Below are 57,671 nucleotides of genomic sequence, written 5' to 3'. Positions count from 1 at the left end.
CCAAAACTCGCATTAGGATTAGTAGAACTTTCTATGCGAGTAATTTTAGATGAGGGAAGAGAGCGAAGATAAGCAGAAAGCTCTTCTCCTTGTAACATAAGTTTCTTTCCATTTATGTATATGGCGGTTCCTCCAAGAGTAGCTAAAGATATATCTCCCTTACTATTTACCGATATTCCGGGTGAATGCTTTAAAACATCTAAAGCATTTCCGATATCGGTAAGATAAGTTTGTGCCACATTTATCTGTAATTTGCCATTAGATAAGCTAGTTAATGGACGTGACTTGCGAGCTGTAACGACAACATCTTTCAAGACAACATTATCTGCTTCTAACTGGATAGTTGGAAGAATCTCCGATGCGGTGATTGTTATATCTTTCTTAAATTCTTTATAACCTAATGCCCTTATATATAAAAGGAAATGTCCAGTTTGCTCTGGAAGTTGAAAGTCTCCATTATCATCAGTAAGTGTCGTTTCTATAAGGATACTATCTGGTAAAGAAATTAGCATAACTACAGCGGCATCAATTCCCTTACTTTGCTCATCAACAATCCTTCCGCTTGCATTATTCTGTGCACTCAATGAGATAGAATATAGTATTCCAATACAAGATAAGATTACTTTCAAAAGAAACTTCATAGTCTTTAATAAATATTTGTTACTCAAAAGATAATTTGTTCAGACGGGTTTTCAATTCGTCTGCATAAGATTTGCGAATGGAGAGGGTTAGTTCACAAGTATTATCAAACACTTGATTGATGATTCGTGGATTCATATCCTTTACTATCTTCATGACTGCATTCATCATTGGATAGGAGAAAGTAAACTTAATCTGCTCTTCTATAAATCTTTCTTCGATGTCACAATGAGCAATAGCATCAGATGATGCTTCCCGATAAGCCACTATTAGTCCACTTGTACCAAGTTTGACTCCACCAAAATAACGTACAACAATAATAAGAGTATTTGTCAATCCATTGCTATCTATTTGTCCTAGAATGGGTTTACCTGCAGTAGATGATGGCTCCCCGTCATCATTCATTCGGAATTCTTCTCCCATGAAGCCAATCCTATAAGCATAACAGCAATGGCGCGCATTATAGTACTTCTTTCTATACTCTTTTACTATCTCTAAAGCTTGCTCAACTGAGTCTACATGATGGGCAAAAGCGAGGAACTTACTCCGACTTTCAGAGTAAAATCCCTCACCTATTGCTTTTTCTGTTATTGTTTTATATTTATCGTTGTCCATTCAATAATAATAACCATCGCCTAATCTAGCTTGTGAATCACAAGACCAGAACGTAGCTTTGGCTCAAACCAAGTAGCTTTGGGTGGCATGATCTTTCCACTATCAGCTATATCCATAATCTGTTGCATAGAGACAGGATAAAGTGCTAGTGCCCAACGCATCTCTCCACTATCAACACGACGTTTAAGCTCCTTAAGCCCACGTAGACCACCAACGAAATCGATGCGTTTATCAGAACGGAGATCCTTGATACCCATTAGTTCGTCTAGAATCAAACGACTAGAGATGTCAACATCAAGCACACCTATAGGGTCGGTATCATCGTATGTACCTGGTTTTGCCTCTAAGCTATACCAATTGTGATCAATATATAAGGAGAACTCATGTAATTTGGTAGGGCGATATTCTTCCTCTCCCTTTAGTTCTACAATGAAGTTCTTCTCTAATGCTTGTAAGAACTCTGCAACTTCCATGCCATTTAAGTCCTTAATTACACGATTATAGTCTAGAATGGTTAATTGACTAGATTGGAAGCAAACAGCCATGAAGTAATTATACTCTTCATCGCCTTTATGTCCTGAGTTATTCTTCGCTTTCTCTGCACCTACTAGAGCTGCAGCAGCTGAACGATGATGTCCGTCTGCGATATAAAGGCTTGGCATCTTCTTAAACTCTTCGGTAATCGTATCGATGTCAGCTTTATCACTAACAACCCAAAACTGGTGACGGAATCCATCATCAGGTGCAACGAAATCATACTCTGGAGTTGTTTGTGCATAGCGACTTAACAATGTGTCCAATACATTGTTATCTGGATAAGCAAAGAACACGGGCTCTACATTCGCATTGCAAACACGAACATGCTTCATTCGATCTTCTTCTTTATCACGGCGTGTTAGCTCATGTTTCTTAATATTTCCATTCAGATAATCGTCAACATAGGCACCAACTACAAGTCCATACTGTGTTTTACCATTCATGGTCTGTGCATATATATAATAACAATCCTTATCGTCTTGAACTAACCAGCCTTTATCTTGAAACTTCTGGAAGTGCTCTACTGCACTATCATAAGCTCGTGGGTCAGACTCATCTATAGTAGATTCAAAATTAATCTCTGGTTTGATAATGTGATATAAACTCTTCTCATTATCCCCCGCCTCCATGCGTGCTTCTTCAGAATCTAGTACATCATAAGGACGACTTGCAATTGATTCAACTAACATCTTAGGAGGACGAACTCCTCTAAACGGTTTAATAATAGCCATTGTATTCTAGGTTTTTAGGTAAATAAAAGTATGACAGCCTAGAAGTTATGATTACTATTCTAGGCTATCATTCTTTGTTTTGTTTGAGATTTACTTATTTACTTGGAAAGTAGTGTCACCTGTCTCAAAGAAAGCATTGATTTGCTTTGCAGCTGCTACACCAGCATTTAAGTTAGCTTCAGCTGTTTGTGCACCCATCTTCTTTGGTGTAGAAAAGTAACGCCCAGTGAATTTCAAGAACTCTTCGTCAGCATCAGGTTTGATGTCTGTGATGAATTTAAGATCTTCACGTTCAGCCATCAACTTTAAGAGTTCTTCTTCGTTAATCACCTCTTTACGTGCGGTATTCAATAAGATTGCTTTCTTCGGAAGTTGATTAACCATTTCATAATTAATACTCTTAATAGTATCTGGTGTAGCAGGAATATGTAATGACAAAACGTCAGAAACCTTGAACAAATCGTTTTGTGTCTTTACAGCATGAACTCCAGCAGCTTCTATTGCCTCGGCTGGGCAGAATGCATCATAAGCATAAACATCCATATCAAAGCCCTTTGCAATACGTGCGACATTACGACCAACGTTTCCAAATGCAAGTATTCCAAGTTTCTTACCCTTTAACTCTGTACCAGACTTGCCATTATAGAAGTTTCGGATTGCATATACCAACATACCAAAGACAAGCTCCGCTACTGCATTAGAATTCTGTCCAGGAGTATTCTCAACAACAACATTCTTTTCCTTAGCATATTTAGTATCAATAGAATCATATCCAGCACCAGCTCGAACGATAATCTTCAATTGATTAGCAGCATCTAATACGTCAGGTGTAATCTTGTCAGAACGAACAATCATCGCATCGACATCCTTTACAGCTTCTAATAATTGAGCCTTATCTGTATACTTTTCTAATAGGAGTACTTCATGTCCAGCACCCTCTAACTCTGATGTTATATTCTTTACAGCAGCAGGTGCAAATGGCTTTTCAGTTGCAATTAAAATCTTCATAGCTTCAATGTTTAGGTATAATTTTAGTAAAGATTAGATTCAGACTTGACTATATATAGCCAAGTCTGATATGTATGAATTATAGATTCAACAATGTTATTAATGTTGAGCTTCAAACTCTTTCATTGTATCAACAAGAGCTTGAACACCTTCTATTGTTTGAGCGTTATAACAGCTAGCACGGAAACCACCAACACTGCGATGTCCCTTAATACCAACCATTCCACGAGCCGTTGCAAAGTCAAAGAACTCTTGCTGAAGGTCGTTGTACTCATCATTAAGAACGAAACAGATATTCATGTAAGAACGATCTTCTTCATTCTTAACAGTACCACGGAAGAGCTTATTTCTATCGATTTCACCATAAAGGAGATCAGCACGTTCCTTCGCAATCTTAGCCATTGCTTCTACTCCACCTTGAGCCTTCACCCAACGAAGATTTTCCAATGCTGTATAGATTGGTACAACAGGCGGAGTATTAAACATAGAGCCCTTATCTACATGTGTTCGATAATCGAGCATTGTTGGAATCTGACGATCAACCTTACCTAAGGCGTCATCCTTTACAATAACGAATGTAACACCAGCCATTGAAAGGTTCTTTTGTGCTCCACCATAGATACAATCATACTTTGCTACATCAACAGGACGACTCAAAAAGTCTGAAGACATATCACCTATCAAACGTACTGGAACATCAGGATCATTGTGAAGTTCTGTACCATAAATGGTATTATTGGTCGTGATGTGAAGATAATCAAGATCTGTTGGAACCTCATACCCCTTTGGAATATAAGTGTAATTATCATCAGCAGAAGATGCCACTTCTACAACATCACCCAACATCTTAGCTTCCTTGATGGCTTTCTTTGCCCAAACACCAGTATTCAGATAACCAGCTTTTTTTACAAGGAAATTCATTGGAATCATGTGGAACTCAAGTGAGGCACCACCACCCAAGAAAAGAACGGAGTAACCTTCAGGAACGTCTAAAAGTTCCTTAACTAAAGCTGAAGCTTCATCAATTACTGGTTGGAAGTCCTTTGATCTATGGCTTATTTCTGCCAAAGATAGTCCAATACCATTGAAATCCAAAATCTGTTTTGCAGTATTCTCAATCACTTCTCTAGGAAGGATACAAGGACCCGCATTAAAGTTATACTTCTTCATCTGATCTGTTTAGTTTAAGTTTGACTTAAGTTGTATAGTTATTATTCTTACTTCAGTATTAAATCTCTAACTTCTTATGGCTTTATGTGTGCGAAGATACGTTTTTATTTTGGTACTTCCAAATAAACAAAGATAAAATATTTCAAATACTACACGCCTGTAGTAAACTTGTAAATAAACAGAATTAAAGAGAAGGTGACGTTTTGTTAAAACGATCACCTTACTTCTTCCACTATTGTTTTGATTCCTTTAATTTTCTGTCCTTTAGAAGCCAAAATAACCTTTTTTACTTTTGTTCGGTCAATAGCTACATAACAATACCTGTCTTTAATATCTATCTTTCCAATTTCTGACGATTGTAAACCTATTTTCTTGCAAAGGAAACCTACAATATCTATCTTGGAGATTTTATCCTTTTTCCCCTTACCTATATATATAGTAGCCATGCGTGGCAAAGAAGGTTTAGGAAGATTCGTCGGAAGTTGGTATTCTTCATTCTCATTACTAACATATTCAGGTAACGTTTCTCCTGGTCCGAGAATAAAGAAAGTTCTTCCTTCCTTATCCCAACGAGCTGTGCGCCCTACTCTATGAATATAATTATCTTCTGTTTCTGGTATATGATAATGAATGATATTATCAACATCAGGTATATCCAATCCTCGAGAAGCTAAGTCTGTACTTATAAGTATAGAAACAGAGCCATTTGAGAAACGATAAAGTGCTGCCTCACGCTCATCTTGTTCCAAACCACCATGGTACCAACTCACGATAAAGCCATTCTCTTTTAGGAAAGTAGCTACCCGCTCTACAGATTCACGATAATTTAAGAATACAATTGTACTTTCATTCCCCAACGAAAGTAAAAGTCGTTTAAGCGAATCAAGTTTATCTTTCTCTGGACTTGTGACCGTATAAAGATGTACCCTATCTGGAATATTATCATCATCCGTTCTATAGTCTAGATAAATGGTTCTACCCATAGAAACAAAGGCAGGGATAGACTCTGACTCTGTGGCTGAGAGTAGGATTCGTCGTTCTATATTCGGTAATTTATTGAGAATACTCATCATCTCTCCCTGGAAACCAAGTTCAAGACATTTATCAAACTCATCAATTACTAACCATTTAATCGTTTCTGCATTAAGATTTTTCTTATCTAAATGATCATTTAATCGACCAGGGGTTACAAATACAATCTGGGGTTTAACATCTCTAAGCACTCGATGCTCATCCATCGTAGGTCTACCCCCATATAAAGCCATAGCTCTTAATCCACTTCCCATATCTTTTAAAACCATAGCAGATTGAAGCGCTAATTCACGTCCAGGCAATAAGACAACAGCTTGTAATTCATCAGAATTTGCGTCTAGGCGTTGAATCAATGGAAGCAGATAAGCATAAGTCTTACCTGACCCCGTAGGTGACATCACGACAACATCTTTCCCTGTATAAAGGACAGCCTCTTCCGTTGCCTTTTGCATTTCATTCAGTTGGAGACCTAGCTTATCTATAACATTATTATTGTTCATATTTAACCTCTTTTCTTATCTTATCAATTTCATCAAATTCCTTGCCCATATTGAGATTCAAATAAATAGTATATAATGGTGCTAGCCATTTCCCTTTATCATCAGGTGCTAACTGCCTAAATTTCTCCATATAAGGGCGAGATAATCCATATAACTCAATAATCTTTGCACGCTTACTCCTATATTGCAGCCTATCCTTATTCATTTCTATGGCTTGATTAAAGTAAGCTAATCCAATGTTATAATAGGCATCTACATAAGCGTCATTTCTCTTAATTATATCGTTACAAATCTTTATACAATCATTATATCTACCTAGGTTAAGAAGAGCTGTACTCTTAGCAAACATAAATAATAAACTAGTGGAATCAGCTTTTAAGGCTCGTTCTGATATAACAAGTGTAGAATCATGTTCACCTTTTTTAGTATAATATTCCACAAGCCTAGGAAAGAAAAAAGCAAAATTAGGGTATTGCTTAAACCCTTCTTGCAGCGACTTTACATACATAGTCGTATCTTTCTGAATCCAATAAGCCTCGGCCTCATATTGTTTAACAAAATTAAGCATAGAAGTATCACGTTCTGCCAAATCTTTAAAACGCATAATCTTATCAGCATCTCCTAATTTATAACCACAGAACATTGACCAATAAGCAGCATGAGGTATCAAAGCATCACTTTGCAAATAGTTATATCCGGTAAAAAGTGGATACTCAGCAGATAATAAATAATCACGATAATACTCAAATGCTGTTTTATAATCATTTTTATGGATGAAATAACTACCTCCATTAAATAGATTTGGGCGAATAGAATTTAAAAACGAAGCATGTTTCTCCCTGTATTTAGGATGAACCAGCCCTCTTTTATCAGCTTGTGCATCAATAGAATCGAAGCTAGACATCGTCTCATACAATCGTTTCGTTATTGAGAAGAAAGCAGCTGTATCATATTTTTCTTTTAGATAGAGCTTTTCATTCCCTTGCTCGTATTCTTTTGTTAGAACATCACATAATAGTAACCATATCTTATGATTATTTCTTGACGTTGAATCTACTAATAGTCCACGAAGTGTTCCCTCGGCTTTTGAGAGTTCCTTACCAGACTTTATCTGGTCACGCACTGTTTGTAATTGTTTCTTTTGTGCGTAACACATAGATGGCAGAACAAAACAAATATATAATATAAGAACCTTAATCGTTTTCACTCTTCTGATATTTTGTTACTAAAGGCTCTAACTCCTCGGCCTTTATTTTATCATTTAGTATTGTATAAGTTAGGTAGAGCGGTGCTATCCAATCAACTTTGTTTCGACGTGGATCTTTTGCCCTTACACGTTCTAAATAGGTACGAGCCTCTGCAAAGACTTTCATAAACTCATTATCCGAAACATTCTCCCCCTTCTTTCGTTTTGCCAAGACAGAATCACGTAAAACCATCCCTAAACTATTCAAACATACCCCTATATTATAAGCCACTGGAATATTACTAGGATCGATCTCATCCGCTTGCCTATACGCATCTATTGCCTCTTCCCAACGTTCGGCACGCATAGCAATCTCTCCTTTTAAAATCCAAGGTACAATAGAATTTGTATTATTTTCTAAACAATCATCTACAAAATCTTCTAAATTAAATCTTGGAGTTGGATTCTGATAAAATTTCATAATCCATGAAAAATAGGTTTCATTTGTTGGATCTGAACGATACAATCTCTGTATAACTGATAAATAACGAAGAGAGTCTTCAGCATTTACCATTTGATCGTGCATACATTGAGCTTTTATCTCTGCTGAGGCTTGGGCACTCTCATCATATTGCATGGCTATATCAGCATACTCATTAGCCATCTTTAAATTACGAGATTTCAAATAAAAATAAGCTAAATAATATGCAGCAACCCCTGATTCGTCTACATTGTCCTTTACTAATGGCGATTTTCTAGTTTCTAAATAGAGCTTCAGGGCATCAATCCCCTCTTGCTTTAAATAAGACTTTTTATAAAAATATTTCCCTGCATCAATCAGCATTGGATGCAATATAGACAAACGTTTCTTATTCTCCTCCTCATACTCTGGTAAGATTTTTCCTTTTCGATTAGGCATTCTATCAAACTCATCACATTTCAGTGAATATTCTACCCCATCAACAACTGTCTTAAAAATGGTAATAGAATCCCTATCCGATTGTTTCTCTATTTTGGAAAAAGCGTTCCTAGCTAGGCGATTAAAAGACTCCGCTTGCTTATGCATATCTTGTGCTTCTACAATTTGAATGCAGAATAACGCACATATAAATAGTGTTAGTAGCCTTCTCATTTATGACATTTTAGTTAAAAAAATTTCCCCTCTCATGTATATTACCTAAGAAGATAACTTACACATAAGAGAGGATTTATTACTGCTGATTATTGTACACCAGCGTCAGCAGCTGCTGCTAGTGTCTCAGGAGCTTGAGCACCCTTTACAAAGTAGTAGCATCCATAAAGAGGATAAGCCCATGAAGACTTTTGCTCTTTGAGAGTGTCAAGTTTCTTTGCTGTCTCAAGATAAGAGATAGCCTTGTTATATACCTCATTAAACTGAGCACGAGCAGCTGGAGAAAGAACTCCCTTAACAGCAGCTACACGCTCTTGAGCCTTATAGAACCAGCACTGACCAATTGAAGCATTGATAGCAATCCTTGCATTGTCATCCTTTGCTTGTTCCAAAGCCTTAGAAAGGTAATTAGCAGCTGTCTCATAGTCTTTCTTTTGACTTGCAAACTGACCCATCATTACTAATGCACCATAACTGTTAGGATTCTTTGCTAATGCTGAATTTACGATTTCTTCAGCCTTATTTTGCATACCAAGTGCACTATAAGTAGAAGTCAATGTGGTCAATACTGCATCATTCTCAGGATCTTGAGCATAAATACCAGCGAGCTTGTCAGCATAATTTAAAGAATCTTGACGTGTCTTGAGTTGTGAACCTAAGATGGCTAGCTGTAATTGTTGAGCATCTTTCGCACGATCTTTGCTCTTCAAAGCATAAGATACATACTTTTCTGCCTTCTTGAAATCCTTATTCTGATAAGCATAATAAGTTGCGAAGTAAGCAATCTCATTCAAGTTTTCATCCTTAGACTTATCAAACTTTGAGAACATTGGCTCATCAGCAGAGTCTACGTAACGAGCAAGATACTTATAAGCATTTGCATCATCCTTAGCACCCTGATAGAAGATACCACCATTAATAAGCTGACCACGGAGTGGATAGAGCTCATCAGCAATACCTGTATACTTAGGCTTAACCTTACCCTTTGCGTTAGGCATATTGTCATACTTAACAATCTCCTCAGCAGCATCGAAAGCCTGACCTACAGCCTCGTAGAGACCTTTCTCATCAACAGCTTTGTTACCTTCCTTACCCATTTGCTGGTTAGTCTGGTTCTCAAGCTGAACACCCTGCTCTGCACTTACCTTTTTCATAGCAAGTTGATAGAGCTTGTCATAAGCCTTTGCCTTCTCAGCATTGTCTGTAAGCTGTCCGAGGTTAGCCTTAATGAGCTCAGCAGCCTCTGCGTAGCTCTGTGCCTTAAGGATTGCCTTCAGTGGCTCGCTGTCGCCAGCGAATGCAGCAGATGTACTGAGTAACATCAATGCTGCGAACATTAACTTCTTCATATTAGTGATCTTTATTAAAAGGTTTATAATTCTATGTTAATTCTTAATTCAGAATCCTATGTTAATTCTTAATTCATAATTCAGAATTCATAATTATGATTACCGTTGTTTCTATGAGCTTTGAAACAAGCAACTCGTCAACTTGTCAACTCGTCAACTCGTTTACTCGAAATCAACAGGTGTCACCTCTGTATTATCTACTGATGATGCCTCTCCCTTAATATCCTCATCAGTGTTTGGGAGGTCTTCACGACTATCATCCTCAACCTGTGATTCCATCTCAGAGCTCATCACCTTACATACAGATGCGATGACATCATTCTTCTTAGCGAGGTTTATTAGGCGCACACCTTGTGTTGCTCGACCCATTACGCGGCATTCGGCAACTGACATACGAATAACAATACCGCTCTTGTTGATAATCATCAAGTCGTTATCATCCGTAACGTTCTTGATGGCAACAAGTTTACCAGTCTTATCCGTGATATTCAGCGTCTTAACACCCTTACCGCCACGATTAGTTAATCGGTAGTCCTCTACCTGTGAGCGCTTTCCGTAGCCCTCCTCAGATACTACCATAACCGTCTCGTTAACAGGGTCATTAACAACAATCATACCAACAACTTCGTCCTGACCATCTTCGTCCAAACGCATACCACGTACACCTGTAGACACACGGCCCATAGTACGTATATTTGACTCATCGAAACGACAAGCACGACCATTGCGGTCAGCGATGATAAGTTCGTTATGACCATTTGTCAGACGAACGTCTACAACCTCATCTCCCTCATTGATGTTAATAGCAATCACACCATTGGTACGAGGACGTGAGTAAGCACGGAGAGAAGTCTTCTTAACGATACCCTGCTTTGTAGCAAATACTACATAGTGAGAATCGAGGAAGTCGTCATCATCCAAACCCTGAATACGCAAGAATGCGTTAACAGAGTCGCCCGGCTCAAGTGAAAGCATATTCTGAATAGCACGGCCCTTTGAATTCTTATCACCCTCTGGGATGTCATAACACTTCATCCAGTAGCAGCGTCCCTTACGAGTAAAGAACAGCATTGTCTGGTGCATTGTTGCTGGATAGATATATTCGGTGAAGTCCTTCTCACGTGTACGAGCACCCTTAGAACCTACTCCACCACGAGCCTGCTCCTTAAAGTCTGCAAGTGGAGTGCGCTTGATATAACCAAGGTGACTAATAGTAATAACAACAGGGTCATTAGGATAGAAGTCCTCAGCATTAAATTCATGCTCATCAGGGATAATCTCTGTACGACGAACATCTCCATACTTCTCCTTAACCTCCTGCAACTCTTCCTTCATCACTTCCTTACAACGCTCAGGGTTATTAAGAATCTCCTGCAAGTCCTTGATGGTTTGCATCAATTCCTCAAACTCTTGATGCAACTGGTCAAGACGCAGACCTGTAAGCTGTGACAAACGCATATCAACGATTGCTCTTGATTGAAGCTCATCGAATTCAAAACGCTTCTCGAGGTTTCTTTGTGCCTCTGATGGTGTCTTGCTGGCACGAATAATACGTACAACCTCATCAATATTATCACAAGCCTTAATCAGTGCTTCTAAGATATGTGCGCGTTCCTGTGCCTTCTTCAAGTCGAATTGTGCACGACGGATAGTTACATCATGACGATGTTCAACAAAGTACTTAATACACTCACGAAGGCTCAACAGACGTGGACGACCCGCTACCAATGCGATACAGTTTACAGAGAAAGAACTCTGCAATGCTGTCATCTTGAAAAGCTTATTCAGAATGACGTTTGCATTGGCATCACGCTTCACATCAACAACGATACGCATACCCTGACGGCCCGTTTCGTCATTAACGTTAGAGATACCCTCCAACTTTCCTTCCTTCACGAGGTCAGCGATATATTCGATAAGCTGCTGCTTGTTAACTCCGTAAGGAATCTCTGTCACAACAATCTTATCGTGGTTCTCATCGCTCTCAATCTCAGCCTTAGCACGCATTACGACACGGCCACGACCAGTCTCATAGGCATCTTTAACGCCTTGAAGACCATAAATATAAGCACCTGTTGGGAAGTCTGGAGCAGGAATAAACTCCATCAAACCATCAGTAGATATCTCTGGATTATCAATATAAGCACAACATCCATCAATAACCTCACTAAGGTTATGCGTAGGAATATTTGTTGCCATACCCACAGCAATACCATTACCACCATTAACAAGCAGGTTAGGAATCTTTGTAGGCATCACAGCTGGTTCGCGCAACGTATCGTCGAAGTTGTTGACCATGTCAACCGTATCCTTCTCGATATCGTCCATAACGTGCTCACCCATCTTTGAGAGGCGGCACTCAGTATAACGCATCGCAGCAGCAGAGTCACCATCGACAGAACCAAAGTTACCCTGTCCATCAACCAACTTGTAGCGCATATTCCAGTCCTGCCCCATACGCACAAGCGCACCGTAAACAGAAGAGTCACCATGTGGGTGATACTTACCAAGTACCTCACCGACAACGCGGGCGCACTTCTTGTAAGGCTGGTTGCTAAAGTTACCGATACCGCGCATACCGAAGAGGATACGGCGGTGAACAGGCTTAAAACCGTCACGAACATCAGGGAGGGCACGTGCCACAATCACCGACATTGAGTAGTCGATGTAGGAGCTTTTCATCTCCTCCTCGATGTTGATCTTCATAATTCTGTCCTGATCAATTGTCTGATTTTCGTCCATTATATATTTTTTCTGTTATAAATTTCTATCACTTTAACGAGCTCATCCCCATAAGGCTAAAATTGCCCACAATAGCCTTTATTTCCTTTCTGAGCCGTTTTCGTACTTTTTCAAGGTGTAAAGATACGAACATTTTTTGATACCACAAAGGGCTTATAACGAAAAAATGTTATCAAGACATATTATTTCAAGGGCTTTATTTCTTTTTAGGATTTACATTAAATCTCCATGACAGGGACAACATTACATATCGTGGAATACTATTATTCCATGTTTCCGTTCTTCCTTGTGCGTTCATTAAGTATTGAGTATTAGAGAGCTGACGGAGTATGTCAAAGCCTTGCAACTTAACTAAAAGTTTCTTATTTATGAAACTGCGACTAAGTTGTGCATTCCATATCCAGTCGGTAGTATTCATTTCTGAGAGCTGATAACCACGGCGAGCAAACATTGTTAGGTCAGTTGTTAATTGTAGTTTCCAAGGCAAAGTTATTTGCGCATTCATACCTATATTATAATCTCCTGCATGAATATTATTAAATCCCTCACGCTGGCTCTTGATAAGATAATATGTACCTCCGCCATGAAGTGTGAACTCATAGTTATCATCGGGACGATAATTAAGTTTCAAGACATCACTTATTTTCCAGTTATTTACAATACTTCGTTGACTTTGTGTAGCCCCTTGTACCATTGCCATGTCAACGTTATGATTATAGTTAAAAGATGCTTGATTATCAATACTTAATTTCTCTTTTTTATCCAGCGGACGAGTATATCCTATTCCTAAATCCATGCGATAATTACCATTTACGCTAATGGGCTGAACGGTTGAAACACCTGTTTGTTTATCAAATACAAGACTATAAGCCACAGCATTATCCGTCTGATGATAACCCATATTAATGTTAAGGCGACTATGTTTCTTCCCCTCAAATGTCTTACCACCTTCTATGTCATAATAATGAATATTACGAAGCTGCGTATTGCCTAATATAATATTCATAGGATTGCTATCGTCACGATAATTAACCATCGTTGTAAGGTCAGGTAATTCAGAATTTATCTTAGCTTTTATCTCCCATGCGTTACCCCTCAACCATATATTAGGTTCAAAGAATATACTCTGCCGAGACACATCGTGTCGTCCCATACGTTGATAATAAAGGTTGGCATGAGCTATACGAACAGGCAGATTTACACTTATCTCACACTTCAAGAGTTTACTATGCAAATCTCTATAGCAGAAGTTAAAGCGATGACTATTTTGATATTCTGTAAAGTGATAAGTATTCCCATTATCAAGGACTGTAGCCAAGATGTTTGTGGCAGAGGGCAATCTATCGAACAAGCTGCTATCACGTCCAGAAATCTTATCAAGACGATAGAGTGGATTATCCGTTTTTATATAAGAATATGCGTAATTATACTCAGGTTGTAAGCTAATATTTCTAAAAGTCCAAGTATAACTGATACCAGCTGATAACTTAAGGTTTTGATTAAGGCGGTTTATATATTGATTACGATAATCACGTGGAAGGCTATGCTGTAGATAGGTCAAATCCTGTAGAGAAAAGGTCTTTTGCGTGTTACGGTTATAATTGATTCCAAAATTCCACCTAATCATATCAGCAATAATGCTGATACCATTTCTATTTTGAAGATTAAAATCAACATTCCTCGATTCAAGGCTATTTGCCGATAGCATACGGTTAAGTAGTGATTGATTATCAGAAGTCTCAATACTACTATTATTTAAGCCATGACTATGGGTATATGAAAAAGAAAGGTTATTAATCGTATAATATTCGTCTTTTTGGATACATAAATTGCTGCCCGCTGACCAATTTTCAGAACTTCCTAACGACTTATACCTGCTATGCTGATAAGAGTCTCCACCATATAAAAACGTTTGTTTTGAAGAAAGAGATTCGTCATCAGTATTTGTATGATTCCAAAGGCTACTAAGGTCGAACCAAGAAAATTCATTTCCTAAAAAGCGCATATATTGAGCACCAACCGTTTTAGTCGTCTGCAATCCACTCCCTACATCTTGTGGACTCCACTCGCCATTGAGTGCCGCTCGCTGATTGTCGTTAAGGTTGTTGCTATTGGCAAATATTCCGATGCGTTCTTTGTCAGAGAACTTTATGGCTAAGCCACGTAGCTTATATCTGTTGTTCGAACCTGCACCAGCTTCAACGTTACCCATATAGCCTACGGCATACTCCTTCTTCAGCTTTACATCCATCACATAGTTCTTGTCGCCCATATCACGTCCTGCCAACTTTGAAGCTGCTCCCGACTTGTTAAAAACCTTGATTTTATTAACCGTATAGGCAGGTAGATTCTCCAATGCCAACTTTGGGTTTCCACTGAAAAACTCTCGTCCGTTGACTAAAAGGCTTTGAATATACTTGCCATTGACGAATATTTGCCCATCTTTGGTCAGTCGTGCGCCTGGCAACTTGCTAATTAGCGCATCGAGCATGCTCCCCTCTGCAAGGTTGAAAGCATCAGCATTATAAACAATCGTATCGCCCGCAACAACCATCTTAACCTTTGTAGCCTTTACGGTCACTTCTGCCAATTCGTGCGCCTTTGCCAATCGTATAGGCTTTACAGATACAAAAAACTCACGCTTACTCCTCAACACACAGTGCATATAGCCGTCCTCATACCCCTCAGCACTTGCACGTACGATGTAATTCCCGACTTTTGTCAAGTGTTCAAAGCGGTAGAATCCCACATCTTCTCCAGCCTCTGCAGGATAGGTAATCATACTATCAATGACCACACTGTCTGATGTCATCAAGTAAACTTTTGCCCCTGGTATTCCTTCCCCTGTCATGTTGTCAAGTACTCTACCTTGAACAGGGATTGCGTCATCTTTTGCATGTACATTACTGCAGCAAAATAATAACATTAACAACAAAAGTAGTCCGTTTCTCATAAGATATTTATAAATAGATTTGTTTTTGATAAAGATTGCTTAATGAGTTCACAAAGATAAGTAATATCCTACAAAAAACGAAGAAAATGAACGTAAAATACTAAAATAACTATTTCATTTTAGGTATAGAATAGATTATTAAATCTAAATATCCTCTTCGTACAGAAACAGAAAGGAAGCAAGCAAGAATGTTAATATTTTTCCTCTATTCCAAATGTATTAAGGCTTAACTACAGTCGAACTAAGCCTTTATTGCCATCTAAAAGACGCCCTTTTAGCATGTTGTTAACGCCTTTCTTAACTCTTGTTAGGCGTCTTCTCTAACGCCATCTATAACTATCTAAGAACGAGATAGTTGTAAGAAAGATTAAAAGACCTCTGTTTCATTCCCCAACCCAACTACTCACAAAACAGTGTAAATATATTTTATCACATTCAATAAATAAGGTAGTTCTTTTACTCCAAGTAAAAGAAAGCCTACAATAGCAAACTTAGTTATGGAGTTCTAAAATATATATATCCGACCACACCGTTACATCAACAATCACAGAGCTGCCCTCACGCTGAAAACGAAGAACATTAGTCGCAGGCTTCACATGCTGCAGCTGGTAGCCATGTGCCCGAAGACCAGACACCAATGTATGATAATATCCCTTGTCCCAAAAGACGATTTGCAACGCTCCTCCCCTATCGTCAATGACAGCAAGGCTTGAATTATCCTTCTTTGCAAAGAGCCTGTAGAAAGGTTGTTTTGATTGGTCGAAGTCAGCATTAGGACCGACGTGCCACCCCCACAACTGACGTGTGTCATCAGCTACTAACTCTGTCGGAATTCGTCTGAGTCCATACTTACTGAAAAGATAAGGTGCAACCGTCCGCTTCCCTTTCTGCACCTGATATTGCAGTAATTCAAGCACAGGCAACGGAAGTAAAGGAAGATTCCCCTGCGCAGGTGTGCACAGAGGAATCAGTAGGAAGATAAGTTGAATGATTATTCGTTTCATGACAGTCCTTCCAACTCATTGAGCCAGTTGGTTGACATTGCATCAGAAGGCATTCTCCAGTCGCCACGTGGTGAAAGACTCACGCTGCCCACCTTTGGTCCGTCTGGCAAGCATGAACGCTTGAATTGCTGGGAGAAGAACCTGCGAAAGAAAATGCGCATCCAATGGAGAATGACGCTGTCGGGATAAACTCCACGAAAGGCATTCTGTGCCATCCAATAGATTTTTGAAGGGCGAAAACCGCAGCGAAGAACATAATAGAGGAAGAAATCGTGAAGTTCGTAAGGACCAACAAGGTCTTCTGTCTTCTGTGCAATTTCTCCCTTATCATCAGCAGGTTTTAGCTCTGGTGAGATTGGAGTTTCCACGATGTCTATCAATGTCTTACGTACATTTTCATCCTTAGTTGTGTCGGCAGCATAACACACAAGATATTGCGTCAGCGTCTTTGGCACACTCGCATTTACGGCATACATACTCATATGGTCGCCATTATAGGTACACCATCCCAAGGCAAGTTCGCTAAGGTCGCCCGTACCAATGACAAGTCCGTTCATCTGATTACTCAAATCCATCAAAATCTGCGTACGCTCACGAGCTTGTGCGTTCTCATAAGTAGAATCGTGTACCTCTGGGTCATGACCAATATCCTTAAAATGCTGCAAAACAGAGGCTTTAATATCAATCTCACGAATCGTGATACCGAGATGTTCCATCAGTGCCATTGCATTCTTATAGGTTCTGCCCGTTGTTCCGAACCCTGGCATGGTAACACCAACAATCCCCTTACGGTCAAATCCAAGCTTATCAAAGGTCTTGACAACGACAAGGAGGGCAAGGGTGGAATCAAGTCCACCACTGATACCAATAATTGCTGATTTGCAATTAGTATGTACCAACCTCTTAGCCAATCCACTCACCTGAATATTATAGATTTCATCGCAAGCCTCCTGCATATTCTCTGTCTTAGGAATAAAAGGATGCTGGTCGAACTCGCGTGTCAGCGTAAACTCACGCATAGGCTTGAGCGGTGGCAAGCAATCTACGTGCAAGGCAAGTTCATCAATCTGACCAGTAACACCAGCTAATCCTGACGCAACAGGACGTTGCGCGTTGACAAAGGTACTATTGGTACGACGTTCGCTACGTAAATTTTCAATATCAATTTCAGATATAACTAACTGTGGGTCAATCTGAAAACGCTCTGACTGCTTAACAAGTGAGCCATTCTCAAAAATCAATGCATTTCCGCCAAAGACAACATCCTGCGTACTCTCACCAAAACCACTACTACTATAAACGTATCCGCTGATAGTACGTGCGCTTTGCTGGGCAAGCAGTGACTTCAAGTAGGTATGCTTTCCGATGAGTTCGTCGCTGGTAGAAAGGTTGAAGATAATCTCTGCACCTGCCAAGGCAAGATGATTGCTCGGTGGTGTTGGTGCCCATACATCCTCACAGATTTCTATGGCAAAGGTAGCCCCCTCTGACGTACGGAAAATCTGCAACTCTGGTGTCACGCGAATATTATTCCCTGCAAAGAGAATGTGCTGTGGGCGCAAGTCTTGTGAAGATGCAAACCATCGTTTCTCATAAAACTCGCTATAGTTAGGCAGGAAGGTCTTTGCTACGATGCCTAAGAGTTTTCCTTGTTGAATGACCAATGCGCAATTAAGGAGCAATGCTCCCACAGCTACAGGCGCACCGACAATGACGGTGATATCTAATTGGCGAGTAAATTCGAGCAGATCGATGACAGCCTGCTCAGTATCGTCAAGAAGAAGTTGCTGCTGGAAAAGGTCTTGACAAGTGTAACCCGTTATTGAAAGTTCTGGGAAAACGATAATCTCTACGCCTTGCCCTTCAGCAATGGCAATCTGCTTTTCTGTTTCTATAAGGTTGAATTTTGTATCTGCAACCTTCACTGCAGGAATAGCTGCAGCCACCTTTATAAGTCCGTGTTTCATATTGAATGAAAAAATTATTTAATTGTTACCTGAGTAGCTCCGTAGCCGTATTCACGGAAAGAAGCATCTTGGTAAGAATAATGTTTGTATTTATAATTAAGTTCATGAATGATTGCATGGCGCAATACGCCTTCGCCCTTCCCATGAATGAAGATGAGTTTCTTGCCACGATGCGCCTTGTATTGTTCGAGCGTACGACGGAAGACATCTAATTGATATTCAAGAATATCTGCCGCTGTCATACCCGCTGTTGTCTCAAGCAATTCGTCAGCATGAAGGTCTATTATAATTTTGTCATCGCTGAGAATCTGCTTTGCTGGCTTCTTACGCTCAAACTTATAACGCTTGGAGAGTTCCTCCGTCTTCTTATCAATCTCTTCTTCTGACAGACGGCTTGGTGACGCATAACCCACCTTCAACTTCTCTGTGGCTTCGTCCTCACCTTTCCTTGTTAAAGGTTCCAACATCGGGTGCTGAGCAGGCTTATCCTTCTCAATCAACGTGTATATCAATGCTGGCTGCTCGAAGAAGACACTTTCGTGGAAAGTATTGAGCTTATAGAACTTCACGGCATCAATCTTTACCTGAAGATCACAAGTAGGCTTGAGTGCGAAAGGCTTATCCTTCTTATAACTGTGAAGCTGAACACATCCCTGCAACATATCGTTGAGGTCAGCAAGCGTGAAGTCCTCAATCAACAACTTCATATTTGGTTCCAATTCGCCAACAGCCTTCAATACCCACTTATCTTCCTGCTTTAAAGAGTAGGAGAAATGAACATAATAATTTGAATCATTGACAAGATAAGACTTGAAGTGCGTAGTCGTGAGGTTCTTTATATCGGTAGGTGTGAAAGCAAGATAAATAGACAACTCATCACCACCAATACGTTCTCTCACTGGAGCTTCAAAATTAACGGAAGGGTCATCATGCGGTTCTATGTCTGCATCAACATCACGCCAATCCTCTCCTACTTCCTCTTCTTCAGTTCCCGAAGCTGTCAATCGTTGCTTAATGCTACGATTGTCCTCGCCTTTCTCCATCTTGCGTTGCTGCTGGTCGATACGCAGTTTTGCACGGTCAGTAGCGGCATCCTCAACAACAACAACCTCACTGGCTACTGTTGGAATCTGAAAACCGTCTTCATCTTCAACCAACACTATTTTACCTTTGAAACCAGCAATAACTCCACCACCAGTAGAACTTAAAAATCTAACTTTATCACCTATTTTCATCCTTTTTCTTCTTAATGTTTATAAAGAATACAACCAATATCTTATCAATTAGCTGCATTTCCTCCCTCTTTTAAATACCAAGTCTACTTATAATAAATAAGTTTTATAAATCCTCACGCTGAGGGAATAATACTATGGTATCAATAACGAAGAATCTCCATAGCTAAGGAAACGGAAATCATGGCTGAGGGCATAATCATAAACCTTACGCCAATCGCCCTTTACGAAAGCACTCACCAAAAGCAACAACGTTGATTGTGGTTGATGAAAATTAGTTACAAGTGCCTTGACTATCTTATAAGTATAACCAGGAGCAATGATAATCTGTGTACTTGAATGTAACACATTTAATCCGTCTTTATCCAAATAAGCAAGTAAATGACGAATAGAATTCTCCGCAGTTATCACCTTACCATCCACTTCTACCAGTCCATCTGCATTATGTGGTAAATCGTATGGCTCCCATTGATTTACATGAAGGTCCTTCTCTATTGTATTTGGAGATAACACTAACTTTACCCCCATATAATAAAGGCTTTCCAGTGTTCTCACACTTGTCGTTCCGACAGCAATAGCATGGCAATTATGCTTCAGTAGTTTCTCTAAGGTCTGACGACGAATAACGACAAACTCCGTATGCATGCTATGCCCTTCTATCTCCAGACTCTTCACAGGCTTGAAGGTTCCAGCACCCACATGAAGTGTAAGTTCCTCACGATCAACACCATGCTCATCCAAAGCTTTCAGTACTTTATCGGTAAAGTGAAGTCCAGCTGTAGGTGCTGCCACTGAACCTTTAATCTTTGAATATATGGTTTGATAAGTTTCTTTATCACTTTCCTCTGTAGCACGGTTAAGATATGGAGGAATAGGTAATTCACCTACGACTTCAAGAATTTCAGCAAATGATATATTTGAATTATCCCACTCAAACTGAATCCAATGATTAGTTCCACCAGCTTGCTCCTGCACCTTGCTGCGGTCCATTGTCGCTGTGAGCGTCAGTTTTTGTCCTTTTATTTCAAATGCACGTTTTAATGCACCTTCCTTCCACTTCTTAAGATTTCCAACCATACAAAGCCATGCACACTCGTGATTTGTTTGAAACATCAACTCATAATCCGTTGGCTGTGCAGGCTCCATCAAGAAGACCTCTATAAGTGCTCCCGTTTCCTTACGGAAGTGCATACGTGCTTGAATAACTTTCGTGTTATTGAAAACCATCAACGCTCCCTTAGGCAAATATTCAGGAAGATTATAAAAAATGTCCTCCGATACCTCACCATGCTTATAAAGCAAAAGCTTACTATGGTCGCGCTCTGTCAACGGAAACTTGGCGATGCGCTCATCAGGGAGTGGATAGTTGTAATCAGAAATGCTAATATGTTTTGTATCTTCAGACATAATTTAATTTATATTGATAAGACGGCACGAAAAGCCGCATAAATAAATGACAATATAAGTACACTAATAACAACGTCTATATCTGCAAAGCTATAACCTGTTCGCGTATATTTTGTCGAAATATAGTGTAATTTGTCACTAAAACGAATATAAATGCGAAGGTATAAAAAATAAATGAAAACAGCGACGCTTGAACCAAATATCATCCCAACAAATACATCGGAAGGGTAATGAACACCAAGATATGGACGTGTTAGGGATACCATAATGCTCCATGCAATCATTAAAATAGAAAAGATACGGTCACGTACCAATAAACAGAAGAATACTGATATCACAAAGGCATTAGCAGTATGTGACGAGAAAAAGCTATACCCATCAGCCATATAATGGTTTACAGCCACAACAATTCCCTGTAAGTCTGGATTATTGAGAGGACGTGGTCGGGCTACAAGTGGCTTAACAATACCAAGATTCACACCATCAACAATCAATAATCCTATTCCTATGGTACCGACAATAAGCATTATCTTCCACCAATTTTCATTATTTTTTATAACTAAATAAAGTAAAGCTCCATACAACAATATCCACGTATAGGCAGAAGTCAAAGTCACGACTAGGTTGTCTAGAAACAAATTATTGCTTCCATTCAGAGTAAGTAGTACGCACTTATCAATTGTATGTAAGGCTTCAAAACTCATACAAAATTAATGACTAATAAACTTATATATAAAACTTATTAAATTGCTTCAATACAAGAGGTTTGTACCCAACCTTGTCGTCCATTATTAAGTTGAACACCTGTCCATTTACTCAAACCTTGATCAGTAATCTTTACTTTAGACCCTTCATGAAGAATGAATATCTCTTTAGACTTTTGATCAGGTGTTTCTCTTACTACAGCAGATGGTAACATTATGATACCATGATTACTTGCATCTAACAAACATACTTGTTGGATGGCAAAAAATGTGGTAAGAATAAATAGGACAAAAAATAAAGGGAGTGTTCCTCTTGACAATTTCTGTAGAAGTTCTTTCTCTACAAAAATATATACCACTAAAGATACTAAAGCCAGAAATAGAGAAATAAGACTCAAATAAGCCCAACTATCTACACTTAATAGATTTACAAGAGTCTTATACCAAGTAACGAAAAACATTTCTGATTCTGGCGTTAACTTATCAATTGTTTTTGATTGAGCCAACTGAAGATTAAAACGAATGTCATCATCACTAGGAGCCAAACGTTGGGCACGTTCATAAGCTAGTACAGCATGAGGTATATTATCGAGACGATAATAACAATTTCCTAAATTATAGTATAAAGCCGCAGACTCGCCTTGTTCCAATAACTTTTCATATCCCTTTACAGCTTGTGCATAGTTGCCCTTTTGATATAATTTGTCAACATCTGACTTAGTTTGAGAGAAGGCATGGATAGGGAGAGCTAATAAAACTATCATCAAGAAGGAAAGAATATTATTATTCTTAGACTTCTGAACCTTTACTTTTTTAATCGTTTCTTCCATCTCTGAAATGGCTTCCATTGCTACATCAAATGTCTTTTGCATATTCCCTTTCTCATTTCCAGGTGCATAACGCTCATACTCACATTCATCTATAGCCGTAATGAACTTGTCTATAACCTCCATAGGAACATTAATAGCCGTTAATTGCTCACTAATATTATCATGTGACAATTGTTCGACTGGGAGATTTAATTTATCACTAACATAGCCCCAAAGTGCTTGTAAGATTTCATCATAGAACTCTATATTTCTCCCTTTCATCTTTAATAGATTGGCTGAATGCAAACGAGAAGTTGCTATCCTACTTGCATTTTTTCCTCGCTTGAGAACCATATCAACACGATGAGCGAAACGGTCCTTATATCTATAAGCTAAAATAGATCCACTAACAAGTAGTAACAAAAGAATAATATAATATGGAATAGAACCAAAGAAGAAATGACCTACCTTATCCAATGCACTATCTCCAACCTTCAAAGGTAAAATATCTTCATTAGGTAAATCTACTGATAAAATATCTTTAGAACTACCATCACCTCGCATAACCTTCAATTCCATCGGAGAAGTCTGAAGGGTAACATACTTATGCTGAACCAAGTCATAATAAACAAATTTAACTGGAGGAATGGAAACAACTCCTTCTTGTTGAGGAACGATAACCTGATCATAAATTATATTTCCTTCAACTCCATTTTCTGTTAATTGTGTCTTGTCGGTAATCTTCACATCGTATTTTTCAAACCCCTTAGGTATCTGAATAATAGGTTGTTTTATCAATTTCAGATTTCCTGCTCCACTAACTACAACACGAATAGAAACAGGATCACCTGCTTTTACTTCTTTCTTATTTAATTGCCCTGAAAGGTTAAAATGACCAACACCTCCAGAGAAATCAGAAGGAGGAGTTGGTAATGGTAAAACTTTTATCGACAAGCCAGATGCAAGAATATCTTTCTTTATATTCGTGATACCATCATCGATACCAAAAGCTTCAAATGGATTAAAATTATTACTCTCTTGAACTAAGCCATGGAAAGTTAAGGCAGGTACTTTTAAAGTTCCTGTCATCTGTGGGTACATGACATACTTACTCCATGTAACACAGTTATAAACTCGATTACCTACACGCTCTTTATGGAAAGTCTTTTGTTGTGGCAAATTAACTTCTTGGACGTGGAAACCCGTTAAATCAGGCATTTTACCAATTAACTGACGCAGATTCTTTGTTGTATAAACTTTATAAGTTAAAAGGACTGGTTCTTGTTCGTAAACTGTTGTTTTATTTGCAGAAACCTTAATGAATAAATCTTTAGAGCTAATGTGTGAGGAGGAAGAACGTGGATCATCTTGAACGTCATTGTAACTTCCCTTTGAAGAAGCATAAGCTCCCTTTGCATTACCAGATGCATTAATTCTTACAGGCGTAGATGCAATCTCTTGACCATTAACTACAATCTTCGCTGGTCCTATCCCGAGGTTACCCTTTTTTGTAGCCACAAAGACATACGCAAACGTGACTGTAGAGGAACTACTAGCATGACCATTAATAAACTGATAATTAGACTGAGAGGATGTTGCAGGTCCATATACTTTCTCAAGTCCATTAGATAATCTACCTAACTGAAATCTACGAACATCCTGAGTATATACTGTATATTCAACTTGGAACTCCTCTCCCACTGATACATGCTTAGGAGCTACGACACGAACATATTGTGCCTTCATTCCAAGCGTACATAAAAGTATGAAAAGTAAAAATATATATCGTTTCATATTTCTAATAGTTACCAATTTTTATCAAGTTTTTTATCTGAAGGTTGTTGCATTGCCTTTGCCAGCCTCTTTTGAGTCTCTTTTTCCTGTTGCATAGCCGCATTCAATAATTGTTCAGCATTACTCTTGCTCATATCATTATTATTGTTTTGAGGCTTTTGCTGAGAATTATCCTTCTTCTTCTGTTTATTATCTTTGTTCGATTGATTCTTATTTTGTTTGTTTTTATTCTGATTATTTTTAGACCCACCAGAGTTCTTCTTATTATTCTGTTTCTTCTGCTGACGTTGACATAACTCGAAGTTATAACGTGCATTATTATGAGAAGGGTTATCACGCATTGCCTTCTTATAATAATCAATAGCCTTACTATAGTTTTTCTCTCCTTGATAAATAGTACCAAGATTATTATAGCTACTAGCCTGGCGAATAGGATCTGTTTCTAATTTAGCCGCTTTCTCGTAAATCTTTTTTGCTTCTGCATTCTTATGTTGCGCCTGTAAACATCTAGCTAAATTATAATTGCCAATAGCATTATTAGGTTCCTTATCGATAGCCTTACGATAAAAGACCTCAGCTTGTGCATAGTTCTTTGAGGAAAAGTTCTTATTTCCTTTCCTAATTAACTGATTACTCGTTTGAGCATTAAGCGTAACAAACGATATCATCAAAAGACATACTATAAAATAAAGCCGCTTAAACATATACTTATTTAATACTTTCTCTTTCTTTCTAGAATAAAGACATCAATGATGAGTGATAAGACGGCAAGTAGTGCAAACGCCTGGAATTGCTCATCATAATCACTATATACAACATTATTTATCTCTCCCTTTTGAAGTTTTCCAAGTTCTCTCTCCAGAAGGGCATCAGCAACACTACTATTATCTACGTGTATATATACTCCGTGCCCTGCATCTGCTATTTTCTTACACATTTCTTCATTGAGATGTGTCTTAACAATATTACCATTGGAATCTCTCAAGTCCTCACCATTAGGCATTGGAATGGTAGTTCCTTGTGTAGAACCTATACCAAGTATAAACACCTTAATACCCTTTTCTTGCGCTTGTTTTGCCATAGCTTCTGCACCTCCCTCATTATCTTCACCATCTGTAATGACAACAATCGCTTTACCTGTTTGAGTATTAGGTGTAAAACTATGCATAGCTAAGTTAATCGCTTTACCTATGTCTGTTCCTTGTGTTCCGATTAATGAAGGATTTATATTATCCAAGAACATCTTTGCCGAAACATAATCACTCGTTATCGGTAGTTGAACAAAAGCGTCGCCCGCAAAAACGATTAAACCTAGTTTGTTCTTCGTAAACTTATTCATGAGTCCCTCAACCATAAGTTTACTCTTATCTAAACGTGAAGGTACAACATCTGTAGCCAACATAGAGTTACTAATATCAAGCGCTATAATAACTTCGATGCCCTCTCTACTTGTATTATTTGCGATCTTATTACCAATCTGTGGACGAGCTACTATCAATATAAGCAATGTCAATATTAATTCTGCCAAAACAAACTTTATCAACTTCCTTCTTGGACTTGCCATTGGAGATAATTGATGCATTAACTTTAGCGAACCAAATCGTTTAAGTCTACGTTTATTTTGGCGAAGAGAATATAGATAAATCATTGCTAATAGAGGTATCAGCAATAACAACCATAAATATGTAGGATTATCAAATCTAAACATTCTTCATTTATCACATTAAATAAGTTATTCACCTTATTATATATAGGCAAATCACTTATGGTAATCTTCTAAAAACCGTCAGAAGTAATAGTAAATCTAAACAGAAGAGGAACAATGCCAGCCATGCAAAGGGCATATAAGCCTCATGCAAATGACTATAAGCTTTTACTCTCAATTTCGTCTTCTCTAATTTATCAATATCTTGATAAATCTTGGAAAGTTCAGCTTGGCTTTGCGCTCTATAAAACTCTCCATTTGTTGATACAGCTATATTTTGTAATGTCTTATAGTCTATTGCTCCTAAATCTCCTTCTGACTCCTTACCCAAACCTATAGTATAGATTCTTATACCATATTTCTTAGCTATAGACGCAGCTGTCATTGGAGAGATAGAACCGACATTATTACTACCATCAGTCAACAGAATGATAACCTTACTCTTTGCTTTCGAGTCTTTTAGACGACTAACCGAATTAGCAAGTCCCATACCAATAGCTGTTCCATCCTGTATTAATCCTTTCACTACTAAATCTGTACGTACATTATGAAGAAGATTTAATAAAGCGGCATGGTCGACTGTCATTGGACATTGTGTGAAAGCCTCTCCTGCAAATATCGTCAGACCGATGTTATCATTAGGGCGTCCACTAATAAAATCTGAAGCCACTTCTTTTGCCACTTCTATACGATTAGGGAACACATCTTCTGTCAACATACTTGCTGAAATATCCATCGTCAACATGATATCAATTCCTTCAGCATCCTTATTATCCCAGGAGTTATACGTTTGTGGGCGTGCTAACACAATGACCACCAAAGTATAAACTAGACAACGCAGAAACATTGGAAGATGGATCATCCGAATCCTCCAACTCTTTGAGATATGTTGATAAGCGAATGTATCGCTCATCTTTATGGTTGGTTCCTTACCTTTACCACAAAGGAAATACCATAATAAATAAGGTATTAACAAGATAAGTAAAAGAAGGTATCCACTATTGGCAAATTCCATTTCTACATCAATTTACATTACACTAGAAGTCCTATAATCTCTGACACGAAATATATGAACAGAGCCACAGAACAAACTAATAATAATATGATAGCCAACTTGATAATTTTACGAGTACGCTGACTCCTTGTCTCCTCAGTCTTGTCAACTATTGGAACAATATCATCTTTCTTTGTCGTTTCTATGAAACGTACTACATTATCGAAATAGTAGTTCTTATCATTTTCACCCGTTTGGTATTTAGCAAACTTTACGAGATCTACTGTATTGAAAATTTCTTCTAACTCTTTAATATCTGTCTCTTTACATTCATCATGTAGTTTATCCAAGATTTCAGAAGAAGTCATCTCCAAAGCATTAAACTTATAACGCTTAGAGATATATCTTCTCAAGACATCAGTTACATGCGTATAATAGGTCTTTTGATCTGAATAAGACTTTATTTGTGAGCGAATCTCTTCCAACTCATTTAGTGCTTGTTCATAAGAAGATAATACACGCTCCTTCTTACTAACCTTACGTCTACTTAATGACTTATAGAGATAATAAGCAAGCCCTAAAAGTATGAGAATCAACAATCCAATTAGAATGACGGGAAGCCACTCTGCAAAAGTAAGGCTAACCTGCTGAATATCATCAGGTGGCATTGGAGTATTCTTGACCGTATCAACAGGAATAGAACGAACATCAAAGCTAACGGCTTTCGTCAAACTCGTCTTACCATTAATAACAACCTTCTGTGCAGGAATGGTATAATGCTTTGCATTCCATGCCGTCAACACATAGGTACGTTTATTCAACTGATGATTAGAAGAATCCGTAACACTACGATTCACCTTTAACACTTCCACGTCTTGTGCATACTCTTTCGGCACAATCTGTTTAGGAAAGGAAACCTTTGTACCACGGGGAACATCTACGACAATACTATAACTAGTTCTTCCACCTATTAATATATGAGTAGAATCAATACTAGCTCTAACATTTATCTGTGCATAGCTGACACCAACTATAGATAATAACGCTATTATCACCAAAAACCTTTTCATCGTCTTCTCTTTAAAAATAACGTTATCAACATCTTGACATAATCGTCATTAGTAGCTATAGCCACACTATCAACGTGACTTTGCGTTAAAGTATCATGCAATCGCTGTTCACGCTCTTCCCAATAGGTATTGTGGGCCTTTCGAACACGAATATCATGTGTATCAACATACATCTCATGTCCTGTCTCTGCATCAATAACTTTCAGCAAACCGACATCAGGCATTACCTTTGCACGTGGGTCATATACTTGAATGGCAACAACGTCATGTTTTCTATTTGTGATACGTAATTCCTGACTAAAATCCTTCCTCGTATAGAAATCGCTAATTACAAAAGCTGTACAACGACGTTTGACAACCTTATTAAGATATTCCAGTCCTACTCCAACATCTGTCTTCTTACTATTTGGCGTAAATGTCAACATCTCTCTAATTAAATAAAGAATATGTTTCCTACCCTTCTTGGGTGGGATATACTTCTCAACGTGATCAGAAAAGAAGATAACACCAATCTTATCATTGTTTTGAATAGCCGAGAATGCTAATGTAGCAGCAATCTCCGTCACACATTCACGTTTAAGTTGTCCAGCGGTACCGAAATCTAAAGAACCACTCACATCTATCACCAACATTACAGTCAGTTCGCGTTCTTCTTCAAAGACTTTTATGTAAGGACGATGAAAGCGACCCGTAACATTCCAATCAATATCACGAACATCATCGCCATACTGATACTCGCGTACTTCAGAAAATGCCATACCTCTACCCTTAAAGACAGAATGATATTGACCAGCAAATATATTCTGGCTTAAGCCTAGAGCTTTAATCTCTATTTTACGTACTTTCTTTAGTAACTCAGTTGTATCCATATACAATGATGAAAACTATCTTTTCTTACAATACACTTAACAATGAAACGAGAATCATTAAGGTACTTGCACCTTGTTAATTATCTCACTAACGATTGTCTCTGTAGTTAAGTTAGCAGCTTCTGCCTCGTATGATAAACCAATTCTGTGACGAAGAACATCATGTGCGACAGCACGTACATCTTCTGGTACTACATAGCCACGGTGCTTGATAAAGGCGTATGCACGGCTAGCTCTGGCAAGATTGATACTTGCACGTGGACTACCACCAAAGGTTATCATCTCTTTCAAGTCAGCTAATTGATAGCGTTCAGGGTATCTTGTAGCAAAGACGATATCAGTAATATACTGCATAATCTTGTCATCCAAGTAAACATCCTCAACAACCTTTCTTGCTTCAAGGATTTCTTTAGTACCAATAACAGGGCGAATTACAGGAGCATTGCCTTGTAGATTCATTCGAACGACAAGTTTCTCTTCATCTAATGTTGGATAATCAAGAACAACCTTCAACATGAATCGATCCACCTGTGCTTCTGGCAACATATAAGTACCCTCTTGCTCTATTGGATTCTGTGTTGCCATAACAAGGAAAGGATCAGGCAAGGTGAATGTAGACTCACCAATGGTAACTTGATGTTCTTGCATTGCTTCCAATAGTGCACTTTGAACCTTTGCAGGCGCACGGTTAATCTCATCAGCAAGTATAAAGTTAGAGAAGATAGGTCCTTTCTTTACGTGGAAGGTTTCGTCCTTTTGCGAATAGATTTGTGTACCAATAACATCAGCAGGCAACAAATCTGGAGTGAACTGAATACGACTATAACGCACATCAATGAGCTGTGATAGCGTCTTGATAGCAAGTGTCTTTGCTAGACCAGGGACACCCTCTAATAGGATGTGACCATCACTAAGTAAAGATATAAGTAACGAATCAATTAGATGCTTTTGGCCAACTATTATTTGATTCATTCCAGTTGTAAGGTCTGTCACAAAAGAACTCTGCCGTTCGATTCTCTCATTTAACTCTCTAATATCAATAGATTCCACCATTATCTCACAATTTATATTGTATTCTTATGTATCATTCAACGAGTCACAAAAGTACAACATAAAAGCGGATAGGGCGAATATTTGTATCTAAATTATATTAAATAAAAACTTAGTGTTGGTTTTTAAAGACTTTTTTAATTGAAATAGGTTAACGTCTATGTTTTCATCCTTAAAAAAGGTAATTAGCGAAGTGATTCTACGTAAATTTAAATAGGTAAGAAATACATATAAAGACAAATATCCTCGTCTATTCAATGAATCAATGATTCTACAAATAGGCAGGGATATTTGCCCTTATTTATATGATTGACACACTCCTACTCTAAGGCTTATGTCATTAGCACCTTAGGTGCTATAAATGTTTAAACTTATCTTATTCAGTATAGAGATAACGTTTAATAGACTTCTTCGGGGTTTTCTCAAACTCTTCTTCTTGAACACGAATCTCTGCCACCTTACAATAAGCTGGTACGATGGTATTCAACTGTGTGCGGTTTTCTTCCATTATATTCTTGATATCCTCCGCATTAAGTCCAAGATTCTGTGCTTCGTCATAGTCTGGATAAACCAAAGCTATGAGTTTCTCGCCCTTCTGAATAACCAAACATTCACTTACCAGTGCCAAGGAGTTCAACTTATCCTCTATCTCTTCAGGATAGATATTCTGTCCGTTACTACCAAGCAGTAAGTTCTTGGAACGTCCCTTTATAAATACATTACCATCCTCGTCCATTAATCCGAGATCTCCTGTGTGGAACCAACCCTCCTTATCAATGGTACGTGCAGTATCTTCCTCATTCTTATAATAACCCAACAGAACATTAGGTCCCTTAGTAAGAATCTCACCAGCTACATTAGCAGGATCAGGACTATCTATGCGCACCTCTTGATGAAGTGCAGCCTGCCCGCACGATCCTTTTGCAAAGGTATGCCAATCACGATAGCAAATGATTGGCCCACATTCTGTAGCTCCATAGCCAACAGTATAAGGGAACTCTATCATGCGTAAGAAGTTCTCGATCTCTCCATTAAGTGCAGCTCCACCGATGATAATTTCATACAAATTACCACCGAATGCTTGATAAACCTGCTCACGTATCTTTGCACGAACTTTCTTGTTTATAACAGGCATGTTCAGTAGCAAACGCATCTTGTTGTTCTGAATCTTAGGGAAGACTTTCTTGCGGATAATCTTTTCAATCACAAGGGGTACAGCTATCATAATGATAGGCTTTACTTCTTGTAATGCTTGAGAGATTATAGCTGGCGAAGGTATACGTGTAAGGTAATATACATGGACACCTGAAAGGAACTCATAAATGAACTCAAAGGACATGCCGTACATGTGTGCCATTGGGAGTATGCTTATAACATTACTTCCTGGTTTGACAACATCTCCAAGTACATGTTTAGCAAAGTCTGCATTGCTCCACAAGGAACGATAAGGAAGCATTACTCCTTTCGAGCGACCTGTAGTACCACTTGTGTAGTTAATTAACGCCAATTCATCGGGGCTTTGCTCACGATAGTAATGTACATGCTCAGGACGGAAATACTTTGGGTAACGGCGTCCAAACTCCTCATTCAGATGTTCGCGAGCATAGGTTAGTTTCTCCGTACGGCTCACTACTAAGGAGTAATCTGGAATATAAATAATACCTTCCAGCTTCGGCATCTTTGTAGCATCAATCTGGGTTACAACAACGTCGCCAACAAATAAAAGTTTAGCATCCGAATGGTTTACAATATTATGTATTTGTTCGGGCATAAACTCATGCAAGATGGGTACAGCTACTGCACCATAGGTCAACACGGCTAAGAAAGAAGCCGCCCAAGCCGAGGAGTTGCGTCCACATAAAGCTATCTTATCGCCTTTCTGTACACCACTCGCTTCAAACATGATATGTAGCTTTTCAATCTTTCTGGCAACATCATGATACTGAAGGGTCTTACCCTTGTAATCTGTAAGAGCATCCATGTCCCAGAACTTTATGATACTCTTCTCTACTAGTTCATTAAAACTCGAAATCTGTTCCATTGCACATTACTTCAATATGTGCGCAAAGGTACATACTTATTGGCACATTACAAAATAAAATGTGCATAAATAAAGGTTAGCTATCGGGGATTATGTAATGGGACTACGATTCCTACGCTGTTGTAAGTCTATCATACTTCAAGTTAAACAACAATCGTACTTCAAGTTAAACAACAATCGTACTTTAAGTTAAACAACGATTGTACTTTAAGTTAAACGTCAATCGTACTTTAAGTTAGAGAATAATTCGCTTATTTAAATCCCACTGATTTAAGAGAAATAATAAGTTAAGTAAAGAATATATAATATTGATATACAATCTTTTATAGCAATATAAATATACTATTACTATAAGTACTTTTAAAGTATTACTTTAAATAGATGAAAACAAAAAATAAAGGAACTCTAAGGAGTCCCTTTGCTTATTGTTGATAGAATAAGTTTTATATTATGAGAACTCATTAGCGTCTGCCATGATAACTCATACCATGCTTCTCATCGTGACGAAAGGTTGTCGTGAAGTCGGGTTTATCCATTTCTATAGGATTAGCGTTAAGTTCTGGTTTCCCCATCCATTCTACTATCTTGTCTACCCATTGTGTTGCACCTTGCCGAGTAGGATGAATACCATCTATACGAGCGGCAACTATAGAACTGCTATCAAAGAAACGTTCAGCACCAGTACGCTCACGAATTACATTTACAATGTTTCTATTCTTTATCTTACGCCATGATAATGGTCCAACCCATACGTAAGGGATATTGCCAACACGATCTAAGATGGTTTGGATAGCCTCTGAACGTCTAGTAAAGTCATAATAGCCCAAATCATTTGTTCCAAGACTTATGATTACATAGGTTGGACGGAACTTCTCAATTTGGTATTGAAGGTCTTGTGTATTTGCCCAATTACGTGTGGTACTACCATACCATACTACTGAGTGAAATTCAAAGCCATTCTTTACTGCGTAATCATTAAAACGAGCACCTAACCCATCGACCATTGAATCACCAATTAGCAAAACAACTTGATTGCGAGAATTAGCAATATGCATTGTTGACTGAACGGAAGAAACGGGCTTCGCTTCTAAAGACATTTCACTCACGTCTTCTATTGGCTTCTGGCTTATAGACTGGCTGGGCATTTCATCAGGTTGAATATCCATCCTGGTTCGCATTGCTTGATCAATGTTTGTGTTGTCTACGATACCTTTCTGTGCTTTCATAACTTGCACGGAAAGTAAACAAATAAATGCTATTAAATACTTAATACTTTTCACAACAAAATATATTTTAATTAGTGCGTTTCTTTGACTTTGAGTAATGCCAAATTTCAACGCTGTTAATAATGTTCTGCCAAAGGATATAACATCCTGGTCCTACTGTAGAGAGCGGATTAAGATAAGTGTTGGCTATCCAAATGGCAAAGGTTGTATTCTTCTGACCTAAAGCTTGTCCAGAATTGACTGCATTATGGAAGAAGGCTCCTATTGATTTCCCTGCTATAAATTGTAACAAACATAGTACCAAACTCGAAATAGCTATGAGTAAGAGGAAAGAAACACTTACATTAGCATGGACAATATTCTTAACGGTTGTTCCAGAAACAATCAGTAAGGACGCACACCAGAGATAATAACTTAGATCATTCACATTAATAATCCATCTATAGAGGGGGCGTAACAAGTGCCAGTGCTTTGTAATATATGCCAATAGCATTGGTACGATTAGCACTAAACTCACTTTATTAAGAATGAGCAAGAAGGCACCAGTAAAAGTAAAGCCCATGTTCGTTTCTATCAAAGGGAAACAAATTGGAATAAGAATAGCGCAAATGAAATTTGAAATGAAAGTGTAAGTAACCATCTCTGTCAAGTCACCTCCAATTTTCTGTGTAACGACGGCTGCAGCTGAGGCGCAAGGTCCTATAATACAGGTGAGTATAGCTTCTAAAAGAATTAAAACTTTACCCGTAGCGTGGAAGTACATGATCCATCCAACTATGACAATTACGCTAACTATTTGGAAGAGTCCTACCCACAGGTGCCACTTCACGGGAAGTAGTTTATGGTAATCAACCTTACAGAAGGTAACATAAAGGACAAGGAACATAAATAAGGGAAGGATAGCATTGAAGACTGGAGCAAGGATGCTCGATGCGTTGTCCAATGCAGGGATAAACGCAAAGAGGAGATATAATACTGCACCAGTGGCTATCGATACAGGTAAGGTCCAATCCTTTAAAAATTGAATACTTTTCTTCATTTCACTTCCAATCATACGTATGATTCCATTCCAACAATGAAGTCAAACGGCTGCAAAGGTACAAAAAAATAGTCATAAAAGAAAGTGTATCAAACAATTATAACAATTTATTGAAGCAAAGAATCCCTCTAACTTCTCAGTTAGAGGGATTCTAATTAATATATATGAAGCTATAGAAAAGCGATTCTACTGCTATTATCTCTCGTGTAGACGACTAACTGCATCTGTCTTGAACTTAGCAAAATCGTTCTGAGTAGCCTTACCAAATGAGGTGTATTGACTTGCAACTCTTGTAGAGAGTGTGCTAGCCTTAGCAGAAGCTGGTCTCTGACGTGCAAGATCGAGTTTGAGAACGTCTGTGGTATTTGTACTATAACCTGTACCGAAGAAGGTGTCATAACCTTTACCCTGTTCGTAACCTAAGTGGAAGCCGTCATTTCCTTTATTCTTATCCAATACGAATATAGTACCTGTCTTGGTATATTTGATATAAATGTTACCATCATTGTTCACATACCATGAGAAGTTAAGCGTTTGTGTTTCACCCTTTGAGTTAGTATCAACTTCAACACCATTACCACTTAAAGAACTTGTAGAAGAGTCATACTGGAAGAACTTCATGTTAGCTGTAAATTGATCGCGCACACGCTGGTGAGTTTTGTCATTAGTGTACTCATAAATAATGTCGCCTTCCCATTCACCTGTTAGTGTTTGAGCCTCTGCAACTAGTTGATTATTGGAGGAATTGTACTGGTTATTGTAATTGTTATTCCAGTTATAATTGCCGTTATTATAGCTGTTCCAATAAGCATTACGGCTACTGCCTATAGCATCCATGAAAGCATAAAACTCATTGGTATAGGCTTCTGGATAATGAACATAGAACCAGTTATAAGCTGTGTAATAGTCGGAACCATTAGGATAATCATAACGATAATTGCGTACTGCACTACTAACTAAATCGTTGTAATAGTAATAACCATTATCATCATAGTCATCACAACTTGTAAAAAGCATAGGACTTGCAACTACTGCAAGGGCTAAGAATAATTTCGCAACTCGTTTCATAAGCTTATCTTTTAATATTATAGTTTCTGTTACTTGTTTGATGCAAAAGTACAGCAATTAACTAATAATCTTAATGTAAATACACTATTTGGTAATAGGGAAATCCCTATCATCCTTTCTGGACATATATCGACACGTTTTAGCGAATTAGGCATAAAAACTTTTAAACAATGCAGGGAGAAACAAATAAAATTAGTACATTTGCAACACATAATAATTTAGTTTCTTATTAAAAGCAGAAGATAAAACAAACAAGAAATGAGAACAGTTTATGAATTCTCTGTCAAGGACAGAAAAGGTAAGGAAGTATCATTGAAAGAGTATGCCAACGAGGTACTGCTAATTGTTAATACAGCGACCAAATGCGGCTTCACACCAACCTATGACCAACTGGAAGCACTTTATGAGAAATACCATGCAAAGGGCTTTGAGGTTCTTGACTTCCCATGTAACCAGTTCGGACAGCAAGCTCCTGGTACTGATGAAAGTATTCATGAGTTCTGCAAACTAAATTATGGGACGGAATTCCCTAGGTTCAAGAAGGTGAAAGTAAATGGTGATGACGCTGATCCACTTTTCAAATTCTTGAAGGAACAAAAGGGCTTCGCTGGTTGGGATGAATCACATGAACTCTACCCTATCCTTGACAAAATGCTTTCAGAAACTGATCCTGATTATAAGGAAAAAGCGGATATTAAATGGAATTTCACTAAGTTCCTTATTAATAAGAAAGGACAAGTCGTTGCACGCTTTGAACCAACAGAGAAGATTGAGAATATTGCTAAGCAGATAGAAGAACTATTGTAAGTCTGTTTAAACAGATAGAAAGAAAAAGAGATATAAGTAAGTAAATACTTTCTTATATCTCTTTTTATGATTATCGATAGATAAAATTACTCGTAATCATCAACAACAGTATTGATAAAGTCCATCATTGGTTTACCAGTCTTGCAGATGTGTTCTAGCTCTTTGTGCCAACTATCACCATTAAAGAAGTCATCAGGAACGGATACCCAACAACAATAATCTTTCATACGTAAATAGTGTAAATACTCATAATCTTTAGGGAAGCCCTTAGGAGCTGTCTTTAAAGCTGTTAGTCCAAAACCTTTCTCACTTACTTTATCATCACTCCATTCCCCCTGGTTAGGACGTCCAAATAGACTAATAAATTCGTCATTCTCAACATCCTTTCGCCATTCATCTATATTTGCCATAATCTCATTACGACATGATGTTAGGATATTCGTTGGCAACCAATAACAACCTACTGCAATTAAACAGTTACCAGGTTGGAGATGGATATAATATCCACCACGCAATGCCTTTCTACCATGTCCACAGATGTAAGCTCCTAAGTGACGTTTGTATGGACTCTTATCGGGTGAGAAACGTATATCACGATAGAAACGATAAGTACAATCTTTCGCTGTAAGATGAGCAATTTCATCATCAAAGGTGGATAGTTGGGCTATTATCTGCTCTACACCTTTTTCAAAATCATCCTTTACAGCATCATATTCTGCCTTATGTTCTTGAAACCATTCTCTATTGTTATTTGCAGCAATTCCCTTCAGGAAGTGCATGATCTTCTTTGTGTTCATAATCTTTTGTTCTCCCCCTTAACTACTAATAAATGATTTACAACTTGCTATCTTTCATCAACTTTGGACATATCTCATCAAAAGGACAATGTTCACAATCTGCCTTAGCACTCTTACAAACATAACGCCCATGAAGTAATATCCAATGATGTGCATCAGAAACCTCTTCCGTTGGAATGTTCTTCATCAGATAATCCTCAACCTTACGTGGAGTATTCGCTGTTGACGGTACTAAGCCCAACCGATGACTAACACGATAAACATGCGTATCTACAGCTAAGGTGGGCTTTCCAAACCAAACTGCTTGTATCACATTGGCGGTTTTGCGTCCAACACCTGGTAACTGTGTAAGCTCGTCTGGAGTAGAAGGAACTTCCCCGTTAAACTTCTCAACCAACATCCTTGACATATCTACCAAATGCGTTGCCTTTGAATTAGGATAAGAAACACTCTTAACATATTCAAAGACATCCTCAACACTTGCCTTAGCCATCGTCTTAGCATCTGGATAATGTCGGAATAATTCTGGTGTAATCGCATTAATCCTTTTATCTGTGCATTGAGCAGAAAGCAATGTGGCACAAAGCAATTGAAATGCTGAGCCAAAGTTAAGTTCAGTTGTCACATGACCAGTATGCTTTCGAAAGTAACTTAGTACATAATCATATCTTTCTTTTCTTGTCATTCTATTATAATATGGTTTATAGAATTTTGTAGCGTAGACCATAAGTCTTTACCGATTCTACTTATTCTCTTTTATACTTACTTTATCGTCTATTATCGTAATCGCTTGCTTATTAGTTATAATCTTCAAGGATAGATGTTTGTTCTTTTGAATAACTTTCTTTGTAGCTTCCACGAAAGGAAAACTGTTGTAATGGACGATAGGATAAAAGTCTATGACCCCGAGCCCACTAAAGTCTGTAAAACCAGGTGTTTGTTCAAGATGATTATCCATATCTTTGGCGTATTCTATATTAGAAGCAAGTATCATTGTTCCTGCTGATTCACCTATATATAGTTTACCATTCTCTATTTGATCAATTAGTAACTTGTCTGTGCCAGTTCTTCTTAATTCTTGCATGAGAAAGAATGTATTACCACCCGAAACATATATATAATCACAATCATTTAAGATTCCTTCTATCTCTGTCGTGCTATATTGTGTAATCTCTAAGTCCTTAATGATAAGTCCAAGAGAAACGAGAGCAGCTTTGGCATCATATACATATTGTGTGTAATCATCATGAATACTAGCCGTAGGGATAAATGCAATAGTCTTACCCTCCAATGGAGTGGGAACAAACTCCAATAGGATTGAAGCAACATCTGCAAACGATGAACATAAAAAGATTCTCTTCATTGTCATATTATGTTTTAGTACATCCCAATGTCAATACAGCTGGCAGCATAAAGTAACTGAGACTTTATACGATCTCTTATCTTAAAGTCAATCGTATCTCTATCCTTTTGGTTTAATGCTGCAAAGTTACTGAAAAGCTATAGATTATTTGGTGCTTTCCGAAACTTAATGTACTTTTGCATTAGAAAATTAAAACAAATCAATTATGACAACTCCAATGATAGGACTGGTTGCACTACTTGCTATTGCATTGATAGCTTGGGCAATCGCAGAACTTAAAAACAGAAGTATTACATTCACTCACTCTGAAGCTGAAGCTGAAGGGGAAGAAGAGATGAGAGAGGCTTACGAAGCTAATGGTAATAAAGAACTGAACCTTAAAGATCTGCTTGCTCGCAATAGTACGAAAGGTTACAAGTCAATTTAAAACGACAACCAATTATAAGAAGTGAGGACTACATTTATTTATGTAGTCCTCACTTTTTCATTCATTATTGAAGTAAATAAGATTAAACAAAAAAAGGTTGTAGAATAAATCTACAACCTTCTTTATTTATATCTTTATAAGAATTAATTCTTAAAGAATTCTTTGACGTCCTCATTAGGAACCATCTGCTCATCAAAAATATAAGCACCCGTCTTTGGGCTCTTAACCATCTTGATTACCTTTGAATATGCGCGACCATCCGAAGAACCTTCATGGAGGGTAGCGACCGCTTTCTTTGCCATAGTCTATTCGTTTTAACTATTAACTTTACTATTCAGTGCGTGCTTACTTAATCTCCTTGTGAAGAGTCATCTTCTTCAAAACAGGATTATACTTCATAAGCTCAAGACGCTCTGGAGTATTCTTACGATTCTTTGTAGTCACGTAACGGCTTGTACCAGCCATACCGCTATTCTTCATCTCGGTACATTCCAAGATAACTTGGACTCTGTTTCCTTTAGCTTTCTTTGCCATGATATTTAGTCTCCTATTACCTTAATGTCCTTCCAGTCAACATAACCCTTTGATACAGCCTGCTTAAGAGCAGCATCAAGACCTACCTTGTTAATAAGACGAAGACCAGCAGCACTAATCTTCAGCTCAATCCAGCAACTCTCTTCTACATAGTAGAACTTCTTGCTGAAGAGGTTTACATCAAAGCTTCTCTTTGTACGGTGCTTTGAGTGAGACACATTACAACCTAGCTGTGCCTTCTTTCCTGTGATTTGACAAATCTTAGACATTTCTATCTTTGTTTTGTGATTCGTTAATTGATACCTATTCCAAACAGGATGCAAAATTACAAAAAGATTTCAAATGAGCAAAACTTTAGCAAAGTTAATTACTGTTTTTAAGCTTTTTTGCAGTATTATTCGGACTTTATGTCCATATCATTCAGGAAATCAAGCATTAAGCGGATAGCTTTATTGGTTGCTATGGCAAGATTAATATCACGTCCAAAGTCTTCTGTGAGCTTAAAAGTTCTTACCTCATCTTTATTTCCATAAGCAAGCCAGATTGTACCAACTGGAGCTTCAGCTGTACCACCACTAGGACCAGCATATCCCGTAGAGGCAATTGCAAAGTCTACACCAATAGTATCAATCGTTCCTAACACCATTTCACGAGCGACTTCTTCTGATACTGCTGTATATTGCTCTAATGTTTCGTGAGAGACATGCAATAATCTCTCTTTAACATCGTCAGTATAGGCGACAACGCCACCTTTATAATAATCAGAAGAACCAGGGATTGCCATGATTGCTTCGCTAATACGACCACCAGTGCAGCTCTCTGCTGTACCAATAGTTAAACCAGATGCATAAAGGATATCGCCGATTTGGCGAGAAATGATCTTACTTTCAAAATCCATAATCTTATTGTATAGGGTATTCTATTTTGTTATTACTTAAAGGTTACTTTACTGAATGCTGGTACATCAATCTGAGTAAAGTCTTTATCTCTATATTTAAATGTACCAACACTTGCTATCATTGCAGCATTATCTGTTGTATAGCTGAACTTCGGAATATAGATTGTCCACCCATAACGCTCCGCATGATCACGGAAAGCATTACGCAAACCATTATTAGCCGACACACCACCTGCGACAGCAACATGCTTAATTCCCGTTTGTTTAACAGCCAAACGAAGTTTCTTCATTAGGATGTCTACAATGGCATGTTCGAGACTTGCTGCAATATCTTCTTTATGATTCTCTATAAAATTAGGTTCTTCTTCAACCCACTTCCTCATATTATATAAGAAAGAAGTCTTCAAACCCGAGAAAGAGTAATCAAAACCTGGCACATTGGGTTCTGCAAACTTATATGCTAAGGGGTTACCTTGACGAGCGAGCTTATCTATTATAGGACCACCAGGGTATCCTAATCCCATAACCTTAGAACACTTATCAATAGCTTCACCAGCAGCATCGTCAATAGTCTGCCCCAAAACCTCCATATCGTTGTAAGCATTCACCTTAACAATCTGTGAGTTTCCACCAGAAACTAATAAGCAGATAAAGGGGAAAGGAGGCATATGGTTGTCATCTTCACTTTCTTTTATGAAGTGCGCCATAACATGTCCTTGTAAATGATTGACATCTATCAAAGGAATGTTCAAGGAACGTGCAAATCCTTTTGCAAAGCTAACACCAACTAAGAGGCTTCCCATAAGACCCGGACCACGTGTAAAAGCAACAGCAGATAGCTGCTCTTTGGTTATTCCTGCACGCACCAAAGCTTGATCAACTACCGGAACTACATTTTGTTGATGTGCTCTTGAGGCTAATTCTGGTACAACTCCGCCATAAGCCTTATGAACTTCTTGCGAAGCGGTCACATTACTGAGAATGATGCCATCCTTCAATACAGCAGCGCTCGTATCGTCACAACTACTTTCAATGCCTAATATATAAATATCTTCCATTATTTCGCAAACTTCTTTAATGAGTTAATATCTCCAGTCCATGCTCGGTCATAACGAATGTATGCTCCCATTGAGCTGAAGGTTTCTCATCACCTGTGATTACTTCCCAACCATATGGGTCGTCAGCATCAATAAATACCTTCCATGTACCCATATTAATCATTGGCTCTATGGTAAATACCATACCAGGAACTAGCAACATTCCTGTTCCTTTATGCCCATAATGAACAACATCTGGTTGCTCGTGGAACTCAATTCCAACGCCATGACCACACAAATCACGCACAACGCCATAACCATTCTTCTCTGCGTGTTTTTGAATTGCATGCCCAATATCACCAACAAAAGAATAGGGTTTTGCGGCTTCAGCACCTATTTCAAGGCATTCTTTAGCTACTCGAACCAAGCGCTCCTTCTCTGGAGTTGTCTTACCGCCTACAATAAACATACGACTTGCATCGGCAAAATAACCATCTACAATCGTTGTCATATCAACATTAATGATATCGCCCTCTTGAAGAACATCCTCCTTCTTTGGAATACCATGGCAAACAACCTCATTTATACTAGTACAAACGCTCTTAGGATAGCCTTCATAATTCAAACAAGCAGGAATGGCGTTATGATCTTTGCAATATTGCATACAAATATCATCTATTTCCTGCGTATTCATTCCTACATGAATGGCCTCTGCAACGGCATCTAAACAACCCGTATTCACTACTCCACTCTTGCGGATACCTTCTATCTGCTCAGGCGTCTTTATCATATCGCGAGTAGGAACCAACTTGCCTTGTTTCTCAAACGCCATTATCTTTAAATCCATTTCGGTTGGCTCTTGCCCTGGAAGGCAATGCCACCTCTTCTTCTTTAATTGCATATCCGTCTAATTAATTTGGTGCAAAAGTACTATAATTCAAAGATAAAACAAAATAAATCAGTTCCTTTTTAGATGATAGGAATCGATTAAACCATGAGAATGTATAGACGATTGTTCTATTAACTTACTAACCGCAGGCGATTTCTTCCTTTCCGAATGAGCTTACAAAGGCTTATTGCTTACGCTCTTATAATATATAAGGTGTATAAAAAAACTATTGTTTTACCACGATTCTTATAGCCAATTAGTAAAATTTATTCGACTTACAAGTCCATAAGTGCTAAGAAAATAGCATATCAATGGCTACTATCAATTTGTATCAAACAATCATATAAGTTTACAAAATACTGTTTATTGACGCAACGAATCTAGAAAAACAAAACAAATAAAATCAGAAAAATTCAGCTCGGATATTAGATTTTTAAAAAACGAAGGTATCTTTTTGACAAAACGATAGTACTTTTTGGGTAAAACGATAGTACTTTTTCTTCGAAACGATAGTTATTTTTCATCGAAATCATCGCTATTTTTGAGTAAAATGATGGTAAAATTTACTTAAAACAATAGTATTTTCTGATAAAAAAGAACTATCAAAGCCATAACTCCCTGATTATCTTTTACTTATAATGGCATAGAAAAACAATCCTATAATTTGCATATTTGAGAGGAAATCAAGCCACGTTTCCAAATAACGCAAATAGAGATAACTAAAATGATAATATATTATTACAGAACAACTCATTACGTTTGAGCTAGAAACTACTAACCATTTCGGCAAACACAACACTACAATACACGATTTAATCGAGATTACTCACTCTGTTAGTAATCCATTTAATTTGTTTGTTCTCCTTTTTTTTATTATCTTTGCAACATCAAATTAGCTAATTGAGTATGGGATTATTTGGATTATTTAGCAAGAAGAAGAAAGAAACACTAGATAAAGGACTTGAGAAGACAAAGCAAAATGTTTTCTCGAAGCTAGCGCGTGCCGTTGCAGGAAAGTCGAAAGTGGATGATGAAGTACTAGATAATCTGGAGGAAATTCTAGTTTCTTCAGATGTTGGTGTGGACACAACGATTAAAATCATCCATCGAATCGAAGATCGTGTAGCAAGAGATAAATACGTTTCTACTAGCGAATTGAATGAAATTCTGAAAGGAGAGATTACGGAATTACTGACAGAAAATAATTCTGGAGATTCGGTAGAATGGACTTTACCCGAGGATACACATCCATATGTTATTCTTGTTGTTGGAGTAAATGGTGTCGGAAAAACGACAACCATAGGTAAACTTGCTTATCAATTTAAACAAGCTGGCAAGAAAGTTTATCTCGGTGCGGCTGATACATTCCGTGCGGCGGCTGTAGAACAGATTCAGATATGGGGCGACCGCGTTGGAGTTCCTGTTATTAAACAGCAGATGGGAGCCGATCCTGCAAGTGTTGCCTTTGATACTTTGCAGAGCGCAAAAGCAAACGGTGCCGACGTTGTGATTATAGATACAGCTGGGCGATTGCATAATAAAGTAGGCTTGATGAATGAGCTAAAGAAGATTAAGGACGTAATGAAGAAGGTTGTCCCTGAAGCACCTCATGAAGTTTTGCTAGTTCTTGATGGAAGTACAGGGCAAAATGCCTTTGAACAGGCTCGTCAATTCGCTGCTGTTACACAGATAACATCCCTCGCAATTACAAAATTGGACGGAACGGCCAAGGGAGGCGTTGTGATAGGTATTAGTGATCAGTTAAAGGTTCCTGTAAAATATATCGGTTTGGGCGAAGGAATGGAAGATTTGCAACTCTTTGATAAGACCCAATTTGTTGATAGTCTATTCAAATAGTAATAGGCTTTGCTATATTCGAATGAAGAAAAATCAAATAGATATTGTGACCATGGGCTGCTCAAAGAATCTTGTTGATTCTGAGATTATCATGAAGCAGTTTGAAGAAAATGGTTATCATTGTACACACGATGCAGAACGTCCGCAGGGTGAAATTGCGGTCATTAATACTTGTGGATTTATCGAATCTGCAAAAGAAGAGAGTATAAATACCATACTAGAATTTATTAATCGCAAGAAGAATGGTCAGCTCAATCGCCTTTACGTTATGGGATGTCTCTCACAACGTTACAAAGATGAATTGGAAGCAGAATTGCCTGAAGTAGATAAATTCTATGGTAAGTTTAATTATAAGCAGTTATTGACGGATTTAGGAAAGGCAAGTATCCCCTCTTGTGATGGTACTCGCCACCTAACAACTCCACGCCATTATGCTTATGTGAAGATAGCGGAGGGCTGTGATCGTCATTGTGCTTATTGCGCAATTCCTTTAATAACGGGTAAACATCATTCTCGTCCTATAGATGAAATATTGAATGAGGTGAAGGAACTTGTTAAACAGGGGGTAAAAGAGTTCCAGATTATAGAGCAGGAACTTACTTATTATGGGGTGGATCTTGATGGAAAGCACCATATTACAGAGCTTATATCACGGATGGCAGATATAGAAGGTGTGCAATGGATCCGACTTCATTACGCTTATCCTAATCAGTTCCCACTTGATTTATTGGATGTCATTGCAAAGAAAGATAATGTTTGTAAGTACCTTGATATTGCATTCCAGCATATCTCGGACAATATGCTTACTCGCATGCACCGCCATGTAACCAAGCAAGAAACCATAAATCTTATCCAAGAGATTCGACGCCGAGTACCTGGTATTCACTTACGTACAACATTACTTGTTGGTTTCCCAGGTGAGACAGAAGAAGATTTCAAGGAATTAAAAGAGTTTGTTACTGAAGCTCGCTTTGAACGCATGGGAGCATTTGCTTATTCTGAGGAAGAAGGAACTTATAGTGCCACACATTATAAGGATGATGTACCAGAAGAAGTGAAACAACAACGATTGGATGAACTGATGGCAATCCAACAAGGAATATCAGAAGAACTAGAAGCGGAGAAGGTTGGCAAAGTCTTTAAAGTGATTGTTGATCGTAAAGAAGGCGAATATTATATAGGACGAACGGAATATTGTTCTCCAGAAGTGGATCCAGAGGTGTTGATTCCAGCATCTAAAAAGCTGTTGAATATTGGGGAATTCTATAATGTTCGTGTTACAGATTCTGATGAATTTGATTTATTTGGTGAAGTTGTTGAATAAAGATTTATAATCCAATTTTAAGTTTTCTTCTTTGGATTCTAAAAAGATATATTGAATGAATAATAAAGAGTTCATAGCAGAACTAGCATCAAGGACAGGGCATACACAAGACGAGAGTCAGAAAATGGTAAAAGCTGTTATTGATCAGATGGCAAAATCATTTGAAACAGGCGATGCAGTACCTGTTTCTGGCTTTGGAACGTTCGAGGTAAAGAAGCGTTTAGAGCGTGTAATGGTAAATCCTTCAACAGGCTTACGAATGTTAGTACCCCCTAAATTGGTGTTAAACTTCAAGCCTGCAGCAACAATCAAAGGTCAAGTAAGAAAGGGAGGAACAGAGAATGGCTAGAACTGTTATACAAATTATTGCTAGTGCATTGGCTAAGCAATATAATCTCTCTGCTGCTGATAGCTCTGCATTCATTGATAGTTTCTTTGCAATTATCAGTGAAGAACTCAAAAAGGGTAATCAAGTTAAGATTAAAAGTCTAGGAACTTTCAAGGTTCAACGTGTTAAACCACGTGAGAGCGTCAATGTGAATACAGGAGAACGTGTCTTGATTGAAGGACATGATAAGATTTCTTTCACTCCCGATGCCGCAATGAAAGAATTGGTAAATAAGCCTTTCTCACAATTCGAAACTGTTGTTATTAATGATGGCGTAGATACAAAAGAACTGGAAAAGATTCCAACAGAGTCTAATGATAGGGAAATTGTGGAAGATTCTGTTAAATCAGAAACAATAGAAGAACCTGAAAAGACAATATCTTCTCCAGAAGAGTCTGCCCCAAAGGATGAAACAATAACAAAGAATGAGGAACAACTCAAAGAGATTCCTAAAGTTGTTGAAGAGGAGGAATATCCAAAGGATGAAAAGAAAGAAGAAGTTGGAGAGTCATCAAATGCGGAAAAAATAGATTCTAAAGAGGAAGCTATAGTAGAAGAACCAACTAATAATCCTAATTCAAAGGTAGAAAGATTAGAAAAAGATGAGCCCCGTCAAGAAGAAACTATAGTTGAACATCCAAAGACTGAAGTCAAAAAGATCAAAGAGACTCCGAAAGAAGAGCCACAAGATTCGGATATAGAAAGTTATGTCGATAACAAAGAGAATGGCATCTTGAAATTGGTAGCCGTTATCGCTGTTATTGTTATTATTTGCTTAGGAGTGTTCCTATGGATAAAGTCAGGCGGTATTAATTTATCGAAATCTACTAATGAAGTTGCCACAAAGCAAGTGGAATCTCCAAAGAAAAAGGTCGATAATGGTGTAAAAGTCATTCAGGAAGATAATAAGAAAGATACCACTATAATAAAGAAAATAGAAAAAAGAGACGATTCGTATGCCGAAATGAATAATGATGCCCGCATTCGTTATGGTGCTTATAATATTATTGGTGTAGATCGTGTCATTGTATTACGGAAAGGACAAACGATGGCAAGTATTAGTCGTAAGACTTTAGGTGCGGATATGATTGGCTATTTCCAAGTGCTTAATGGTTGCAATTCTATGGAAGCAGGTGATACTTTGAAAGTACCTAAGGTAGAATTAAGACCTGAATACAGGAAGAAATAATGCACAGATATACAATTTTAACTATATAATCTTGTAATTATTGCAAAAAACTTATATCTTTGTGCTCGATAATTTATAAATAAAGATTTTAATATTATAAGCATTATGAAAAAGTATGAATGTGAGACCTGCGGTTATATCTATGACCCTGAGGTTGGTGATCCAGATAGCGGTATAGCACCAGGAACAGCTTTTGAGGATATTCCTGATGATTGGGTATGTCCACTTTGTGGCGTAGGTAAAGATGACTTTTCTCCAGTAGAGGAATAATTATATACGCAAGTATAAAATCATAAAGTCTGCTCATGGTAATTGAGCAGACTTTTCTTTTTTAAATATCCCGAGGGAATATAAATTCCACGATAGAAGGTAATCAAGAAAAATATATTATCTTTGCATATCATAATATTAGAAATGCTTTGATATGATAGATGTAAGAGTAAAAGATAACGATATTCGTAAAGCCGTAGAAGAAGGTATGGATAGTTTTATCCAAGTATTTATTGATGCCATTAATACAGCTATTGGCGGACAATTGACACAAGATAATATGGATCAATTGAATGTTGACCAAATTACGTTGTTAGGTTGGAGTTATCTACATCGAGAAGTAATGGAAGGTGGATATATTCAATTAATATATAATGGTTATGGTGCCTTTATCTTTAAGAATCCATTTGCCGTTGCTATGCGTAATTGGGGAATTAGGGAGCTTTATACACATATTAAGCATACAAAGAAGTTCTATGATAAATATCACGAAGAGATAGAGAAAGTTGTCTCTGATGATGATTTTATGGCTTTGTATGAGCAAATGCCAGAGTTCGATGAGTTTGATGATGAATTTATTGTTAATGAGGAGCACTGGTGTGAGATGATAGCGGCTTATATTGATGACCATATAGATAATTTTGTAAAGTTAGAGCAATGAACAAAGAGCAACAAGATAGAAGAAAGAAATCACCAGTCCAGATAAGAAACAAGAAAGCTTCATTTGAATATTTCTTTGTAGACACATTCACTGCAGGTATTGTTCTGACAGGAACGGAGATTAAATCTATTCGTGCAGGGAAAGCATCGTTAGTAGATTCCTTTTGTTATATAAATAAAGGTGAGATGTGGGTTCAGGGAATGAATATATCTCCTTATTTCTATGGATCTTATGCTAACCATGAAGCTAAACGTCCTCGCAAACTATTACTAACACGGAAAGAAATACGTAATCTTGAGGCTGAGTCAAAGACACCAGGTTTCACGATTATCCCAACACTGATATTCATTGATGAGAATGGACGTGCAAAGGTTGATATTGCCTTAGCAAAGGGAAAGAAAGAATACGATAAGCGACAGACATTGAAAGAAAAGGAAGACCGACGAGAAATGGATCGGGCAAAGAAACATTATTAGTAAAGACAATTCATGACGATAAGGGATAGCATAAAGGAAAGAATATTGATATTAGATGGTGCTATGGGTACCATGATTCAAGGATACAAACTAACGGAGATGGATTTCCGTGGTAACCTTGAACTCCTACAAATGCTCAATTATCAGGGCAACAATGATATGTTGAACCTTACACGCCCTGATATTATAGAGGATATTCATCGTCGTTATTTAAAGGCTGGAGCAGATATTATTTCAACTAACACTTTCTCTGCTCAACGCATATCACAAGCTGATTATCACATGGAGGATTTCTCTTATGATATTGCTTTGCAAGGAGCAAGACTTGCACGTAAATGCGCTGATGAATATTCGACAACCAATAAGCCTCGCTTTGTCGCTGGAAGTATAGGCCCAACGAATAAAACTTGTTCAATGTCGCCAGATGTTAGTGATCCCGCTAAGCGTGACCTTACATACGATACTCTCTTCAATGCTTACAGCGAACAAGTTGAGGCAATGATAAAAGGTGGTATTGATGCTATTCTGATAGAAACTATCTTTGACACCTTAAATGCTAAGGTCGCCATTGATGCTTCGTTATCAGAAATGAGAAAGGTTGGCATTGATTTACCTATTATGCTTTCAGTTACGATTACAGACTTATCTGGTCGAACATTAAGTGGGCAAACACTTGAGGCTTTCCTTGCTTCTATCTCATCTTATCCTATCTTCTCTGTTGGCTTAAATTGTTCGTTTGGAGCAGAACAAATGCGCCCTTATATAAAAGAATTAGCATCTAAGGCACCTTATTATATAAGTATTTATCCCAATGCTGGTTTACCGAATTCAATGGGAGAATATGATGAGACTGCTGAGGTCATGGTTCCACAGATGCGAACTTATGTTGACGAAGGACTCGTTAATATCATTGGAGGGTGTTGTGGAACTACAGATGAATTCATTGCTGGCTACACACAGATTGTTAAAGACAAGTTGCCCCATATTCCTACTCCTATCTCCAAAGAGATGATTCTATCAGGATTGGAGCAGTTCCGACTTACTCCAGAGATAACCTTTGTCAATGTCGGCGAAAGATGTAATGTTGCTGGTAGTCGTAAGTTCTTGCGACTTATCAAAGAACGTAATTATGAGGAAGCTCTAACAATAGCTCGCAAGCAGGTTGATGATGGTGCATTAGTGCTCGATATTAATATGGATGATGGTTTGTTGGAAGCGAAAGACGAGATGGTTCATTTCGTCAACATGATTTCATCAGAACCAGAGATTGCTCGTGTCCCATTAATGATCGACTCCTCTGATTGGGATGTTGTTGTTGCTGCATTAAAATGTGTACAAGGTAAATCTATCGTAAATTCTATCTCTCTGAAAGAAGGTGAAGAAACCTTTATACGTCATGCGAAGGATGTTTTGCGTTATGGAGCTGCCGTTGTTGTAATGTGCTTCGATGAAGAAGGACAGGCAACTAGCTTTGAACGTCGCATAGAGATTGCGAGTAGAGCTTATAAAATTCTTACAGAGCAAGTAGGAATACAGGCAAAGGATATCATCTTTGATCCAAATATCCTCGCTATCTGCACTGGAATGAAAGAGCATAATAATTATGCTGTTGAATTTATTCGTGCAACAGAATGGATAAAGAAGAACTTACCTGGTGCTCACATCAGCGGAGGAGTAAGCAACCTATCATTTAGTTTCCGTGGTAATAATTATATCCGTGAGGCTATGCACGCCGTATTCTTATATCATGCCATTCAAGTTGGTATGGACTTTGGAATTGTAAACCCTGCGACAAAGATTACCTATGCAGACATTCCACAAGATGAGTTAAAGATTATCGAAGACGTTGTACTTGATAGAGAAGAAGGGGCAGACGAGAAACTAATAGAACTTGCTAACAAGATTCTAGCTCAAAAGGATATTCTTAAACAAAATGGCAAGGAATCTAACCAACAAGAGGAATGGCGTAACGGTTCTTTAGAAGACAGATTAGTATATGCTCTCCGCAAGGGTATTTCAAATTATCTGAATGATGATATCCACGAAGCATTAGAGAAGTATCCTAATGCTGTCAGCATTATTGAAGGACCATTAATGCGTGGCATGAATGAGGTGGGAGATTTATTTGGTGCAGGTAAAATGTTCCTCCCTCAAGTAGTTAAGACTGCTCGAACAATGAAGGATGCAGTAGCTATTCTTCAACCTTATATTGAGAAGGAGAAGGTCGGTGGGAAAGCTACTGCTGGTAAGGTTCTTTTAGCAACAGTTAAGGGTGATGTTCACGATATTGGCAAAAACATAGTTGGAGTTGTTATGGCTTGTAACAATTATGAAGTGATTGACATGGGCGTGATGGTTCCAGCTGACAAGATTATAAAGAAAGCAAAGGAAGAATGTGTTGATTTGATAGGGCTTTCTGGACTAATAACTCCAAGTTTGCATGAGATGGTCAATGATGTCATCGCTTTTAAAGAAGCAGGTCTACATATCCCCGTCATGGTGGGTGGGGCTACTACTTCAAAGTTACATGTTGCATTAAAGATAGCACCTTTATACGATGCTCCTGTAGTTTGGGTAAAGGATGCTTCTGTGAATCCTTCAATAGCAGCATCTTTGCTCAATGAGGCAGAATGCCCAGCATTTTGCGAGGAATTAAATAAGAGCTATGAAGAATTGCGTGCTAATTATAAAGAACAACAACAGAAGATCCTTTCTTTAGAAAAAGCTAGAGAAAACAAGTTAAACCTCTTTGATTAAAGAGATAAAGTGAAGAGAGCTTCTAGTTCTAACTCCACCATCTCTGGTGAACTAGATAATAGGTGGCTTGCAAAGATTAAACACTATTGACAAAGGGTGTTAAACACTTACGATGAAGAGTGTTTAACACCCTTACTTATTAGTGTTAAACACTCTTGGTACTCGTTATTCCTCAAACAAAATTGAGTTCTATTATGAGATACCCTCGGTCCTATACTTAGGGTACCTCAGTCCTATACCGAGGTGTTTAACCTCAATAAGTTATCACGATTAGATAACCTTAAACTTGGCAAATTTAAGAAGTAGTTGCTTTCTACCAGCATTACGAAAGTCAACTGTGGCTTTGGCATTCTCGCCTGTCCCTTCAAGACTAACTATCTCCCCTACTCCAAAACGCTGATGCTCTATTGTTGCTCCAACGCTTAGAGATGTAGCATTGCTATTTCCTGTAGAAGGCATTGTACGACCACCATTTGTCATAGCAGAAGATAACCTTTTAAAATTACCGCCCTCAGCAAGTAATCTCTGCTTAGTACGTACGGACAATGGATCAACAGTTTCTTCAGGACGTTTGCGCTCTGTTATCTTCGGTTTAGGATCTGCTCTAAATTGACTGGCGACTGGATTAGAGTTTTGATATCGAGAACCTAACTGATGATACTCTTGTCCCCAAGGTCGACTACCCGTATAGGCTTTATTAGGCTCGTATTCACGGAAGTTATCATTCGAACGAGTTCTCCAATTACTACTAAAGCCCTCGTTAGCATCTTCATCCCAAGGTAATCTGCGACGATTCTCTCCCAATAACCCTGAAGCACTATCCTCCACATGAAGTAACGAAGCATCAATGTCTCTCAAGAATCGACTAGGAGAATCTATTTGCATCGTTCCAAAGCGAAATCTATTCTTTGCATTTGTCAAAATACAATGACGCTCTGCACGTGTAATTGCAACATAAAGAAGGCGACGTTCTTCCTCAAGTCCTCTCTTTGAGTCAGATGACATTGGACTAGGAAATATATTTTCTTCCAATCCTACAACAAAGACAGTTGGAAACTCCAATCCCTTTGCCGCATGGATTGTCATTAATGTTACTTTCGGCGCATTATCATCCTCTTTGTCTGCATCAGTATAGAGTGCAACCTCCTGTAAGTAATCCGTCAAATAAACATTCTCTTCTCTCCCCTCTTCACGATTAGTATCAACAAAACCTTGCAAAGCAGACATGAACTCTGCTAAGTTCTCTCTACGTGCCAAGTCTTCTGGCTCACTCCCTAACATCAAATCAGCCTTTATACCGCTTTCTTCTATAATCTTACAACCGAGCATATAAGCATCTGTTTGTGCAACATCCTTAATAAATTCGCTAATCAATGCTCTAAAGGTAAAGAGCTTGGTCATCGTACCTTTATTCACATTCAGCCCATGAGTAACGGGGTCCATGATGGTTTCCCATAATGAAACTCCATTCATTTGTGCACAATCAATAATCTTCTTTACTGTCGCATCTCCAATACCACGTGTTGGATAATTAATGATGCGCCTGAATGCTTCTTCGTCATTAGGATTAGTCACTAATCGGAAATAAGCAATGATGTCTTTAATTTCCTTGCGTTGATAGAAAGAGAGTCCACCTATAATCTTATAAGGAATGCCTTGATTACGAAACTCATCCTCAAAGGCGCGGCTCTGTGCATTTGTACGATACAGGATGGCAAAGTTGCTGTAATCACAATCATCCATGTGCTTAATACGCTTCAGCTCTTTTGCAACTACCATTGCCTCTTCACGATCACTGTAACAAGGTTTGTACAAAACCTTATCCCCTTCATCTTCCTTTGAATAGACATTCTTGGGGATTTGGCGTTCATTGTGCTTCATCAGCGAATTAGCAGCTTGTACGATAAGTTGAGTTGAACGATAATTACGCTCTAACTTAAAGAGCTTAGCCTCATCAAACTTATTCTTAAAGTCAAGGATATTATCAATATTTGCACCACGAAAGGAATAAATACTCTGATAATCATCTCCAACCACACAGACACGTCTATGTATCTCTGCCAACTGACTAATAATACTCACCTGAGCATAGTTTGTGTCTTGGTACTCATCAACTAAAATGTATTCAAACTGCTTTCCATACCTATTCCTAACTTCTTGATGATCTCGGAAGAGGATATAAGTATAAAGTAGGATATCATCAAAGTCCATTGCATTAGCCTGTCTACACCTCGCTTCATACGCCTTGTAAATCATACTAATAGCTGGCATCTTTGCACTTCTATCTCGTTCTATTGCAGCACGATCTTCTGCATATTCAGAGGCAGTTATCAGATGATTCTTTGCATTGGATATCACATTATGTACCGTCGCTGGCTTATAAATCTTATCATTGAGATCCAAGGCTTTGATAATATTCTTTAGTAATGAACGGGAGTCTGCTTCATCATAAATGGTAAAGTTACCATTGAAACCAATCACCTCCCCTTCTCTTCGAAGGATTCGAGCAAAGATAGAGTGGAACGTACCCATATATAGCTGTCGAGCATCCCTTAAAGATGTGACTTGTGCTATACGTTCTTTCATTTCTCTTGCTGCCTTATTGGTAAAAGTTAGCGCAAGAATATTCCAAGGCTTCAGCCCTCTACTCAGTAGGTAAGCAATCTTATAAGTTAGAACTCTTGTCTTCCCCGACCCAGCACCTGCAATGACTAAAGAAGGACCAGTGCAATATTCTACGGCTTCGCGCTGACTAGTATTTAATGTAGCAAGGATTTGTTCCTCTCTCTCTTGATCTGTCATTTATAACTATATGATGTGATATAAAGTAACTCTAAGTGAATAAACAATTACAACCTTCACCCCTAAAAGTCTAATGTTCTTCAGGGAAAGCAGGGATGAAAGTCATTTGATGCTCTATCTGCTTAACTCGCTTCAGCATATAAGGTCCAGGATTCTTTGAAGAGAACCGACGAGGATTAGGCAACGTTGCTGCTATCAACGCACAATCACGACGATTTAATTGCATTGCCTCCATACCGAAGTTCTGTTCTGCGCAAGCCTGTACTCCATATATACCATCACCCATCTCAATAGAATTTAAGTAAACTTCCATAATACGTTGTTTACCCCAAAGTGTCTCTATCAAGAAAGTGAAATAAACTTCAAGTCCCTTTCTTAACCACGAACGTCCTTGCCATAAGAACACATTCTTAGCTGTTTGTTGTGAGATTGTTGAGCCACCCCGTAACTTCTTTCCCTTTTTAAGGTGCTCTTCTGCCGCCTGCTCAATAGCTTGATAGTCGAAACCATGGTGTGTCAAGAAACGCTGATCTTCGCTAGCCATCACAGCAACAGGCATTGACTTTGGCATTTCGTCTAAAGATATCCAATGGTGATAGAGTTTTATCGATTCTCCCTTGCCTATTTGTTCAAAGCAACGTCCAATCATCAGAGGTGTGAAATAAACAGGAATGAATCGATAAGCAACAACCATCAATATGGAGGATATGAAAGCCAATGCAAATACCCAACGTATTATTTTAAAAATCTTCTTAACCATAAACTTGCGTTTTAATGTCTGCAAAGTTACTAAATCTTCTTTGATTGAGAGAATGAAAGAAGAAAAGAAGATTCTTCCCCTTGAGTGCTTTATACTTTTTACAGAAGGGTTACTAGTATTTATCAAAAAGCTTAGGAGCTTTTTCACAAAAGCTTAAGAGCTTTTCGCAAATAGCTTAGGAGTTTTTCCTAGATTGTTTTGCACGTATAAGTTCATCAACGAAAAAGAGGGTGTGTCAAAATAGCCACATCCTCTTGAACTTTGGGGAGGCTTTTTGGGGAGGCTTTTATCCTACCTGCGGTCCTGGGTTCTCTTCACTCCCCTCTCCATTCGGAGAGGGGGCGGGGGTGAGGCTTTTCCTCCTCGCAGGATTATCCACATCCACCTGCAACTCCTTTAACGCCTTGCGCACCGGACTCTTCCAAGTCAATGTCAACCTCGGAGCTTTAAGACTCTTAGCACATACGTCCTTTTCGTTTTCCTCCATCTTTGAAGGCACGTTCACACGCAAAGAGAAGATGTCACCGAGGTCTAAGCCTGTTCCCATGCGTGCACAGTCCAAGATAAGGTTACGCAGCGTAATAATCACATTACGAGCATCACCTTCCGTCAATGAGGTTTCACGAACAATGCGTTCCAACACCATTTCGGGTGAGATCTTTTGTTGACCTTTCGGTACAGCGATATACACCGTTTTACCCTTCATTTTTCCCATTGTCGCCTTACGAGGCGCAACTTTGAATTCAATCATTTTGATTTGGTTTTTAATTAAACATTAGATTAATATATCAACATCATTTTGATGTCTTTTTCATGTATTTTATACCCAGCGGTTGGGTAGCCTTGTACCCAGCTGCTGGGTAGCATCGTACCCTGCCCGTTGGGTAGCCCCCTACCCATTCGCTGGGTACGATCGTACTTCTTCGCTGGGTATAACTCTACCCATTCGTTGGGTACAAAATAGTCTACGAACAATCGCGAGGACTACTGAAACGCCTCTACCCAGAACCCGAAGGCGCGGCTGCTGTAGTGCACGCGGACGCGACCACTGAGGAAGTCCAGGCTGTACGCGTAGTCGCTGCGCCACGGGGTAGCACTCGACGACCAACACCAGCCGTAGCTGCCAACGCTGGTCAGCTGACCAGCGCCGTAGTAACCCAAGGCGGGCAGGTAGAAGTAGTTGCCTGCATCGGCTACGGAAGGGAGACCGGAGTTGATACTACTATTGTTGTTGTTGTAGCTCTTCCATGTTGTACGCAGGTCGGTTGTACCGTCGGCAGATTTCTCGGTGTCGTAATGATGCTCGACTTGTAATACTGACTTCTTCTTAAACCACATACCACCTTTATATAAATGACCCATAGTAGTCCATAATTCATCTCCATCCCAACGAGGATCACCATACATGCAGTACCAAGACATCTCGTTAGCGTTGGGGAGAGTGGCGCATGTCTGGGTAGCCTGAAACGCACCGCTGCCCTCGTGGTAGTAACGTAAATCAGTGTTGTTCTGAGCGTAATTTGAATTGGCTGGCTGTGTCGTAAGCGTTGGCTGCCATGGGCTGGCGCTATTCCATTCGTGACCTGCCCAATAATTCTGCTGTGCATCCCACATGTAGTACTTTGTTCCGTCGTAATCCTTTACGTTAAGGTTAGCAGTCATGTCGTAGTAAGTATTTGAAGCGTAAGCAGTTGAAGGAAGCAACTTAGTGATAGTACCTTCTACTTGTGTTACTAAATCTTTTACCCAGTAACGCACTCTTAAGGTATGAGTTCCTGGCTTAATCACCATGTATGCACCGTTAGTAGTTACGCTGGCTGCGTTGTTGGTCAGTGGGAAACCGTTGCTATAGCTGCCGCTGCCAGTTGTGGTTAAGACAATTTTATCACCACCTGTAACTGCTGAAGCATCTAAAGCACCTGTAGTTGTATTGACGGTGTAGGTCTCAGCAATATCGTTGTCGGAGCTTACCTCCACCTTTGTTAAGTAGCAGTCATGTAGGACAGTGTTGCTTATGTAAGGCTGGAAAACTAAGTAAGCTGGCTGGTGCTCTAACTCGAATGCAAACTGATTTTTACCTGTCACCTTTGTAGCGGTAGCAGTACCATAGTCGCCTGCTGTGCCGAAATGCTCGGTGTTGTCTGGAGCTGTCTGGCTCTGGGCGGTGGAGATACTTACAGAGCTGCCGCTACTGTTCTTACCCAAGTAATAAACCTTATAACTACTACTTGCAGTAAACTTGCCTGGCACTTTATACTTAAAAGATGCTACTTTGCTGGTTGGAGCATTACTACTCTTCCGCAATACATTATTATCATCCTTTACGTAGATATAGTCACCTGCCTCCCAAGAGAAATCGCTAGTGTTATAATCCAATGATGTGCGGGTCTTTGCCTCATCACCTGCTACGAAAGTGGTTAGGTTCTTATCGTTATCCTCATTGGGGTTCGTTGGGTTCTGTGCTACATCCTCGTTAGCACAGGATGCAAAAGCCAAGGCTATGCCGAATACAAGTGCCAAGGACTTTAGTTGTGATGTGAATAAATGTTGTTTCATTGTTTTCTTCATTTTCTTTGTTCTCTTTGTTAATAACTCTCTGTTAGTCTTCCCATGAAGATGCGCTCTCATCTTCTAAGTCTTCATCATTCCATAAGCCTGACTCTTTGGCAGGAGCTGATGGACCAGCAGCCTTGTGAGCCTTCTTATGCTGGGTAGTCGGAAAGGACGTGTCCATCAAATAAGTGGTTTCGCTTACCTGAATTATCATACACTCTGGTGCAGAATAACTCTTCTTTACTTGATTTTTTCTCATTACTTCATTGATTAAAATAGCTGTTATTTCGTTCTTATTTTGCTCTAAAC

General features: G+C 38.5%; 52 protein-coding genes (1 of these 52 running past the window's edge). 10 read left to right on the top strand and 42 right to left on the bottom strand.

All coding sequences use genetic code 11. The features are described 5' to 3' along the window. The 27 genes from O3603_RS05740 to O3603_RS05610 all read right to left on the bottom strand — a co-directional run. Nucleotides 1–641, bottom strand: partial view of a TonB-dependent receptor domain-containing protein gene (locus O3603_RS05740; protein ID WP_371521410.1) — the 5' end (the start) only. Its footprint begins 1,744 nt before the window's first position; the window shows 641 of its 2,385 coding nt (coding positions 1–641); the start codon lies at nucleotides 639–641; its stop codon lies beyond the left edge, outside the window. Nucleotides 642–660: 19 nt separating this feature from the next. Continuing rightward, on the bottom strand, nucleotides 661–1,254 hold the full coding sequence (locus O3603_RS05735; RefSeq protein ID WP_018909726.1) for a YigZ family protein: 594 nt from the start codon (nucleotides 1,252–1,254) through the stop codon (nucleotides 661–663). Between the two features lie 20 nt (nucleotides 1,255–1,274). Next, nucleotides 1,275–2,522, bottom strand: a complete 1,248-nt coding sequence (locus O3603_RS05730; protein ID WP_371521408.1) for a DUF1015 domain-containing protein — start codon at nucleotides 2,520–2,522, stop codon at nucleotides 1,275–1,277. 90 nt (nucleotides 2,523–2,612) lie between these two features. Then, nucleotides 2,613–3,530: a 3-phosphoglycerate dehydrogenase gene (locus tag O3603_RS05725; protein WP_004383499.1), complete on the bottom strand. Its 918-nt coding sequence runs from the start codon at nucleotides 3,528–3,530 to the stop codon at nucleotides 2,613–2,615. A gap of 99 nt (nucleotides 3,531–3,629) precedes the next feature. Further along, nucleotides 3,630–4,700 carry a 3-phosphoserine/phosphohydroxythreonine transaminase gene (gene serC, locus O3603_RS05720; RefSeq protein WP_018909724.1) on the bottom strand — a complete coding sequence of 357 codons (1,071 nt, stop codon included), beginning with the start codon at nucleotides 4,698–4,700 and terminating at the stop codon, nucleotides 3,630–3,632. Between the two features lie 215 nt (nucleotides 4,701–4,915). Further along, the gene (locus O3603_RS05715) at nucleotides 4,916–6,232 is read right to left on the bottom strand and encodes a DEAD/DEAH box helicase (protein WP_371521406.1); all 1,317 of its coding nucleotides are present in this window, start codon (nucleotides 6,230–6,232) and stop codon (nucleotides 4,916–4,918) included. Then, nucleotides 6,222–7,388, bottom strand: coding sequence for a tetratricopeptide repeat protein (locus O3603_RS05710; RefSeq protein ID WP_371521471.1), 1,167 nt, complete (start codon nucleotides 7,386–7,388; stop codon nucleotides 6,222–6,224). The genes O3603_RS05715 and O3603_RS05710 overlap by 11 nt, the downstream gene beginning before the upstream one ends. Before the next feature lie 37 nt (nucleotides 7,389–7,425). Next, nucleotides 7,426–8,550 carry a tetratricopeptide repeat protein gene (locus tag O3603_RS05705; protein WP_371521404.1) on the bottom strand — a complete coding sequence of 375 codons (1,125 nt, stop codon included), beginning with the start codon at nucleotides 8,548–8,550 and terminating at the stop codon, nucleotides 7,426–7,428. An 89-nt stretch (nucleotides 8,551–8,639) separates the two neighbouring features. Then, nucleotides 8,640–9,899, bottom strand: coding sequence for a hypothetical protein (locus O3603_RS05700; protein ID WP_314519112.1), 1,260 nt, complete (start codon nucleotides 9,897–9,899; stop codon nucleotides 8,640–8,642). Between the two features lie 162 nt (nucleotides 9,900–10,061). Continuing rightward, on the bottom strand, nucleotides 10,062–12,641 hold the full coding sequence (gyrA, locus tag O3603_RS05695) for a DNA gyrase subunit A (protein ID WP_371521402.1): 2,580 nt from the start codon (nucleotides 12,639–12,641) through the stop codon (nucleotides 10,062–10,064). A gap of 196 nt (nucleotides 12,642–12,837) precedes the next feature. After that, nucleotides 12,838–15,594: an outer membrane beta-barrel protein gene (locus O3603_RS05690; RefSeq protein ID WP_371521400.1), complete on the bottom strand. Its 2,757-nt coding sequence runs from the start codon at nucleotides 15,592–15,594 to the stop codon at nucleotides 12,838–12,840. A gap of 491 nt (nucleotides 15,595–16,085) precedes the next feature. Beyond that, nucleotides 16,086–16,598, bottom strand: a complete 513-nt coding sequence (locus O3603_RS05685) for a hypothetical protein (protein ID WP_371521398.1) — start codon at nucleotides 16,596–16,598, stop codon at nucleotides 16,086–16,088. Then, nucleotides 16,595–18,565, bottom strand: a complete 1,971-nt coding sequence (locus tag O3603_RS05680) for an NAD(+) synthase (RefSeq protein WP_371521397.1) — start codon at nucleotides 18,563–18,565, stop codon at nucleotides 16,595–16,597. Before O3603_RS05680 ends, O3603_RS05685 begins: the two co-directional genes overlap by 4 nt. Nucleotides 18,566–18,579: 14 nt before the next feature. Further along, complete coding sequence (locus O3603_RS05675) at nucleotides 18,580–19,800, bottom strand: DUF2027 domain-containing protein (protein WP_371521395.1); 1,221 nt, start codon at nucleotides 19,798–19,800, stop codon at nucleotides 18,580–18,582. A 132-nt stretch (nucleotides 19,801–19,932) separates the two neighbouring features. Further along, nucleotides 19,933–21,204, bottom strand: coding sequence for an S-adenosylmethionine:tRNA ribosyltransferase-isomerase (locus tag O3603_RS05670; RefSeq protein ID WP_371521393.1), 1,272 nt, complete (start codon nucleotides 21,202–21,204; stop codon nucleotides 19,933–19,935). Nucleotides 21,205–21,212: 8 nt separating this feature from the next. Then, nucleotides 21,213–21,908: a phosphatase PAP2 family protein gene (locus tag O3603_RS05665; RefSeq protein ID WP_371521391.1), complete on the bottom strand. Its 696-nt coding sequence runs from the start codon at nucleotides 21,906–21,908 to the stop codon at nucleotides 21,213–21,215. A gap of 38 nt (nucleotides 21,909–21,946) precedes the next feature. Continuing rightward, nucleotides 21,947–24,511, bottom strand: coding sequence for a BatD family protein (locus O3603_RS05660; protein ID WP_371521389.1), 2,565 nt, complete (start codon nucleotides 24,509–24,511; stop codon nucleotides 21,947–21,949). 11 nt (nucleotides 24,512–24,522) lie between these two features. After that, nucleotides 24,523–25,215, bottom strand: coding sequence for a tetratricopeptide repeat protein (locus O3603_RS05655; RefSeq protein WP_009434213.1), 693 nt, complete (start codon nucleotides 25,213–25,215; stop codon nucleotides 24,523–24,525). A gap of 8 nt (nucleotides 25,216–25,223) precedes the next feature. After that, nucleotides 25,224–26,219 carry a VWA domain-containing protein gene (locus O3603_RS05650; RefSeq protein WP_371521387.1) on the bottom strand — a complete coding sequence of 332 codons (996 nt, stop codon included), beginning with the start codon at nucleotides 26,217–26,219 and terminating at the stop codon, nucleotides 25,224–25,226. Nucleotides 26,220–26,274: 55 nt separating this feature from the next. Continuing rightward, nucleotides 26,275–27,231, bottom strand: a complete 957-nt coding sequence (locus O3603_RS05645; protein WP_371521385.1) for a VWA domain-containing protein — start codon at nucleotides 27,229–27,231, stop codon at nucleotides 26,275–26,277. Nucleotides 27,232–27,248: 17 nt separating this feature from the next. After that, nucleotides 27,249–28,280: a DUF4381 family protein gene (locus O3603_RS05640; protein WP_371521383.1), complete on the bottom strand. Its 1,032-nt coding sequence runs from the start codon at nucleotides 28,278–28,280 to the stop codon at nucleotides 27,249–27,251. Further along, on the bottom strand, nucleotides 28,277–29,149 hold the full coding sequence (locus O3603_RS05635) for a DUF58 domain-containing protein (RefSeq protein WP_036894612.1): 873 nt from the start codon (nucleotides 29,147–29,149) through the stop codon (nucleotides 28,277–28,279). Before O3603_RS05635 ends, O3603_RS05640 begins: the two co-directional genes overlap by 4 nt. Before the next feature lie 57 nt (nucleotides 29,150–29,206). Further along, nucleotides 29,207–30,202 (bottom strand): MoxR family ATPase, encoded by a 996-nt coding sequence (locus O3603_RS05630; RefSeq protein WP_155716488.1) that lies wholly within the window; start codon nucleotides 30,200–30,202, stop codon nucleotides 29,207–29,209. A gap of 373 nt (nucleotides 30,203–30,575) precedes the next feature. After that, nucleotides 30,576–32,240 (bottom strand): AMP-binding protein, encoded by a 1,665-nt coding sequence (locus O3603_RS05625; RefSeq protein WP_009434188.1) that lies wholly within the window; start codon nucleotides 32,238–32,240, stop codon nucleotides 30,576–30,578. Nucleotides 32,241–32,701: 461 nt separating this feature from the next. Then, the gene (locus O3603_RS05620) at nucleotides 32,702–33,466 is read right to left on the bottom strand and encodes an SGNH/GDSL hydrolase family protein (protein ID WP_371521380.1); all 765 of its coding nucleotides are present in this window, start codon (nucleotides 33,464–33,466) and stop codon (nucleotides 32,702–32,704) included. Between the two features lie 67 nt (nucleotides 33,467–33,533). After that, a complete protein-coding gene (locus O3603_RS05615) occupies nucleotides 33,534–34,505 on the bottom strand; it encodes a transporter (RefSeq protein ID WP_371521378.1) in 972 nt (323 codons plus the stop codon). Between the two features lie 195 nt (nucleotides 34,506–34,700). Beyond that, nucleotides 34,701–35,573 carry a hypothetical protein gene (locus O3603_RS05610; RefSeq protein ID WP_311453372.1) on the bottom strand — a complete coding sequence of 291 codons (873 nt, stop codon included), beginning with the start codon at nucleotides 35,571–35,573 and terminating at the stop codon, nucleotides 34,701–34,703. 258 nt (nucleotides 35,574–35,831) lie between these two features. Between O3603_RS05610 and O3603_RS05605 the strand changes: the two genes are divergently transcribed. After that, a complete protein-coding gene (locus O3603_RS05605; RefSeq protein ID WP_004383670.1) occupies nucleotides 35,832–36,380 on the top strand; it encodes a glutathione peroxidase in 549 nt (182 codons plus the stop codon). Nucleotides 36,381–36,466: 86 nt separating this feature from the next. Here O3603_RS05605 and O3603_RS05600 read toward each other — a convergent pair whose 3' ends face one another. From O3603_RS05600 to O3603_RS05590, 3 genes are read right to left on the bottom strand one after another with little or no spacing between them, the layout of a single operon-like run. Next, the gene (locus tag O3603_RS05600) at nucleotides 36,467–37,177 is read right to left on the bottom strand and encodes a DUF2461 domain-containing protein (RefSeq protein ID WP_371521376.1); all 711 of its coding nucleotides are present in this window, start codon (nucleotides 37,175–37,177) and stop codon (nucleotides 36,467–36,469) included. A gap of 37 nt (nucleotides 37,178–37,214) precedes the next feature. Further along, nucleotides 37,215–37,862: an endonuclease III gene (gene nth / locus O3603_RS05595; RefSeq protein WP_155715987.1), complete on the bottom strand. Its 648-nt coding sequence runs from the start codon at nucleotides 37,860–37,862 to the stop codon at nucleotides 37,215–37,217. A 57-nt stretch (nucleotides 37,863–37,919) separates the two neighbouring features. Further along, nucleotides 37,920–38,540 (bottom strand): Type 1 glutamine amidotransferase-like domain-containing protein, encoded by a 621-nt coding sequence (locus O3603_RS05590; protein WP_371521374.1) that lies wholly within the window; start codon nucleotides 38,538–38,540, stop codon nucleotides 37,920–37,922. 205 nt (nucleotides 38,541–38,745) lie between these two features. On the opposite strand from O3603_RS05590, the gene O3603_RS05585 reads away from it, so the two are divergent. Then, a complete protein-coding gene (locus O3603_RS05585) occupies nucleotides 38,746–38,967 on the top strand; it encodes a hypothetical protein (protein WP_009434161.1) in 222 nt (73 codons plus the stop codon). 143 nt (nucleotides 38,968–39,110) lie between these two features. On the opposite strand, the gene O3603_RS05580 is transcribed toward O3603_RS05585, so the two are convergent. From O3603_RS05580 to map, 6 genes are all read right to left on the bottom strand, one after another. Beyond that, entirely contained in the window at nucleotides 39,111–39,269 is a 159-nt protein-coding gene (locus O3603_RS05580) for a DUF4295 domain-containing protein (protein ID WP_004383675.1), read from the bottom strand. Nucleotides 39,270–39,312: 43 nt separating this feature from the next. After that, nucleotides 39,313–39,501: a 50S ribosomal protein L33 gene (rpmG, locus tag O3603_RS05575; protein WP_004383676.1), complete on the bottom strand. Its 189-nt coding sequence runs from the start codon at nucleotides 39,499–39,501 to the stop codon at nucleotides 39,313–39,315. Nucleotides 39,502–39,506: 5 nt separating this feature from the next. Then, the gene (gene rpmB, locus O3603_RS05570; RefSeq protein ID WP_009434212.1) at nucleotides 39,507–39,770 is read right to left on the bottom strand and encodes a 50S ribosomal protein L28; all 264 of its coding nucleotides are present in this window, start codon (nucleotides 39,768–39,770) and stop codon (nucleotides 39,507–39,509) included. A 125-nt stretch (nucleotides 39,771–39,895) separates the two neighbouring features. Then, a complete protein-coding gene (locus tag O3603_RS05565) occupies nucleotides 39,896–40,399 on the bottom strand; it encodes a CinA family protein (RefSeq protein WP_155715985.1) in 504 nt (167 codons plus the stop codon). Between the two features lie 32 nt (nucleotides 40,400–40,431). Continuing rightward, a complete protein-coding gene (gene tsaD / locus O3603_RS05560; RefSeq protein ID WP_371521371.1) occupies nucleotides 40,432–41,457 on the bottom strand; it encodes a tRNA (adenosine(37)-N6)-threonylcarbamoyltransferase complex transferase subunit TsaD in 1,026 nt (341 codons plus the stop codon). Between the two features lie 16 nt (nucleotides 41,458–41,473). Next, nucleotides 41,474–42,337, bottom strand: a complete 864-nt coding sequence (gene map / locus O3603_RS05555) for a type I methionyl aminopeptidase (RefSeq protein ID WP_155715983.1) — start codon at nucleotides 42,335–42,337, stop codon at nucleotides 41,474–41,476. Between the two features lie 894 nt (nucleotides 42,338–43,231). On the opposite strand from map, the gene ftsY reads away from it, so the two are divergent. From ftsY to metH, 8 genes are all read left to right on the top strand, one after another. After that, the gene (gene ftsY, locus O3603_RS05550) at nucleotides 43,232–44,182 is read left to right on the top strand and encodes a signal recognition particle-docking protein FtsY (protein WP_155715982.1); all 951 of its coding nucleotides are present in this window, start codon (nucleotides 43,232–43,234) and stop codon (nucleotides 44,180–44,182) included. Between the two features lie 22 nt (nucleotides 44,183–44,204). After that, the gene (gene rimO, locus O3603_RS05545) at nucleotides 44,205–45,506 is read left to right on the top strand and encodes a 30S ribosomal protein S12 methylthiotransferase RimO (protein ID WP_036894603.1); all 1,302 of its coding nucleotides are present in this window, start codon (nucleotides 44,205–44,207) and stop codon (nucleotides 45,504–45,506) included. A 55-nt stretch (nucleotides 45,507–45,561) separates the two neighbouring features. Further along, on the top strand, nucleotides 45,562–45,855 hold the full coding sequence (locus O3603_RS05540; protein ID WP_004383583.1) for an HU family DNA-binding protein: 294 nt from the start codon (nucleotides 45,562–45,564) through the stop codon (nucleotides 45,853–45,855). Further along, entirely contained in the window at nucleotides 45,848–47,083 is a 1,236-nt protein-coding gene (locus O3603_RS05535; protein WP_009434081.1) for an HU family DNA-binding protein, read from the top strand. Before O3603_RS05540 ends, O3603_RS05535 begins: the two co-directional genes overlap by 8 nt. A 105-nt stretch (nucleotides 47,084–47,188) precedes the next feature. After that, on the top strand, nucleotides 47,189–47,353 hold the full coding sequence (rd, locus tag O3603_RS05530; RefSeq protein WP_009434060.1) for a rubredoxin: 165 nt from the start codon (nucleotides 47,189–47,191) through the stop codon (nucleotides 47,351–47,353). Between the two features lie 154 nt (nucleotides 47,354–47,507). After that, nucleotides 47,508–48,014, top strand: coding sequence for a DMP19 family protein (locus O3603_RS05525; protein WP_371521368.1), 507 nt, complete (start codon nucleotides 47,508–47,510; stop codon nucleotides 48,012–48,014). Beyond that, a complete protein-coding gene (gene smpB / locus O3603_RS05520; protein WP_009434065.1) occupies nucleotides 48,011–48,490 on the top strand; it encodes an SsrA-binding protein SmpB in 480 nt (159 codons plus the stop codon). The genes O3603_RS05525 and smpB overlap by 4 nt, the downstream gene beginning before the upstream one ends. 12 nt (nucleotides 48,491–48,502) lie before the next feature. Beyond that, on the top strand, nucleotides 48,503–51,247 hold the full coding sequence (gene metH, locus O3603_RS05515) for a methionine synthase (protein WP_371521366.1): 2,745 nt from the start codon (nucleotides 48,503–48,505) through the stop codon (nucleotides 51,245–51,247). Nucleotides 51,248–51,517: 270 nt separating this feature from the next. Here metH and O3603_RS05510 read toward each other — a convergent pair whose 3' ends face one another. The 6 genes from O3603_RS05510 to O3603_RS05485 form a co-directional block, all read right to left on the bottom strand. Beyond that, on the bottom strand, nucleotides 51,518–54,049 hold the full coding sequence (locus O3603_RS05510; protein WP_371521364.1) for an ATP-dependent helicase: 2,532 nt from the start codon (nucleotides 54,047–54,049) through the stop codon (nucleotides 51,518–51,520). A gap of 70 nt (nucleotides 54,050–54,119) precedes the next feature. Then, nucleotides 54,120–54,809 carry a monofunctional biosynthetic peptidoglycan transglycosylase gene (gene mtgA / locus O3603_RS05505; RefSeq protein WP_288953462.1) on the bottom strand — a complete coding sequence of 230 codons (690 nt, stop codon included), beginning with the start codon at nucleotides 54,807–54,809 and terminating at the stop codon, nucleotides 54,120–54,122. Between the two features lie 286 nt (nucleotides 54,810–55,095). After that, the gene (locus O3603_RS05500; RefSeq protein WP_371521361.1) at nucleotides 55,096–55,560 is read right to left on the bottom strand and encodes a DNA-binding protein; all 465 of its coding nucleotides are present in this window, start codon (nucleotides 55,558–55,560) and stop codon (nucleotides 55,096–55,098) included. A gap of 29 nt (nucleotides 55,561–55,589) precedes the next feature. After that, a complete protein-coding gene (locus tag O3603_RS05495) occupies nucleotides 55,590–55,784 on the bottom strand; it encodes a hypothetical protein (protein WP_371521359.1) in 195 nt (64 codons plus the stop codon). A gap of 9 nt (nucleotides 55,785–55,793) precedes the next feature. After that, nucleotides 55,794–57,377, bottom strand: a complete 1,584-nt coding sequence (locus tag O3603_RS05490) for a hypothetical protein (protein ID WP_371521357.1) — start codon at nucleotides 57,375–57,377, stop codon at nucleotides 55,794–55,796. Between the two features lie 31 nt (nucleotides 57,378–57,408). Next, a partial coding sequence (locus O3603_RS05485) for a hypothetical protein (RefSeq protein ID WP_371521355.1) occupies nucleotides 57,409–57,671 on the bottom strand: 263 nt, incomplete at its 5' end.

Source organism: Prevotella sp. 20925_1_30 (genome assembly GCF_041433025.1).
GTDB lineage: Bacteria > Bacteroidota > Bacteroidia > Bacteroidales > Bacteroidaceae > Prevotella > Prevotella vespertina.
Note: the sequence above shows the minus strand (reverse complement) of the source record. Positions and strands in the feature narration are given on the sequence as shown.

Coding starts and splice junctions, on each gene's coding strand:
- O3603_RS05735 (WP_018909726.1), bottom strand. CDS start 1,254: ATGGACAACGATAAATATAAAACAATAACAGAAAAAGCAATAGGTGAG.
- O3603_RS05730 (WP_371521408.1), bottom strand. CDS start 2,522: ATGGCTATTATTAAACCGTTTAGAGGAGTTCGTCCTCCTAAGATGTTA.
- O3603_RS05725 (WP_004383499.1), bottom strand. CDS start 3,530: ATGAAGATTTTAATTGCAACTGAAAAGCCATTTGCACCTGCTGCTGTA.
- serC (WP_018909724.1), bottom strand. CDS start 4,700: ATGAAGAAGTATAACTTTAATGCGGGTCCTTGTATCCTTCCTAGAGAA.
- O3603_RS05715 (WP_371521406.1), bottom strand. CDS start 6,232: ATGAACAATAATAATGTTATAGATAAGCTAGGTCTCCAACTGAATGAA.
- O3603_RS05710 (WP_371521471.1), bottom strand. CDS start 7,388: ATGTGTTACGCACAAAAGAAACAATTACAAACAGTGCGTGACCAGATA.
- O3603_RS05705 (WP_371521404.1), bottom strand. CDS start 8,550: ATGAGAAGGCTACTAACACTATTTATATGTGCGTTATTCTGCATTCAA.
- O3603_RS05700 (WP_314519112.1), bottom strand. CDS start 9,899: ATGAAGAAGTTAATGTTCGCAGCATTGATGTTACTCAGTACATCTGCT.
- gyrA (WP_371521402.1), bottom strand. CDS start 12,641: ATGGACGAAAATCAGACAATTGATCAGGACAGAATTATGAAGATCAAC.
- O3603_RS05690 (WP_371521400.1), bottom strand. CDS start 15,594: ATGAGAAACGGACTACTTTTGTTGTTAATGTTATTATTTTGCTGCAGT.
- O3603_RS05685 (WP_371521398.1), bottom strand. CDS start 16,598: ATGAAACGAATAATCATTCAACTTATCTTCCTACTGATTCCTCTGTGC.
- O3603_RS05680 (WP_371521397.1), bottom strand. CDS start 18,565: ATGAAACACGGACTTATAAAGGTGGCTGCAGCTATTCCTGCAGTGAAG.
- O3603_RS05675 (WP_371521395.1), bottom strand. CDS start 19,800: ATGAAAATAGGTGATAAAGTTAGATTTTTAAGTTCTACTGGTGGTGGA.
- O3603_RS05670 (WP_371521393.1), bottom strand. CDS start 21,204: ATGTCTGAAGATACAAAACATATTAGCATTTCTGATTACAACTATCCA.
- O3603_RS05665 (WP_371521391.1), bottom strand. CDS start 21,908: ATGAGTTTTGAAGCCTTACATACAATTGATAAGTGCGTACTACTTACT.
- O3603_RS05660 (WP_371521389.1), bottom strand. CDS start 24,511: ATGAAACGATATATATTTTTACTTTTCATACTTTTATGTACGCTTGGA.
- O3603_RS05655 (WP_009434213.1), bottom strand. CDS start 25,215: ATGTTTAAGCGGCTTTATTTTATAGTATGTCTTTTGATGATATCGTTT.
- O3603_RS05650 (WP_371521387.1), bottom strand. CDS start 26,219: ATGTTTAGATTTGATAATCCTACATATTTATGGTTGTTATTGCTGATA.
- O3603_RS05645 (WP_371521385.1), bottom strand. CDS start 27,231: ATGGAATTTGCCAATAGTGGATACCTTCTTTTACTTATCTTGTTAATA.
- O3603_RS05640 (WP_371521383.1), bottom strand. CDS start 28,280: ATGAAAAGGTTTTTGGTGATAATAGCGTTATTATCTATAGTTGGTGTC.
- O3603_RS05635 (WP_036894612.1), bottom strand. CDS start 29,149: ATGGATACAACTGAGTTACTAAAGAAAGTACGTAAAATAGAGATTAAA.
- O3603_RS05630 (WP_155716488.1), bottom strand. CDS start 30,202: ATGGTGGAATCTATTGATATTAGAGAGTTAAATGAGAGAATCGAACGG.
- O3603_RS05625 (WP_009434188.1), bottom strand. CDS start 32,240: ATGGAACAGATTTCGAGTTTTAATGAACTAGTAGAGAAGAGTATCATA.
- O3603_RS05620 (WP_371521380.1), bottom strand. CDS start 33,466: ATGAAAGCACAGAAAGGTATCGTAGACAACACAAACATTGATCAAGCA.
- O3603_RS05615 (WP_371521378.1), bottom strand. CDS start 34,505: ATGAAGAAAAGTATTCAATTTTTAAAGGATTGGACCTTACCTGTATCG.
- O3603_RS05610 (WP_311453372.1), bottom strand. CDS start 35,573: ATGAAACGAGTTGCGAAATTATTCTTAGCCCTTGCAGTAGTTGCAAGT.
- O3603_RS05605 (WP_004383670.1), top strand. CDS start 35,832: ATGAGAACAGTTTATGAATTCTCTGTCAAGGACAGAAAAGGTAAGGAA.
- O3603_RS05600 (WP_371521376.1), bottom strand. CDS start 37,177: ATGAACACAAAGAAGATCATGCACTTCCTGAAGGGAATTGCTGCAAAT.
- nth (WP_155715987.1), bottom strand. CDS start 37,862: ATGACAAGAAAAGAAAGATATGATTATGTACTAAGTTACTTTCGAAAG.
- O3603_RS05590 (WP_371521374.1), bottom strand. CDS start 38,540: ATGAAGAGAATCTTTTTATGTTCATCGTTTGCAGATGTTGCTTCAATC.
- O3603_RS05585 (WP_009434161.1), top strand. CDS start 38,746: ATGACAACTCCAATGATAGGACTGGTTGCACTACTTGCTATTGCATTG.
- O3603_RS05580 (WP_004383675.1), bottom strand. CDS start 39,269: ATGGCAAAGAAAGCGGTCGCTACCCTCCATGAAGGTTCTTCGGATGGT.
- rpmG (WP_004383676.1), bottom strand. CDS start 39,501: ATGGCAAAGAAAGCTAAAGGAAACAGAGTCCAAGTTATCTTGGAATGT.
- rpmB (WP_009434212.1), bottom strand. CDS start 39,770: ATGTCTAAGATTTGTCAAATCACAGGAAAGAAGGCACAGCTAGGTTGT.
- O3603_RS05565 (WP_155715985.1), bottom strand. CDS start 40,399: ATGGATTTTGAAAGTAAGATCATTTCTCGCCAAATCGGCGATATCCTT.
- tsaD (WP_371521371.1), bottom strand. CDS start 41,457: ATGGAAGATATTTATATATTAGGCATTGAAAGTAGTTGTGACGATACG.
- map (WP_155715983.1), bottom strand. CDS start 42,337: ATGCAATTAAAGAAGAAGAGGTGGCATTGCCTTCCAGGGCAAGAGCCA.
- ftsY (WP_155715982.1), top strand. CDS start 43,232: ATGGGATTATTTGGATTATTTAGCAAGAAGAAGAAAGAAACACTAGAT.
- rimO (WP_036894603.1), top strand. CDS start 44,205: ATGAAGAAAAATCAAATAGATATTGTGACCATGGGCTGCTCAAAGAAT.
- O3603_RS05540 (WP_004383583.1), top strand. CDS start 45,562: ATGAATAATAAAGAGTTCATAGCAGAACTAGCATCAAGGACAGGGCAT.
- O3603_RS05535 (WP_009434081.1), top strand. CDS start 45,848: ATGGCTAGAACTGTTATACAAATTATTGCTAGTGCATTGGCTAAGCAA.
- rd (WP_009434060.1), top strand. CDS start 47,189: ATGAAAAAGTATGAATGTGAGACCTGCGGTTATATCTATGACCCTGAG.
- O3603_RS05525 (WP_371521368.1), top strand. CDS start 47,508: ATGATAGATGTAAGAGTAAAAGATAACGATATTCGTAAAGCCGTAGAA.
- smpB (WP_009434065.1), top strand. CDS start 48,011: ATGAACAAAGAGCAACAAGATAGAAGAAAGAAATCACCAGTCCAGATA.
- metH (WP_371521366.1), top strand. CDS start 48,503: ATGACGATAAGGGATAGCATAAAGGAAAGAATATTGATATTAGATGGT.
- O3603_RS05510 (WP_371521364.1), bottom strand. CDS start 54,049: ATGACAGATCAAGAGAGAGAGGAACAAATCCTTGCTACATTAAATACT.
- mtgA (WP_288953462.1), bottom strand. CDS start 54,809: ATGGTTAAGAAGATTTTTAAAATAATACGTTGGGTATTTGCATTGGCT.
- O3603_RS05500 (WP_371521361.1), bottom strand. CDS start 55,560: ATGATTGAATTCAAAGTTGCGCCTCGTAAGGCGACAATGGGAAAAATG.
- O3603_RS05490 (WP_371521357.1), bottom strand. CDS start 57,377: ATGAAGAAAACAATGAAACAACATTTATTCACATCACAACTAAAGTCC.